The sequence below is a fragment of the Massilibacteroides sp. genome (assembly GCF_028705895.1).
GTDB lineage: Bacteria > Bacteroidota > Bacteroidia > Bacteroidales > Tannerellaceae > Massilibacteroides.
The window spans coordinates 1-46670 of sequence record NZ_JAQWCQ010000027.1; the positions used below are offsets into that span (position 1 = coordinate 1).

A 46670-nucleotide genomic window follows, 5' to 3' on the forward strand; every position below is an offset into this window, starting at 1 on the left:
TGACAAATAGATACTTTTTTCGTCCTTTTACTTACGCGTAAAAAAATGTCCATCCTTGTTTTTTGATTTATAGTACCGTTTTAGACCAATAAATATTGTATTTAGACTAAAACAGCCCGTTTTTTACCGAAAATATAAAGGTTATTTTCTGAAAAATATCCTTTATATTCAAAAAAAGAATAGAATCTTTTTCCAAAAAGAATAGGGAGATTTTATCCATTGCCTTTTTTTGTTCAATTTTGATAATTCAAAAAAACAGGCATGCCGTATCGCGCGTTTTAGGTGTGGTTTTTCGGCGTTTGTTTTTCGGGTACATGTATTGTCGTTTTATTTAATAAAGCGCGTTAAAACAACGCTGTTGAAGCCGACAACAATTTGTCTGAAAATGACAAAATTTGCTATTATTTTGTTTTTTTTTATTTCACTTTTTTATATTTGCTGTCCACGATTTGTTTTAACCTATCGAGGTAATCCCATTAAAAACGACATAATCCAAGTGTAATAACAACCGGGGTTTCGGACTGATCCGGAATAATTAAATTACTACAGACTAATCGCTGAGTAAAGAAGAATTCAGACCTTTTGTTTTATCTTTTAACTGCCGTCAAAAGATGAAACAGAGGATACCCGTTGGCTGAATTAAAATTCAGATAATTTATGGTCAAAGTTTGTTCAAAATCATTTTTCACAAAATGACTAACAGAGCTGTAAAGTAGATAAATATATACTAATTTATCCTCTTAAATCGGTCTTAAATTTATATATTGAAAATCAAGGTGAAAATCGGCGTAAAAATATAAAGGTTATTTTCCCAAAAATAAAGGACATAATTGGAAAAATAACCTTTGAGTCCACTGTGAAAAGTCTATTTTATCAGAAATTAACGCCCTATAGATACTTCAAAGAGGGGGTAAAATTGCAAAAAGGTACTTTTTGCAGTGGGCTCACCTTTATATTTTTTTAGAGCCTGTTTAAATTTTTATTCGTGGCTTATTTCGTTTTATTTTTTGTTTAGTTGTATATCCGTATGAATGAACATAGCGGGCTATGTGATTGAATGCGGAGATGCAGATAAGCAAAAAAGAAGACGAAAGAAGACCGAAACAAGCCCTCAAGAAATATCCTATAAAAATTTAAACAAGCTCTTATTCGTTCTATTAAATTGATTTGACCTTAATGCCGAAGAAAATACTTCGAGGTAATCCTGGTCCATATACATAATTACTATCTCTGTTTTTGCCACTGTCAAAATCAGACTGATAGGCGTTAAAGATGTTTTTTACACCTCCAAAAACTTCGAGTCCTGTATTCAGATTCGGCAATTCAAAGAGATAGGAAACCTTTAGGTTGTTGTCTAAGAAACTCTTTGTGTTAATATATTTATCTTGAGGGGTTTCAGGAGCTCCTCCTGCGTGCATGATAAGCATGGAGCCTGTATATACTCCGCTTAGTGAGGCATTAAATTTCTTATTCGGTGAAAACGTCAATGTGTAATATCCGTATTGGTCGGGGGCTCTAAGATATTTTTTTCTTGCCTCCAGATTTTCAGAATTGATAATCGGATTATCATATTGGCTGTTTTGTAATGTAAATCCTGTTTCCAATTGTATCTGACCATTGTAGTTTCCTCTAAGTTCTAAGGTGAGACCTTTTACTGCTGAACCGGTTGAGTTTATTTTTTCAAAAATATCTCCAAAGTCATCCGATCCGACTTGTTCTAATGCAAATGCTTTGTTTAGTTTCGTATAAAATCCTTCGAATGTAAAACCACAGATAAACATTTCTGTTGCTTTGTCATAGTTGACAGATGCACTGTAGCTATTAGATCGTTCCGGTTTGAGATCTTCCGACAATCGGATACGTGAAACCCCTCCGCCGGCAAATGCAATATGCATATCTGTGTCAAAAGCTTGTGGCGCGCGGAATCCGGATGCCCAAGAAAGTCGGAATTGTGTATTTTTGATTTTATATAAAGCTGAAACACGTGGATTAACAATTAGATTATCTACCATATTATGTTTGTCGGCTCTTGCACCCAACAATAAATTGAGCCCTTTAAACATTTCCCAGTCACTTTGTAAAAAGAAACCTGCATTCTTTGTTGTCTGATCAGTTAGATAAGAATAGGCCGATATTTCATCATAAATATCGTCATACAGATATTCTGCTCCAACAGTAAGTAGATTTGTTCCCGATAGAAAATCCGTTATTTTATGATTAAATTGAGTTCCGAGTTGATATGTTGTGTTGTCGGTATCTCCATATGGCGGGTTCTTGAAATGCTCTTCGTATGCTTCTGTATCTGTTTCGTCCGGCACAATTCCTGTATAATGTTTCCGTTTTGTGTTCTGCGTGGACATGTAAGCGATTAAGGAGTTATTGTCATCAAGAGTCCATTCGTAATCAATCCCTGCTGTAAGAACGTTATGAGTACGTTCTTCCGACTGAAGAGCAAGATGGGCTGCTTTATCAACTATTTCCCCTCCGTAACGATATTCATAAATACTGTTTAAGTTTACCTCTATCTTGTGATTTTCGGAAGGCTTGAAAAATGTTGTCATGCCGAATGTGTTTGCTTTCAATAACGGAAACTCAGAAAAATTGTCCCCGCTTGCATCATACGCCTCACGTTCGCGACGGTTTGCAAAGAATGAGATTCCTGCATTTCTTTTGTTTGATATTATGTTGGCGTTGACACTGATTTGATTGTCATTTGCTTTTCCGTCAATAACAGAATGATTAAGAGAAGCCTCGTATGAATTGCTGTAAGGTATTCTTGTTATAATATTAACCGTACCACCGATAGCAGACGATCCATATAATGCCGAGCCTCCACCGCGAACAATTTCAATCCGGTCAATCATATTGGCCGGAATCTGATCCATTCCATATAACCCCATGACAGAACTGAATACCGGACGACTGTTTATTAGTATTTGTGAATAGGAGCCTCCAAGACCATTCATTCTAAGTTGTGAATAATTACACGTCTGACAATCTGTTTCAACACGTAATCCTGTTGAAAAGCACAACCCTTCAGAAAGAGTATTTGCCTGAATCTTGCCTAATGTATTACCATCGATAACCCCAACAATAACGGGTGAATCCGTAATCCGTTTGGCTGTTTTTGTTCCCGTAACTACAACTTCATTCAGAGAAATGTCATTTTCTTCTAATTCGAAATTTACTTCAACCGTTTTGTTTTTCTGAATAACCACCTTTGTCTGCGCTGTTTTATATCCGATAAATTTAGCCTCTAAAGTGAATGTCCCTTCAGGTAAATCTTTCAAAAAATAATGTCCTGACTCGTCTGTGGTTGTACCTATTTTGGTGTCTTTAATATATATATTGATATATGGAATGTGCTCCCTTGTTTTCTTATCTAAAATATGTCCTATAATATTTGCGTCTGTCCCTCTTTGTTGAGGCTGTGTTGCTCCTGCCTGTGTGTAGAAAAAACACAAGCTGATAAGCATGAAAATATATTTGTTCATGATTGAATATACTATTTGTTGAATCTACCCGTATAGCCTTTCTTTGCCTTTATAAGGCTAAAGGAATACAGATAAATCAAATTGTTTTTTATAAAGAATAAATACGTTTGAGACCGAGTATAATCCCGGTCGTTTTGTGATGATACAATATGTCAGGCTAAAACGGGAGGGGCACGAAGCTGTACAGCTTTGTTGATTTTGCTGATATGAGTATGGAAAACCGGTTCGTTGTTTATTGTTACCGCATACGTAGTATAAGGATTTATCGTATAATCAAATAAACAAGATCCTACCTGTTGAATTGTTGAAAGTTGATGAAGTAATTGTAACTCAGTGCCGGTATGCTCGTGTTCGCTGCCGTCTGCGTTCTTACTGTAAGGGTGGGAGTGAACAATCGTTACACCATTGATGATGTGTACGTGTGTAAACGAAATAATACCACCCATATATAATATAAATAATACAGGTAACGCAAATTTCATATACTTTACGCACTTCTCTTTCATAATTCGATGCAATTTACGATGTTTTTTGAAACTATATGCTTCTAAGTGCTATAAATATGTTTTCCGGCAATGTTTTTAATTAGAAACGATCTTTTTCCGGACTGTATTCAAACCAATGAAAATCGGCTGATGCATTTGATGTTTTCTTTTTCGATGTAGTAAATAAACCAATATATACTCCTGTGAATCCTCCGTTTGTTTCAGAACTCAGATAACGTGTATCCATCTTTCCTATTGGTCTATAGGTCTTATCATCAGTAGAGTAATAAAATGTATAATAGTCGGCACTCCCTTTTATTTGCAGATAAACTTGATTCTCGGGAATGCTGATTTCTGTTTCGATATGTTCCAAACTTCCTAATCGATAACGCAAAACAATACTTTTCTTATTCTTTCCGGTTGCTTCTTTTATGAAGATGTCATAATGCGCCTGATTTGACATAAAAACCGTCAAGCCTGCTTCGTCACCTGCTTTTGAGTTGTTAAGGGACACCGTTGTTTTTGCAGTAAAATTAATATGTTGTTGTCTTCGCCCGATAAATGTAGGAGAACCTATGCTGTCTAATGAAACAATGGTAGGTTTCAGGCATAACGTACCTTTCTTTTGAACCAAAGAATAATTTTCAAAATGCGGATTCCGTAAATAATTCCACTCGGGTCCGATGTTGTTTTCTTCAAAATCGCTTATGCAAGAAGAGGTGTCAATAGGTTTTTGAGGTAAAGTTTCTACATTCATATCTAAAGAAACTGTTCCGTTTCCATTAATAACCGGCCAGGCATTCTTATCCCATCGTACCGGCGCCAGAAAGGTCTCTCTACCTAACAGATGATGTAATCCACTTTGCGGACGAAAGGCTAAAAAAACGACCCACCAGGAACCATTGTGTGCCTGAACAAAATCAACATGACCTGTTCCCTGAATTGGACTCATCTGCGTTTCTACTTTGGTGTGGGTTAGAATCGGATTCGCAGGATTGGATATATAAGGTCCCTCTATTTTTTTGCTTCGCGCAATAGTAACCTGGTGCCCATATTCTGTTCCTCCTTCGGATATAAGCAGATAATACCAGTCCTCCTTTTTATAAATATGAGGAGCCTCAGGGTAACGCCCCCCTGTACCTGTCCATATTGCTTTACTTTCGGATAATTGTTTACCTGTTTTAATGTCTATTTCGCATAAATATATTGTATTATCAGGATTGGATGTCAGATAGCACTTCCCATTTTCAAAATAAAGTGACGGATCAATACCTGGTTGCTCTATCCAGATGGGATCAGACCATTCACCGGTTGGGTCTTTAGTATAAACAAAGAAATTCCCTTTATCTGAAACATTAGTTGTAATCATATAAAATGTTCCGTTGTGGTAACGAATTGTAGGCGCGTAGATTCCCCCTGATACCCCACAATTCTCTAAATTAACTTGTGATGCACGTGTCAGACAATGCCCTATCTGTTTCCAATTGATTAAATCTTTACTATGAAACAACGGTACAGCAGGGAAATATTCGAAACTACTTGTTACTAAATAATAGTCTTCTCCAACTCTGCATATACTGGGGTCGGGATAAAATCCTGGTATAACAGGATTCTTGTAACCTTGCGCAAAAGTTGAAGAATAAAGCGAAAGACTAAATAATCCAATAAAAATTAATTTTAATTGTTTGTTCATTGTGTTTTACTCAGTTATTTTAGATGCAAATATAGCTTTTCAGTTCAAAAAGTCATTGAAATGGTATTGTTTTGCTATTTTGTATCTAAAATATGAATATTATGTGCCTATAATGCAATATCTTCGCAGTTATATTTAGATTTTATGGTTTGTTTTTTTGTAAGGTTGTCAAAAATTAATTTTTTTTAAGATGAAGAAAATTATTCTTTTTATCGGTTCTGTTTTTATGTTCGCTGCTTGTAGCGAAAAACCCGGATATGAAATAGCCGGAAAGGTGTCTGACGCGGCACTGAACGGACAGTATGTATATCTTTATGCATATGGAGATAGAGATGCTGCGCCTTTGGATAGCGCTCTCGTTGAAAATGGCGTATTCTCATTGAAAGGAGTTCAGGAATCTCCGGTATTACGTTCTTTGCGCTTCAGCAGTGAAGTTGTTGAACCAGCTCGTGTTCCTGCCGGCTTAAATGCTCCGTTTTCAGCAACGTTTACCCTGGAAAATGCAAAACTTGCTGTTTCGTTAGACTCTGTATCTGCCGTTACTGGTACTCCGGAAAATGATGCATTGACTGCGTTCCAAAAAGAACTGCAATTGATCAGAGTGGATATGATGTCTTTGTTTGCGGATATGAAGAGCGAAGATGCTGAAGTTGTTAAAGCTGCAGAGGCTAAATATGAAGAATTGTCCGAAAAACGTTCGGCTCTTGCAAAAACATATTTTTCGGGAAATACGACCAAACTGATTGCCGGTAAACTAATCTCTGATTTCCGCTATGATCTTAGCGAAGAAGATCAGAATGAGATTATAGCCAAAGCAGACTCTGTATTTAAAAGTGCTCCGGGCGTAGAACAACTGATCGCTCATTTGGATGTTCTTAAAAAAGTGGCCGTTGGACAAAAGTTTACGGATTTTGAAATGGCAGACGTAAAAGGAGAAGTAAAGAAACTTTCGGATTATGTAGGCAAAGGTAAATATGTCCTGATTGATTTCTGGGCATCCTGGTGTCCTCCTTGTCGTAAAGATATGCCTGAGGTAATTCAGCTATATAATAAGTATAAAGCAAAAGGATTTGATGTTGTTGGTATATCTTTAGATAGCGACAAAGCTGCTTGGGAAAAAGGTATTAAAGACTTAGGTATTCCTTGGACACAATTGTCCGATCTTCAAGGTTGGAAAAACAGTGGTGCTGCTTTGTATGGTGTTAATTCAATACCTCATGTTGTATTAGTTGATAAAGAAGGTGTAATTATCGCTAAGAATTTGCGTGGAGAAGCATTAAGTCAGAAATTGGAAGAATTGTTTAAATAATCATGAAGAAGAAGTTAATCACTCGTATTTTGCTTGTACTGATTGCCTGTACTGTTATTGCAACAATAATTGCTTATTTCGTATATCAGGGAGAGAAGCCTTTACTCGCTTTCTTTATAGCGTGTTGCGGTGCTATATTGGTGGTTAACTTCTCCGTTACATTGTTTTTAATCCGAAAGAACTTCAAAAAATAAAATCCGGAGGATTATAATACTAAATTTTTATTTATAATGAAGAAGAAACATTTTATAGTAGCAGCTGCATTGGCTATGTGTTCAGTTCTTGAGACAATGGCTTGTACCAGCTTTCTGATTGGGAGAAATGCCACGACAGATGGCTCTGTAATGATTAGCTATGCGGCTGATTCCCATGGATTGTATGGCGAATTGTATCGTTGGCCGGCTGCTGTCTGGCCAAAAGGAAGTATGCTTGAAGTGAGGGAGTGGGATACCAATAAGCCATTGGGCTTTATTCCTCAGGTAGAGCATACATATTCTGTGGTAGGTAATATGAATGAACATCAGGTTGCTATTACAGAAAGTACATTCGGCGGACGTCCTGAATTAGTGGATACAACTGGTATAATGGATTATGGAAGCCTTATTTATATTGCTCTGCAACGCTCAAAAACCGCGCGTGAAGCAATACAGGTGATCACAGGACTTGTTGCGGAACACGGCTACTATAGTAGTGGGGAATCTTTTTCAATAGCAGATAAAAATGAAGTCTGGATTATGGAGCTGATCGGTAAGGGCGTTGGAAATAAAGGGGCTGTTTGGGTTGCTATCCGCATTCCGGACGATTGTATTTCTGCTCATGCCAATCAATCACGTATTCAACAAATACCATTTGATGATAAAGAAAATTGTATTTATTCACCGGATGTAGTTTCTTTTGCGCGTGATAAAGGATATTTCAGTGGAAAAGATAAAGATTTTAGTTTTGCGAAGGCTTACTGTCCTTATGATTTCGGAGGCTTACGTGCTTGTGAGGCTCGTGTATGGTCATTCTTTCGTAAGTACGACAAGTCTATGGATAAATACACCGATTTTATCAAAGGTGATGCATCAAAGGAACCAATGCCTCTTTATATCAAACCTGACAGGAAACTTTCTGTGCAAGATGTGCAAAATGGAATGCGCGATCATTACGAGGGAACAGATCTGGACATGACGAAAGATGATGGTGCAGGCCCCTATAAAGTGCCTTATCGTTGGAGACCGATGAATTTTGAGGTAGATGGAAAGAAATATCTGAATGAACGGGCAATAGCAACCCAACAAACAGGTTTTGTTATCGTTCCGCAGATGCGTAACTGGTTGCCGGATCCTGTTGGCGGTGTGCTTTGGTTTGCCGTTGATGATGCGGATATGGCCGTGTTTACGCCAATTTATTGTTCCGTAACTGCTTCTCCGGAATGCTATCGGGTGGGTAATGGAGATATGATGAACTTCTCCTGGACATCTGCTTTCTGGATTCATAACTGGGTCGCTAATATGGCCTACGCGAAATACAGCTTCATGATTAAAGATATCCGTAAGGTACAAGAAGAATTAGAAAATAACTACCAAGCTGTATTGCCCGCAATAGATAAAGCGGCAACAGAATTATATGCTAAAGATCCGGCAGAAGCTGTGAAATTCCTTACCTGGTTTAGTTCTACGAATTCAGATGAGGCAACAGCCCGCTGGAAAAAATTAGGCGAATATCTGATTGTGAAATATATTGACGGGAACGTCAAAAAAGAAGAAAACAGACATTTTAAACAAAACGGATACGGCTTGTCTGCTTATCCGGATTTCCCGGGTTATGATGAAACGTATTACCGTAGCATTGTGAAAAGTGCAGGAGAACGTCTTCGGGTGACTGAATAAAGTGTAGAATAATATTATAGCTGGCTATCATCAGGCTATAATCGGCGTTCGTCTTGGATCTAATTTAAAACCAACGAAGCTGAATTCAAACAAGGCTGAATCATTGAATTGATTCAGCCTTGTTTTATTATAAATGGTATCCCTGACTATGCATTTCTGCTGCAATGAATAATTTATAACTGTCATCATCAAAAGGATAATCCCAGCACCCCATCTGATGATATAACTCTCCTCCGAATCCGCTTTTAAACTTATATAAACCATACATTGGATGTGAAGAATCAGGTCCCGGAGAAACTCCAAACATGTCGTATTGCAAACACCCCCGTGCTTTAGCACGCTGTATTGCCTCCCATTGAAGGGCATAAGTAGGCATGCAATTCCTGTGTTTAGAAGAGGATGCCCCATAAAGATAAGTTCCCCTGTTTCCTGATATAATTAAAAAGATAGCAGCTAAAGGTTCACCGTTTTTCTCTGCCATTAGTAATTCTACAGTAGCGGGGGAGAGGGAATCTTCTGCCTTCGCGTTCAATACAGTCTTGAAATATTCAATATCATTCAAAAACAGTCTGTTTCTTTGTGCCGTTTCTTTGTATAGCTCGTACCATATGTGAAGTTCATCCATGCCCGCCTGTCTGACTGTCACCCCTCGTCTATATGATAAGAGGATATTATAACGGGTTTTAGGCTTCATACGTGCCAGGATTGTTTTCTCTCCGGCTGTCAGATCAATATATATCGTGTTTGAAGGTAATATGTCGGAGTTTGCTCTTCTTAGATTCCAGTTACTTGTATTGTAGTTTAGTCTGAATTCTTGATATTTCTTTTCGGGAGGCCCTACCCAGAGATTGTTTTCATCATAATATTCTGCTGTATCCCAATGCGATTGCCAGGCAAGATCATAACGTACTCCAATACAATTCTTTGGCAAAAACGAACGAACAGTTTCTGAAAGCTCTTCCAGAAACTCACCCTGTAACTCTTCACTCGGTTCTAATTCCGGGCCGTAAGGTACATAAGCAATGCTATAGTCGTCGTTTAATGGCTGTTGCAGGATCAGAAAATCTGCATTTGTAGATGCCTTTTTCTTTTTATCCACAAATACTTCATCATTTCTTACTTTAAAATCAAAGGCACAGGGAATAATGCCTTGATTTGCTTTAACCTCAGCCCAAAAAGCGGTCTGTTGTACAATTGGAGTAAGAGTTACAGCTCTTATTTCTTTTTTTTCAACATCAATAGTCATAGCCGAATTTTGAAAATACGGCCGCGAAGGTAGCCAATAAAAAGAAATAAAGCAATTTAGAGAAAGAATGTATTATTCTTTCTCTCCGTAGGCCAAGTCTCCGGCATCGCCAAGACCGGGAACAATATAAGAATGATCATCTAATTCAGGATCAATAGCGGCGAGCCAGATTGTCGTATTATCAGGCATTCTTTTCGTTAGTAAATCTACAGCTTGCTTGCTGGCAATAATGGAAGCTACGTGAATGTGTGCCGGAGTTCCTTTTGTCAGTAAAGCTTCGTAAGCCAATTCCATGGAACTTCCTGTTGCCAACATCGGATCAGTAATGATTAAAGTCTTATCAGAAATACGTGGAGAGGCAATATATTCGATGTGAATATCAAAATTCAAACGATCTTTATACTTTCTGTAAGCAGAAACAAACGCATTTTGCGCATTGTCTAAATAACTTAGAAAACCTTGATGATAAGGCAAACCGGCACGCAGAATAGTACTGATCACCACCTGATCTTGCGGAATACTCATCGGGGCAATTCCTAAAGGCGAAGAAATGTCTTTTACTTCATAAGCAAATCTCTTACTTATTTCATAAGCCATAATTTCACCAATACGTTCAATATTTCTTCGAAAACGTAAACTGTCAGTTTGAATAGTAACATCCCTAAGTTCAGCAACAAATCTGTTGAGGATAGAGTTTGATTCGCCCAGATTGATAACTTCCATTTATTTTTAACGTGTTTTAGTATATACAACGAAGGCTGTCAATCTTCAATTGATCACAGCCTGGTATTGATAATTAAATTTTGCGTCGAAAATAGAAATTATGTCGCTATCTGACAAATCAATAACAAGAAAAATATATAAAAATAAAAAATGCCGGAATTTTTTTCTTTTCCGGCATAACGTAATTTTAACTGTTTTCTTATTTGTTCATTGCTTCAAGTAAATATTTACCCGGTTTGAATTTAACAGTAGTCCTTGGCTTGATCATAACCGGTTCGCCGGTTTTAGGATTTCTGGCTAAACGTTGAGATTGAGGCCGAGGTATAAAGCTACCAAAACCGATTAATGTAATCTCTTCCTTTTTAGTCATTTGCTCTGTTACAATTTCAATATAGGCATCTAATGCTTTCTTTGCATCTTGCTTTGCTAAGCCACTTTTACTGGCTAACGCTTCAATTAAATCCGCTTTATTCATAATGTTTTGTGAGTTAGTTATTAGCTATACAAATGTAACTTCACAATCTTGTTATACTATGTCTATTTTCGACAGGAATATGAAGTATATGTTCTTATTTTATAAGCCATTTCGTTTTTGTTATCTTATTTTGAAAATGATTCAATATGTTATATTTTTTTGTTTGAAAAATGTGTTTAAAAAAATATGTTTTTAGAGATGTGCTTTTTTCTAACATGAACATATTGCTTATTAATACTATCTTTGTCTTATCAATATAAATGATGATAAGCATGAAGCTTGAACAAAACTATTCCCTTAAGGAACATAATACATTTCATTTGCAGGTTAAAGCTCGTTGGTTTATGGAGTATGAGAATGAAGACGAGTTAATTAAAATACTTCAAGACGAATATTTTCAGGAATCTCAGTCTATTCATATAGGCGGTGGAAGCAATCTTCTTTTTCTCGGCGATTATAATGGCGTGATCTTACATTCCGCTATCAGAGGAATAAAGGTTAAGGAAGAAACGGATACATCTGTTACCTTGCGAATTGGTGCGGCTGAGTTATGGGATGATGTGGTTGCCTATGCTGTAAAAAACGGCTATTCCGGTATCGAAAATCTATCATTGATTCCCGGAGAAACAGGGGCTGCTGCAATTCAGAATATAGGAGCGTACGGTGTTGAAATAAAAGATGTAATAGAATCTGTTGAAGCTTATAATCAATTAGACATTGTTAAGCGGATTTTCTCAAAAGAAGAATGCAAATATGGTTATCGTTCCAGCTTCTTTAAGAATGAACATAATGATCCGTATATTATAACATACGTAGCTATCCGCCTCTCCAAACAACCCTCGTACACTTTAGAATATGGAAATCTGAAAGAAGAGTTATCTGCATACGATGAAATAAATCTAACAAATATACGTGATGCAGTGATCGCTATCCGTAAGAATAAGCTTCCCGATCCGAAAGAGCAAGGAAATGCAGGAAGTTTCTTTATGAATCCGGTAGTCTCCATGACGAAGTATAATCATTTGAAAAGTACGTTTGGTGAATTCCCGCATTATGTTATCTCTGATACGGAAGTTAAGATTCCTGCCGGATGGCTTATTGAACAATGTGGATTTAAAGGTAAAAAGCATGGCACCGTAGGTGTTTATGAAAAACAGGCCTTGGTTCTGGTTAATTTAGGAGAAGCAACAGGAGATGAAATAGCTCTTGCCGCAGAGAGTATTCGTATGGCGGTGGAACAAAAATATGGCATTTCGCTTGTCCCTGAAGTTAAATATGTAGGCTGATGAGAATAACGTTTTTAGGTACAGGAACGTCAACAGGAGTTCCCGAGATAGGTTGTCAGTGTGTGGTTTGCAGGAGTAAAGATAGGCGGGATAAACGATTGCGTTCGTCATTATTTGTAGAAATAGAAAAGAAGAATTTGCTAATAGACTGCGGTCCCGATTTTCGTTGCCAGATGATCCGTAATGATATCTCTCATCTTGACGGAGTACTGATAACACACGAACATTACGATCATGTTGGTGGGCTGGATGATCTGAGACCTTTCTCTCATGATAAAAATATAGATATCTATGCGGAGGACAATGTGCTGAAAGCGATAGAGGATAAAATGCCTTATGTGTTTAATCGACATTGGAACCCTGCTTTACCTCATTTCTCAATGCACTCTATTGCTTTGTTACCGTTTGAAGTGGCAGGAATAAAAGTACAACCGATTCGTGTGATGCATGGTCATTTGCCAATACTTGGATACAGGATAAACAACATGGCTTATTTGACAGATGTGAAGGAATTACCGGAAGAAGAATTTGAGAAATTAGGTGGTCTGGATGTTTTGATTGTAGAAGCACTACGGAAGATACCGCATCCATCTCATGAAACCATTGATGAGGCCTTGGAGATGATCGGCCGCATAGCCCCTAAACAGGCTTTTTTAACGCATATGAGTCACCATGCCGGTTTGCATGCAGATTCCGGTTTATTCTTACCGAAGCATGTTCATTTTGCTTACGATGGATTATCTGTTGAGTTAGTTACCTCCTGATAAAAACAAAAAGAGTGCCTTAAAGGACACTCTCTTGTTTCTTTTTCTGTAAAGGCTTATTATTTCTTTGAATCGTCAAGAGATACTTTACGGAATTCTTTAAGAGCTTTCTCTATTGTTAAAGAAGCTTTTCTTGCGCGTGCACCTGCTGCTTTATTTCCATTTTCTAATTGAGCAGAAGCGTCTTTTGAGAAACTTGCAAACAGTTCGTTCAAATTGTTTAATAATTCATTCATGATCATATGGTTTAAAAAATTTCGACAAAGATAAATTATTTTACATATAAACGTCTCTTATTTAAAACATTTTTTGTTTGAAATGCAGACGGGTTACGAGCTTCACGCAATACCTGAATTTCCTTAGCCACATATTTTTTCTAATATTTCTTTTTCTCCTACAACCCAAACCAGGTCGTTTTCTTCAAATACGATATGAGGATCCGGATTCATGTATGAACCGCTTTCTCTTTCGATTCCGATAATCATACAATTGAATTTTATTCCGATACGAGAATCAACGAGGCTCTGACCGATAAATGGAAAGTCCTTGTTTATCGTGAAAGACTGAAGGCTGATCTCATGATTTTCTTCGGGAATTATGTTTCTGTGACTTTCAATTATTTTGTCGAAATGTTCTATTTGTTCGTCTGTGCCGACTATTGAAAGTATATCGTGGGGATATACATATTGAGAGCTGTCTGGTATGTATATCTTTCTGCTTCCTCTTAGTATTTTTACAATGCTGACCCCGAAATCGTTTCTAATCTTTAATTCTTTCAATGTCTTACCAACATAAGGAGAGTTGGGAGACACTTCAACTTCTGCAATATGAATATTCTTGTTATTCATCTGACTGGTAAAACTGGTTTTAATAGCAGATGCTGTCTTTTTTTGAGCCTCTTCCCGTTCATTCAGATTGGTCATAAAATGTTTCTCCATCTTAGCGTATTGATTAAAACTTCTGCGGAAGAAAAAGATCAGGGCGAGCACAGCTACTGCAGTAATTATTCCCACGCCGTATTGAACATGAAAGAGATTGATCAATACCAATGATACAAAGGTTAAAGCAATGTAAACACGGAATAAAACCAAAAAGACTAAACGTCCATGATTGTATTTGCTATCTTTCCAAAGACTCATAAAGAGTTCCGGCTGATTGCTCTTGTTCGAAATAAGCGCGGTTAAAATAGGAGCCATACATAATATTGTCAATACCGCAGCTGATATCCTTCCCCATATTCCATTGATTTTATCTAAAATAAGAGGAGAAAGGAAATTAATTGAAAATAATAAGATGGCAGATAACAATACAATGTATATAATTATTTTCCCAATGAATTTCTTGACTAATTTTTTCCAATCGCTCTCATGGTTGATTGTTTTGGCACCGGATGCGTAACGCTCGAAAAAGGCTAAAGCGTTATCCGGTAAGATCGTGTATAGCCAGTTTGTGAAAGGTTCTGCTAAACGAATAAAGTAGGGTGTTGTAAAGGTTGTAATAACAGATACGGCTACGATTATCGGGTAAACATAATCTGCCAAAACGTTTAGACTGGCTCCTAACGATGCAATAATAAAGGCAAATTCACCTATCTGAGCCAAGCTGAATCCCGATTGGATAGATGTTTTTAGTGGCTGTCCGGAAATGAAAACACCTAATGTTGAAAAAATGGCTTTTCCGACTATTGTTATAATCGTAATAATAACCACAGGCCAGGCGTATTCCACTAATACAGACGGGTCGACCAGCATCCCTACGGAGACAAAAAATATGGCGCCGAATAAATCTTTGACCGGTTTGATCAGATGCTCAATATGTTCGGCTTCAATAGTTTCAGCTAAGATAGAACCCATAATAAATGCCCCTAATGCTGCTGAAAAACCTGTTTGCGTAGCTAAATAGACCATTCCAAGACACAAGCCTACCACTATGATCAGGAGAGTTTCATCATTCATCATTTTTTTAGCCTTGCGGAAGAATGCCGGAAGTATATAAATACCAATAAGAAACCAAAGAATAAGGAAGAAAACAACTTTTACTACGCTGCCTATTAATTCTTCACCTGCGAATTGTTGCGAAACAGCCATTGTCGATAGAAGTACCATCATTAATATGGCCACCAAATCTTCAACGACTAATGTACCGAAAACGATACCGGTAAATTTTTGATTCCGTAAACCTAAATCATCAAATGCCTTAATGATTATTGTAGTGGAAGACATCGAAAGCATACCGCCAAGAAAGATGCTGTTCATTGCGCTCCAACCTAATAATGTTCCCACAGCATAACCGATTACAAGCATTGAGACGACTTCGGTAGTGGCAGCAATGACGGCTGTTCCTCCAACATTCATCAGCTTTTTAAAACTGAACTCTAAACCCAAAGCAAACAGAAGGAAAATAACACCGATTTCAGCCCATGTGCTTATACTACTTGTATCAACAACTGTAGGGAAAATATCAACATAAGGCCCGGCAAGAAATCCTGCGACAATATATCCTAAGACAAGAGGCTGTTTTAGCCATTTAAAAATGAGAGTTATAATACCGGCTGAAATGAGAATTAATGCAAGGTCAATTACTAAAGCTGGTAAATGTGACATAGGCGATGCAAAATATATTGATTTCAGTGAAAATTCAAATCTAATTTCTCTTTTACAAAAATAAAAAAAAAGAGAAAAAAACCAGCTTGCGTGTTATAGATAAAATTTATGAGTTAGAAGATAAATTGTTCTTATCGACACCGAATTTTTCTTCGGGATGTTTTACGCCAAGAGGCTCTATATGGACAATTATATCATATACATTATCAATTTCATTTTTGATGCTCTCTTCCACTTCCTGCGCTATTTCGTGGGCTTCATATAAAGGAATGTTTCCATCCATTTCTATGTCTAAGCCTATGATGTACATGTTTCCTAATAATCTGGAACGAATTCTGTGTGGGTTAATAGCTCCGGGAACCAGTTCAACTGCTTTTATGATCTGATTGTAGATAGAGGTATCTTTAACGCCATCCATTAAGGCAACATTTGTATCTATAAAAAGCTCTACAGACGTTTTTATAATGTAGATACTGATCAGTAAACCGGTGACGGAATCCAGCCACGGCGCATTGAGTACAAACGTGAAAAACAAACCGAATAAAACACCAAATGAAATAAAAATATCCATCTTCATGTTTTTAGCATTGGCTATCAACATGGAACTGTTTGTCTTTTTACCTTGTCGGTATTGATAAACTGAAAGAATGATTTTGCCAAAGATAGAGAATACGGTCACATAAATGGCCATCATTGTCGGCAGTTCCCGTTCTTCAGCATAAATCAAGCCTTTGAAGGTGGAGATAAACATTTCAATACCGGCAAAAAAGATAATAAAGGAGAGTAGTTTGGTCGCTACAGTGTCTGCTTTTTCAAATCCAAAGGCATATTTTGTGGTCGGCGGCCGGGTTATTATCCGGGAAGTATATAAAATAACGATTGATGTAATAACATCTGTTGCTGAATCTATTCCATCTCCAAGAACAGCTAAACTTCCGGATAGTATTCCTATAATGATTTTGGATAATGATAATATTGTATTTCCGATGATGCTGATCCACGATGTGTGGATAAGTATCTGTTCTCTGCGATCCATCTTTGGTGAAATTGTATTTATAGTCTTATTGCAACGACTTTCAAATATACGTGATTTTTTTCAAGCGATATTATCCGTTGTTGAAAATGGCGTGATTTTGGAAAAAGAATAGATGTCTATTTCTTTCTTTGGGAATTCTCAGACCAACAGAAAAAACGGGTAGAAGCGGATAAAAACAAGCTTTTATTACCTGAAAAATCGCCTGTTTTTAGGTGTTGAAAATCATGATAAAATAGGGTCTAAAAATATAAAGGATATTTTTGCGAAAATATCCTTTATATTTCCGAAAATAACCTTTATATTTTTTCATCAAATACGATGCAAAAAAAAGCCTGTCATTCTCTGAATTGAGGTGACAGGCTTTCTGATGTGTTTGTGTCGGATTAACTATGTTCTTTCAGTATAACATCATGTGCTCCTCCTTCTACTATACTGGTTGAGGATACCAGGGTGACTTTTGCGTTCTTTTGTAATTGTTCGATGCTTGTTGTTCCACAACTACACATTGTTGCTTTAATCTTCCCAAGTGTCATAAGCAGATTGTCTTTCATCTTTCCTGCGTAAGGCACATAACTATCAACCCCTTCCTCGAATTTCAGGTTTTCTGCGCCTCCCATATCGTAGCGTTGCCAGTTCTGCGCACGGTTTGAGCCCTCGCCCCAATATTCTTTTACATAATTGTTTTTCACACGAAGTATCTTCGTAGGCGATTCATCGAACCGGGCAAAATAACGACCCATCATTAAGAAATCTGCCCCCATAGATAATGCAAGTACCATGTGATAGTCATGCACTAATCCTCCATCACTACAGATAGGAACATAAACGCCTGTTTTCTTCAGGTATTCATCTCTTGCTTCGGCTACATCAATCAGGGCAGTTGCCTGTCCGCGCCCAATTCCTTTTTGTTCGCGGGTAATACAGATAGAACCACCACCAATACCAACTTTTATGAAATCAGCTCCGGCTTCAACAAGGTAAAGAAATCCTTCCTTATCGACTACGTTACCGGCACCTACTAAAACTTTTCCGTCATATTCTTTTTTGATCCATTGAAGCGTTTCTTTCTGCCATTCCGAATAACCGTCTGATGAGTCTATACATAACACATCTACTCCGGCTTCTACTAAGGCGGGAACACGTTCTTTGTAATCTCTTGTGTTTATACCGGCACCAACAAGCAGACTCTTGTCATGCGCAGATAATTCGTGGGGATTTTCTCTGTGACTGTCATAGTCCTTACGGAAAACGAAATAAGCCAGATTATCATTTTCGTCGATGACAGGGAGCGTGTTTAGTTTATGCTCCCAGATAATCTGATTAGCTTCTGAAAGCGTTAAGCCTACTTTTCCGACAATCAGTTTGGAGAAAGGAGTCATAAAGTCTTTGACCTTTTTATCTTTCGGGTCTTTTTCTACGCGATAGTCACGGCTGGTAATCAATCCGAGTAATTTTCCGTTAGGCGTTCCGTCATGCGTAACACCAATCGTAGAGTGTTCCGTTGCTTCTACAAGCTTTATTACATCCGCCAATGTGTTCTCCGGAGTCAGGTTTGAATCGCTGATAACAAATCCTGCTTTGAATTTTTTTACCTTACGTACCATTTCTGCCTGACTGTCGATCGGCTGAGAGCCGAAAATAAAAGACAGCCCTCCGTTACGAGCAAGTTCTATCGCCAGTTCAGGACCGGATACAGACTGCATGATTGCTGAAACAAACGGAATGTTTAGCGTGATTGCAGACTTCTCGTCTTTGTGATGCTTTACTAAAGGAGTCTTGAGAGAAACGTTAGTCGGGATACACTCTTTGGTGGTAAGCCCCGGTATAAGAAGATATTCACCAAAAGTTCTTGATACATCGTCTAAGTAAATTGCCATATGATTAATATTTATGCGGATGAAAGATTAATCGCACAAAAGTAGTTATTTCTTTTCAAAATTCTATTCGTCCCGATCAATATTCCTTATCACAGAAATAGTTTATCATTCTGAGGATAGCCCGACTGCACGCAGGACAGAAAGGTGCATAATCGCGCATCATACAATGATCTGCAGGCCGATAAATACCTTTTGAGATGTATCCTCCCCCTTCAAAAACACCCGTTTTGTCTTTGTATTGATCGGTTAGCGGAGTAGGTACAGGTGTGTTTGCCGGTAGCAAATCTTTCCATTTCTTATCAAATTCTTTTAAGGTGGTAATATTCGGTTCCCATGGCTCGTATTCAAGATTGTAGAAATCATTATAGGCCACTTCAGATGAGAAATACTCGTCAGCTAAACCGGCAAAACTATGACCGAATTCATGTACAAATACGTGCAAAGTCCTTTCGTTATCCGCCGTTCCGATGGCATAGAAATTATACATCCCGCCACCGCCATAAGTTTGCGCATTTACCAAAACAAAAATAGCATCACAAGGAACATTCCAAATGGCATTTCGGATAGAGCGAATGTCTGGTGTTGTCAGGTAACGATCTAAACCAAATGTATAATAGCCGGAATTTAATGCGGTGTTTTTATATATCCCCTTGCCTGAAGAATCTGTTCCAGACTCTTCGGAAACTACCCCCACACCCCACACGTTGAACTGATCTTTACATTGATCGTAAGGGGGGATTGAAAATAATGATTTTGCAAAACGTTGTGCATCTGCCTTGAATTTATCCTGTTCAGCAGCTGTATATCCTTCGGCAACAAAAACGAGGTCAACCTTTTCTGTAGAATTTCCACTGTTCAGAATTGAAAAAACATGATTTTTCTTCAGCTCCCCCCTGTCAATAAATATAGATTGAGGGTCTATCGTCTGCTTTAATAATGTATGAAACTGCATGTCTTTTTTGTCTCTTGCCGTGAGTTCAAAGACGATTTTCTGCTTTGGGAAAGGAACGGTTACAGCATTCGTCCAGGCTTGTGTTTCTTCTTTTGCCTGATCCGTGCTGAGCCATTCTTCAAACAATGTGTTAAACCCACGAGAGTAAATTAATTCGTTGCTCTCTTTGTCATAAATATTTACATAATATCCCCCATAGCCAAACTTATCAATCAGGTTTTTGACCGGACCTCCCCAAGTAGGTTCTTCTCGCATTTGTTCGATTGCGGCCGTTTGGAAATCCGAATTACCACTCAATGCAAAATCAACGCGCAAAGTTTTAGTCTCAAAATACTTGTTGAATTTTTCCTGTGCAAAACAATTCGTTATACAAGTACATAAAATAAGAAGTGTTAAGAATCTTGTTTTCATTGTTATTTCTTTTATTGCTAACAAAGATAAGTAGCCTTTTTGTTTTTTTTACCCGAATAAGGTGTGAATTTGTAAAGAGAATGTTTAATCTCTTTGTAAAGTTAGGATTATAGTTAATTGCTAAAAATTGCTATCTCGGTATTGCAATGTGGATAAATTTAATATATTTGCAATCGGTATATAATTTACATTGTGGAAGCATTTTATAGGACACATAATTATTTATTAGAACACACTGCCTCTCCTGTTCGCCGTCAATTGATGGATGAGATAAACTGGAATGACCGTTTAATAGGTATTAAAGGGTCGAGGGGAGTAGGGAAGACCACATTTCTGTTGGAGTATGCCCGTGAATTTTATGGGTGTAATAATAAGGAGTGTTTATATATTAATTTAAATCATTTTTATTTTACCGAGCGATCACTTGTGGATTTTGTGGCGGAATTCAGAGCTAAAGGCGGAAAGGTGCTGTTGATTGATCAGGTTTTTAAATACCCTGACTGGTCTCGTGAACTACGTTATTGTTATGATAATTATCCGGATGTCAGGATTGTCTTCTCGGGTTCTTCCGTAATGCGATTGAAAGAGGAAAATCCGGATTTGTCCGGTTGTGTGAAGTCTTATAATCTGAGAGGTTTCTCTTTTCGGGAATATATAAACCTGATGGTAGGAACGTCTTTTCCATCGTTTACGTTGGATGAAATCTTAAAAGATCATGTAGAGATTGCGGAACGAATTTGTTCGGAAGTTAAACCAATGGCTTTTCTACATGACTATTTACATCACGGATATTATCCTTTTTTTCTGGAAAAACGTAATTTTTCGGAAAATTTGCTGAAAACAATGAATATGATGCTGGAAGTCGATGTTCTTTATATTAAACAGATTGAACAGAGCTATCTTCCAAAGCTGAGAAAATTGTTATATTTGTTAGCAATCAGCGCCCCGTGTGTTCCGAATGTAAGTCAATTAAGTAAAGAAATTGAAACCAGTCGGGCTACAGTGATGAACTATATTAAATATCTTACTGATGCCCGTTTAATGAATATGCTTTATCCCGAAGGGGATAGTTTCCCGAAGAAACCGGCTAAGGTTTATATGAACAATACGAATCTGATGTATCCGATACGCCCGATGGCAGTAAACCATCAGGCTTTGCGGGAAACTTTTTTTTATAACGTCGTGCACAAGGATAATAAGTTAAACGTAGGAATGAAAAACACACACTTCCTTGTAGAAAGACAACATCAGTTTAAAATAGAAGAGAGCCTGAAAGGAAAGACGAATCCGGACATCTTTTATGCGGTTGAAAAGGTAGAAATCGGATACGAGAACGTAATTCCTTTATGGTTGTTCGGTTTTCTTTATTAAGACAAATAAGTGTTACTTAAATATATTTCAAAATGACAAAACAGAAGAAATTCTTAACCTGTGATGGTAATCAGGCGGCTGCGCATATTTCATATATGTTTAGTGAAGTTGCCGCGATCTATCCAATCACCCCATCTTCTACTATGGCAGAATACGTAGATGAGTGGGCTGCCGCCGGAAGAAAAAATATTTTCGGAGAAACTGTTCTTGTACAGGAAATGCAATCAGAGGGTGGTGCTGCAGGTGCAGTACACGGCTCATTGCAGGCAGGTGCTTTGACAACAACTTACACTGCTTCGCAGGGTTTGTTGCTTATGATTCCTAATATGTATAAGATTGCCGGAGAACTGCTTCCGTGCGTATTCCATGTGTCTGCCCGTACTATAGCATCGCATGCATTGTCTATCTTTGGCGACCATCAGGACGTAATGGCTGCAAGACAAACCGGTTTTGCTATGCTTGCTGAGGGTTCTGTTCAGGAAGTGATGGACTTATCGGCAGTGGCTCACTTGGCTACAATCAAGTCTCGTGTGCCGTTTGTGAACTTCTTTGACGGTTTCCGTACCTCACACGAAATTCAGAAAATTGAAACAATTGAACAGGATGAATTGGCTCATCTGATTGATCAGAAGGCGTTGTCCGAATTCCGTAGTCGTGCATTGAGCCCTGAAAATCCGGTAGCTCGCGGTATGGCTGAAAATCCGGACGTATTCTTCCAGCACAGAGAATCTGCTAATAAATATTACGATGCTGTTCCTGCAATTGTGGAAGATTATATGAAAGAGATTTCTGCAATCACCGGTCGTAAATATGGGCTGTTTGACTATTACGGAGCAGAAGATGCTGACCGTGTAATCATTGCAATGGGTTCTGTAACGGAGGCTATTCGTGAAGCGATTGACCATCTGACTGCTCAGGGAGAAAAAGTTGGTTTGGTTGCGGTACACCTGTATCGTCCGTTCTCTGCTAAACATTTCCTTGCTGCGGTTCCTAAGACTGCTAAACGTATTGCTGTACTTGACCGTACGAAAGAACCCGGATCAACCGGCGAACCGTTGTACTTAGATGTTAAGGATTGCTTCTATGGCCAGGAAAATGCACCGGTTGTTGTTGGCGGACGCTACGGTTTATCTTCTAAAGATACTACTCCGGCTCAAATTCTTTCTGTTTATGAAAATCTCGGTTTGTCTTTACCAAAGACTAACTTTACAATAGGTATTGTTGATGATGTTACATTTACCTCTCTTCCTCCACGCGAAGAAATAGCTTTAGGAGGTGAAGGAATGTATGAAGCTAAGTTCTATGGTTTAGGTGCTGACGGTACGGTTGGTGCAAACAAGAACTCTGTGAAGATCATCGGTGACAATACGGATAAATATTGTCAGGCTTATTTCTCATACGACTCTAAGAAATCAGGAGGTTTTACCTGTTCTCACCTTCGTTTTGGGGATACGCCTATCCGTTCAACTTATTTGGTAAATACGCCTAATTTCGTGGCTTGTCACGTTCAGGCATATTTGAAGATGTATGATGTGACCCGTGGTCTTCGTGAAAACGGAACTTTCCTTTTGAATACCGTCTGGAATGCAGAGGAATTGGAAAAACATCTTCCGAATAAAGTGAAACGTTATTTCGCGAAGAAGAATATCACAGTATATTATATTAACGCTACACAAATCGCTTATGAAATCGGTTTGGGTAATCGTACAAATACAATCCTTCAATCTGCATTTTTCCGTATTACGAAAGTAATTCCTGTAGATCTGGCTGTTGAACAGATGAAGAAATTCATCGTTAAATCTTACGGTAAGAAAGGGGAAGATGTCGTTAATAAGAACTATGCTGCAGTAGATCGTGGTGGTGAATATTCTGTTCTGGACGTTAAACCGGAATGGGCTAATCTTCCGGATGACGCTGCTGAAGGTGCTAAATATCCTGAATTTATCAGCAATGTAGTGAATGTCATTAATGCACAGGATGGTGATTTACTGCCTGTTTCTACATTCGTTGGCATTGAAGACGGTACTTGGCAACAAGGTACGGCTCAGTACGAAAAGCGTGGAGTAGCTCCTTTTGTGCCGGAATGGACTTCCGAAAACTGTATTCAATGTAATAAATGTGCTTATGTATGTCCTCATGCTTGTATTCGTCCGTTTGTTTTGGATGAAACAGAGCAGGCAAAGGCCCCGTTTGAAGATGGTTTGTTGAAAGCTGTCGGAAAACAATTCGATGGAATGAAATTCCGTATTCAGGTTTCTGTTTTAGACTGTCTTGGTTGTGGTAACTGTGTGGATGTATGTCCGGGTAACAAACAAGGTAAGGCGTTGAAGATGGAAACTCTGGAAACTCAGTTGAATGAGGTGCCGAAATGGGAATACTGCGCTGAAGAAGTGAAGAGCAAACAGCATTTGGTAAATGTGAACGCCAATGTGAAAAATTCTCAGTTCGCTACGCCAATGTTTGAATTCTCAGGAGCATGTTCCGGTTGTGGTGAAACTCCATATGTTAAGTTGATCACTCAGTTGTTCGGTGACCGTGAAATGGTAGCTAACGCAACAGGTTGTTCTTCTATTTATTCCGGATCAGTTCCTTCTACTCCATATACAACAAACGAAAACGGACATGGTCCGGCTTGGGCTAACTCTTTGTTTGAAGATTTTGCTGAATTTGGTTTAGGTATGACGCTTGCAGTAGAAAAAATGCGCGAACGTATCGAAAAGATCATGAAGCAATCTATTGAAGCTGGTTGTCCGGAAGAAGCGAAAACTCTGTTCGAAGAATGGATCGCTAATCAGAATGACGCTGAGAAAACAAAAGAACTGGCTCCTCAGATTACGGCATTGGTTACCGCTGAGGCAGAGAAATGCGATTATTGCAAAGAACTTGCTTCTTTAAGCGGATATCTGATCAAGAAATCTCAATGGATCATCGGTGGTGACGGTGCTTCTTATGATATTGGTTTTGGTGGTCTTGACCATGTGATTGCTTCAGGAAAGAATGTGAACATCCTTGTTTTGGATACGGAAGTGTATTCTAACACCGGTGGTCAATCTTCAAAAGCAACTCCTGTTGGCGCTATTGCTAAGTTTGCTGCTTCAGGTAAACGTATTCGCAAAAAAGACCTTGGTCTGATGGCTACAACTTATGGCTATGTTTACGTTGCTCAGATTGCAATGGGTGCCGACCAGGCTCAAACATTGAAAGCAATTCGTGAAGCAGAAGCTTATGACGGACCATCATTGATTATTGCATACTCTCCATGTATCAGTCACGGACTAAGAGCAGGGATGGGTAAGAGTCAACAAGAACAAGCTGATGCCGTAGCATGTGGATACTGGCACTTGTGGCGTTACAATCCAGTCTTGGAAGCAGAAGGTAAGAATCCGTTTACGTTGGATAGCAAGGAGCCTAAATGGGATGGCTTTGAACCCTTCCTGAAAGGTGAAGTTCGTTACTCATCTGTGATGAAGCAGTATCCAGCAGAAGCTGCTGAACTCTTCGCTGCTGCAAAGAAAAATGCACAATGGAGATATAATAACTACAAACGTTTAGCTCAACAAGAGTGGGTGGTTGAAGTTCCTACAGAAGCTTAATCACGTATTACATATCTATTAAAAGCGATGATCTGATTGGTCATCGCTTTTTTTATCTCTGCTTAAAACAGTACCTTTGCAGTATTATTTCAATAAATATGATAAAAGCAATTTTTTTTGATATAGATGGAACTTTAGTAAGTTTCAATACGCATCGGATTCCCCAATCAACCATCGACGCTTTGGCTTTAGTAAGACAAAAAGGTATAAAGGTTTTTATAGCAACCGGACGACATCTACTGGCAATTAATAATCTCGGAAATGAAAAATTTGACGGTTTTGTAACTATGAACGGAAGTTACTGTATTGATGAAAAGGGAGAGGCTGTTTACAAACATAAGATCCCTGTTTCTGACATTGAATCGTTGTTGGATTATCTGGAAAACACAGAATCTTTCCCTTGCATTTTAGTTCAGGAAAACAGTATGTTGATGAATTATAAAAATGAAAAGGTACAACAAATATTAGATATGCTTAATTTCCCCGAACCTCCTTCCGGAAATCTGAAAGATCTGCCTAAGGATGACGTATATCAGTTGATCGCTTTTTTTGAAGAACATCAGGAAGAAAGAATAATGCAAGTGCTTCCCGGAAGTGAATCGACACGTTGGTCGCCGTTGTTTACCGATGTCGTTCCTAAAGGAAGTAATAAGAGCGTAGGCATCGATAAATTATTGGAAAACTACGGTATAACTCCTCAGGAAACGATGGCTTTTGGTGATGGAGGTAATGATATTGAAATGTTGAAGCATGTTGGTGTGGGCATTGCGATGGGAAATGCTGAAGAAGAAGTGAAAAGGGTTGCGGATTATGTGACAGATACAGTTGACAACGATGGAATCCTTAAAGCGTTGAAGGATATGGGTGTTGTTTAGTGTTTTTATGCGATAAATATATTCTGTTTTGTGTTAAAAATATATAACTAATCGCATTTTGTTGCTGCTTAATTATGTGTTTTAAAACATATATCTTATCTTTGCAGTGTAATAAGGAAAAAGAATTGTTTAGTTTATCTATTATTAACCAATACCCTTCAAGAGAGAGGGGATTAAAAATTAAAAAAATGATGACAAGAAAGAATGAAGACAGTCTGCGGACTTTAGCGATGTTGCGTTATCAGGCAAACAGATACCAGTTAGTTGGTAACGGTTCAATGAGTCAACGAATCAATGCAAAGATCCGTCGCTTAATGAGCGAATTAGAAGCAGACGTAGTTGAGAATTAATCAAAACTACATTTACAAGAATTAGAGTTATAAACATGATGTATCTCTTACCACCGTCCGTTATGGAATGGTAAGAGAATGAATAGGAGAGGCTTTCATCGCGAATAGGAGCGAAGAGAGGCCTTTTTTTTATGCCCTTATTTTTAGAAATCACTATCTTTACGGAAATAAATTAATGAATATATGTATAGGAAAGCAATTAGCTTAATCGCTTTATCTCTCTGCCTGAATTTTGTTTTACAGGCACAAGCTCCCAAAGAACAAGGATTACAATGTATTAATAAACAGACTGCTGAAGCACATATTTCTTTTCTTGCGGACGATGAACTTGAAGGACGCGAAGCCGGTTTTCAGGGAGGACGAATCGCGGGTAATTATATTGTTTCTACATTAAAACAACTGGGAATATCTCCTCTTAACGACAGTTATTTTCAACCATTCGAAGTTTATAATCGTGAGCGTCAGAAAAGGCAACGTTTTCAAGTTGATCCGGATTCCATTGCTGTAATAAAGAATGGGGTACATCAACGTTTAGCCATGCGGAATGTGCTTGGAAAAATTGAAGGGAAAAATAAAGATGAATATGTTATTGTCGGGGCGCACTATGATCATTTAGGTTTTGACCCGATGTTGGATGGGGATCAGATTTATAACGGAGCAGACGATAATGCATCGGGAGTATCTGCGGTATTGCAAATAGCGCGTGCTTTTGTTGCATCCGGAGTACAGCCGGAACGAACTATTGTTTTTGCGTTCTGGGATGGTGAAGAAAAAGGATTGCTCGGTTCTAAATATTTTACGCAAAACTTTCCCCAAATGAAGCTGGTGAAAGGTTATCTTAATTTTGACATGATCGGGCGAAATAATGACGAAGCCAACCCTACACATGTTGTTTATTTTTATACGGAAGCTCATCCTGTGTTTGGCGATTGGTTGAAGAATGATATTATAAAGTATAAACTAAACCTTACACCGAACTACCGTCCATGGGATAAACCTGTCGGAGGAAGTGATAATGCATCATTTGCCCGGCTGAATATTCCTGTTATCTGGTATCATACCGATGGCCATCCGGACTATCATATGCCAAGTGATCATGTAGAAAAGATAAATTGGAATAAATTAGTTGATATAACAAAAGCGGCTTATTTGAACTTATGGAACTTAGCTAATGAGTCCACGTATTAAGGAGTCGTAATAAAGACTTAAAGTCTTATATGAAAATCTCCTTTGTTTTTTCTTTTGAACACAATCCGAAGAAAAAATAAAGGAGATTTTTTATGTAAACAGTCGATCTCGTTTTTTTACAAGCTTAGCTGCGACCTTCTGTCTGTACTTCTTTGTTAACTTTCTTAACCAAGCCTTGCAAAACGGCGCCTGGTCCGAGTTCAATAAAATGATCTGCACCACCAGCAATCATATTTTCAACAGTTTGCGTCCAACGTACCGGAGCGGTAAGCTGAGCTACAAGGTTTGTTTTGATTACTTCCGGATTTGATTCCGGTTTCGCTGTTACGTTTTGATAAATGGGACAAACCGGCGCTTTTATTGTTGTGTTTTTAATCGCTTCAGCTAATTCTGCGCGAGCCGGTTCCATCAATGGGGAGTGAAACGCGCCACCTACTTTTAATTTTAGAGCACGTTTAGCTCCGGCTGCCAACATCTTTTCGCAAGCCGCATCAATGCCTTCGTTTGTGCCTGAGATAACGATCTGTCCCGGACAGTTGTAATTGGCAGGAACAACTACTTCGCCACTGATAGAAGCACAGATTTCTTCCACTTTTTCATCCGGTAAGCCTAATACCGCTGCCATAGTTGAAGGAGAAGCTTCACATGCTTTCTGCATTGCAAGCGCACGTTTATATACTAATGACAGTCCATCCTCAAAAGACAGAGATCCAGCGGCCGTAAGTGCTGAAAATTCGCCCAGAGAGTGTCCGGCAACCATATCGGGCTGGAACTCATCTCCTAATGTTTTAGCCAGAATAACTGAATGCAGGAAGATGGCAGGTTGTGTTACTTTTGTTTGTTTCAGATCTTCGTCCGTACCGTCAAACATCAAGTCTGTAATACGGAAACCTAATACCTCATTTGCCTTTTCAAAAAGTTCTTTAGCCAATGGGTTGTTGTCATAAAGGTCTTTGCCCATACCAACGAACTGGGCTCCCTGACCGGGAAATACATACGCTTTCATATTTCTAATCTTTTTCTAATTTCAGATTTTTAAGACGCCGCAAAGGTAATAATTTTGGAATAGATTGGGTGTAAATCATTACATATTGTATCTTTGCCTTTGTCAGGAAGCTCTTTTATCAGTGCTTATTGTCTGATTGGAAAGAAATATTAACAATTTAATAATTTATATCATGAACGACTTATTATTTATCGGTAATCTGGGAACAGGTGAAATTATCATCATTGCGATCATTGTTCTTTTACTTTTTGGAGGTAAGAAAATTCCTGAACTGATGAAGGGCATCGGTAAGGGAGTAAGAAACTTCAAAGATGGTGTTAAGGGATTGGAAGACGACATTAAAATAGACGATACAGACAAGAAATAAAACGAGGAAAGATGCAACAAGAAGAAATGTCATTCTGGGATCACCTGGAAGAACTTCGTTGGACTCTTTTTCGTGCCATCTTAGCGCTGTTCATTTTTGCGATTGCAGGATTTGCCTTTATGCCTTATCTGTTTGATAAGGTGGTGTTAGCACCAACCACTGCTGACTTTGTGACATTTAAAATGTTATGTAAAGTTAGTTCTCTGACTTCCGTTTTGCCGGATTTTTGCAACCAGTCTTATCATGTGGAGATAATGAATATAAAACTGGCTTCTCAGTTTTTTACCCATATGACCACATCTTTCTGGCTTGCTTTGTTGCTGACATTTCCATACCTGATGTATGAAGTTTGGAAATTTGTCAGTCCGGCATTATACGAAAACGAGAAAAAAAATATTCGTTGGGTATTTACATTCGGAACGATGATGTTCTTTCTCGGATGTGCAGTGGGATATTTTATGGTCTTTCCGATGACCCTGCGTTTTTTGGCAACTTACCAGTTAAGTGCGGCAATAGAAGAACGGGTTTCTTTAGAGTCATATATGGATAATTTCTATATGTTGATCTTTATTATGGGAGTTGTTTTTGAAATGCCATTGGTATCCTGGTTATTATCTAAACTTGGACTTATTAACCGTTCTTTCTTCCATAAATACAGGCGACATGCAGTTGTATTCTTGTTGGTTGGGGCTGCGTTTATTACTCCAAGTAGTGATCCGTTTACGTTGGGTATTGTATTCTTCCCATTGTATGGATTGTATGAATTGAGTGCCTTCTTTGTTAAGAAAGCACCGAAAGAAGATGAAGATGAGGAAGAAGATGATTCTACTCAGGAGCCGGTGAATGCATAAGAGGAAATACGGAATGAAGAAATAGGAGAGAGGTTTAGCCCATAGGCTTGCCTCTCTTTTTTTTCTACCTTTACATCAAATTTGATAAGATGGCAAAGGCAAAGACAATATATGTCTGCTCTAACTGTGGAGCGGATTCTCCGAAATGGATTGGGAAATGTCCTTCTTGTGGAGCATGGAATTCGTATGTTGAGGAGATTGCAGTTAGAGAATCTACGGGTAAGAAATTAGTTATACCGGGTTTGCAGGATAAAGAAAAAGTAAAACCCGTGCTTCTTCGTGATATAACGTCTCAGGAGGAAGTCCGTTTGGATTTGCAGGATGGAGAGCTTAACCGTGTCTTGGGAGGTGGTTTGGTGAAAGGTTCGCTTATTCTTATCGGAGGAGAGCCGGGTATTGGGAAATCAACTCTGGTGTTGCAAACTGTGCTTCGCCTGAAAGGGATAAAAACGCTTTATGTTTCCGGTGAGGAGAGTAGCAGACAGTTAAAACTCCGTGCTGACCGTATGGAGCATGATAATCCGGATTGCTTTATCCTTTGCGAAACGAATCTTGAACAGATATTTGTACAGGCGCAGAATGTACAGCCTGAATTGTTGATTATTGACTCTATCCAAACTGTATTTACGGAACTTATCGAGTCTTCTCCGGGAAGTGTTTCGCAAGTGCGTGAATGTAGTGCTGCGATATTGAAATACGCGAAAGAAAGTGGTGTTCCGGTGTTATTGATCGGGCATATTAATAAGGAAGGTAGTATTGCCGGTCCGAAAGTGTTGGAACATATTGTGGATACGGTATTACAGTTCGAGGGAGATCAACATTATATGTATCGTATCTTGCGTAGTATAAAAAACCGTTTCGGTAGTACGGCCGAACTGGGTATTTACGAGATGCGCCAGAATGGATTGCGTGAGGTGAGTAATCCTTCCGAGTTATTGTTGACACAGAATCATGAAGGATTGAGCGGGGTTTCGATAGCTGCTGCCATAGAGGGCATTCGTCCTTTTCTGATTGAAACGCAGGCGTTGGTTAGTTCTGCTGTTTACGGAAATCCGCAACGAAGTGCCACGGGCTTTGATCTGAGAAGAATGAATATGCTTCTTGCTGTTCTTGAGAAACGGGCAGGTTTTAAGTTGGCGCAAAAAGACGTTTTCCTGAATATTGCCGGAGGTTTGAAAGTGAATGATCCTGCAATTGATTTGGCAGTCATCAGCTCTATTCTCTCATCCAGTTTAGATATTGCGATAGAGCAAGGCGTTTGTATGGCAGGAGAAGTTGGGCTTTCTGGTGAAATCCGTCCGGTAAACCGTATTGAACAGCGTATCTCAGAAGCCGAGAAATTAGGATTTAACCGAATCCTCATACCGTACAATAATTTGAAAGGTTTTGATACGTCAAAATGCAAGATCCAGATCGTGCAGGTGAAAAAAGTAGAAGAAGCTTTCAGACAATTGTTCGGTTGATTTGTTATATACTCAGAATGAATCGAAAGAAATTATATGATAAAAGAATTACAACTCCGAATATTACCGCAAGAAGCGGCCAATGAAGATGCTTTAAAACTTGTAGCCGCTCGTGAATCAGGTGCGTCAATTCAATCCATTCAGGCAGTTCGGGTGATTAAAAGGTCGATCGATGCTCGTCAACGTACCATTTTTGTCAATGTTAAACTACGCGTATTTATTGATGAACTACCTACAGAGCCTGAATTTGAATCTGTCGAATATAAGGATGTGTCCGGAGCAAATTCTGTTGTCGTCGTTGGTGCGGGTCCCGGCGGACTTTTTGCAGCTTTGCGTTTGATTGAATTAGGGCTTCGTCCGATTGTCTTAGAGAGAGGTAAAAACGTGCGTGAGCGTAGAAAAGATGTTTCCCTAATCGCAAAAGAACATCGTATTCACGGGGAATCCAATTACTGTTTTGGTGAAGGCGGGGCAGGGGCTTATTCTGACGGTAAACTTTATACTCGTAGTAAGAAGCGGGGGTCAGTAGATAAAATACTGAATGTGTTCTGTCAACACGGCGCTAATCCCGCAATACTTGCTGATGCCCATCCACATATCGGTACGGATAAACTGCCAAGCGTAATCGAGAAAATCAGAAACCGCATTATTGACTGTGGAGGAGAAGTTCATTTTCAGACACGTATGGACGGGCTGATTCTCTCAGACGGAAAAGTAGTCGGTGTACAAACCAATACCGGACAGGAATTTATGGGGCCGGTAATTCTGGCAACCGGACATTCCGCTCGTGATGTTTATTATTACTTATACAATAATAAGATACCTGTTGAAGCGAAAGGACTTGCAATGGGCATACGATTAGAGCACCCGCAACTTTTGATTGATCAGATTCAATATCATAATAAGGAGGGTAGAGGAGAGTATCTTCCGGCAGCAGAATACAGCATGGTAACGCAGGTAAAAGACCGCGGTGTTTATTCCTTTTGTATGTGTCCGGGTGGATTCGTTGTTCCCGCGGGAAGTGCTCCTGAACAGTTAGTAGTAAACGGTATGTCGCCAGCTAACCGTGGTTCGAAATGGGCAAACTCCGGTATGGTTGTAGAAATACATCCCGAAGATTTTCCTCAATATGCCAAATACAAAGAGCTGGCATTGATGAAACTGCAAGAAGATCTGGAGAAAAAATGCTGGTTGGAAGCCAATCAGATGCAGACAGCACCGGCGCAACGTATGTCGGATTTCGTAGCGGGGCGCATTTCAAAAGATTTACCATCCACCTCCTATAGTCCGGGACTTATAACCTCCGACCTGAACAAATGGATGCCGGAATTTATCACTACCAGACTGAAAGACGGATTCCGGACATTCGGCAAAACATCAAACGGGTTCTTAACCAACGAAGCTGTAATGATAGGCGTAGAAACAAGGACTTCGTCGCCCGTCAGAATTGTCCGTGACAGAGACTCTTATCAACACCTTACCATAAAAGGATTATTCCCTTGTGGCGAAGGAGCAGGCTATGCCGGAGGTATCGTTTCTGCCGCGATAGATGGAGAACGCTGCGCAGAGGGAGTGGCAACTTATCTGAAATCGTGATTTTTTTGATATTTCTTTTTTAATAAAGTGGATTAAATACACTTATATTGTACTTTTACTTATCTTTATTTTAAATACAATAAGTAAGTGCTAATATATTTATTTTAATCCATGAAAAAGAAAGAGCTGTTTTTGTTTTTTGTGTCCCTGTTTGTTACTGCATGCAGTAGCGTTACAGAAGAAGAATCTCCAACTGTTCAACTTGGGGAGATAAAAGAAGTTTCCTTTACTGATGTACATTTAACAGATAACTTTTGGCTACCCAGGATGGAGATTAATAGAACCGTTTCCATCCCTTCTGCATTTCACCAATGTAAGATTAATGGGCGATTTGATAATTTTGCTTTGGCCGGAGGTCTGATTAAAGGAGAACATAAAGGTGATTTTTCGTTTGATGATACCGATCCGTATAAAATTATTGAAGGAGCATCTTATTCATTGGCTGTTAAGTATGATGAAAAATTAGATGCTTATCTGGATAGCGTGATTACGCTTATTGCTGCCGCACAAGAGCCTGATGGCTACCTTACGACCTGCGTTACGAATAATTGTACGCGTCTTTCCGGTTGGTGGGGAAAATCAAGATGGGAAAAGATTAATAGTCATGAATTATATAATAGCGGACATTTATATGAAGCTGCTGTAGCTCATTATAAGGCGACCGGTAAGCGGACTTTATTGGATGTGGCATTGAAAAACGCAGATCTGGTATGCGAGGTGTTCGGTCCGAATGAGGGGCAGAAACATGTTCCTTCGGGGCATCCGATTATTGAGATGGCATTGGTAAAACTATACAATATTACGAATGAACAAAAGTATCTCGATATGGCGCGTTACTTTGTAGATGAAACAGGGCGAGGTACGGACGGACATCGTTTGAGTAAATACAGTCAGGATCACATGCCAATATTGCAGCAAACTGAAATTGTTGGTCATGCGGTTCGAGCCGGCTATCTTTATTCAGGTGTCACAGATGTGGCTTCTATACAACATAATACAACATTGTTTGCTGCCGTTAAACGTGTTTGGGATAACATGGCGGGACGAAAACTTTATATTACAGGTGGAATAGGATCCAGAGCGCAGGGAGAGGGTTTTGGCCCGGATTATGAGTTGAATAATTTTAATAATTATTGCGAAACGTGTGCTTCTATTGCAAATGTGTATTGGAATCAACGTATGTTTCTTGCAACGGGAGATTCTAAATATGTAGATGTGATGGAAAGAACGCTTTATAACGGGTTGATCTCCGGTGTTTCATTGAGCGGTGACAAATTCTTTTACGATAATCCGTTGGCTTCGGATGGTCATGCCGAACGTGCCCCTTGGTTTGGTTGTGCTTGTTGTCCTGGCAATGTGACTCGTTTTATGGCTTCTGTTCCAGGATATGTTTATGCTACAAATAAGAAAGATATTTATGTAAATATGTATGTGGCAGGAAATAGTAAATTGACCATTGAGGGGAATGAGATCGAACTTGTGCAGAAGACAAACTATCCATGGGATGGAAATGTGGAACTTGCTGTTAATCCTTCGGAGGTAGCGGACTTTTGTTTGTTATTGCGTATCCCGGGATGGGCAAAGAATCAGCCCGTACCGACTGATCTGTATAAATATGTTGATAATAAAAAATCTCAGGTCAGTATCAAAGTAAATGGTAAAGATGTTAAACGCCGGTTCAGAGTAGGCTATGCGGTTGTTGAACGTACATGGAAACCCGGCGATATTATTTCTATTCAGATGGATATGCCGGTAAGACGTGTTCAGGCAAATGAGAAAGTCGAATATGATAAAGGTTTATTATCCATGGAACGTGGCCCTATTGTATATGCATTAGAAGGTGTTGATCAAGACAAAGACTATGTATTCGATATGGTGATTCCTCGTGATGCAAAGATTGAATCCACGTACGAAAAAGACTTGTTAAATGGGGTCACTGTACTTCGTGGAGATGCTTACAGGGTAACAGAAAATAAAGAAAACGGACAGTTGGAAGAAACTTCCGTTAAATTTAAGGCTATACCATATAGTACCTGGAATAACAGAGGACGTAGTCAGTTGGTCGTTTGGACGCCGGAAGCTCCTGAATATGCAATTCCGGAAGCCGAACCTACGATTGCTTCAAAAGGCGAACAAATAGATGGCTGGGGGATGAATGATTTATTTGAACCCAAATCTTCTGCAGATATAAATACCCCCTATCATTATTGGTGGTTAAAAGCGGGAACGGAAGAATCTGTAGGTTACCGGTTTGATAAACCTCAGACCGTTTCAAGTGTGGAAGTTTATTGGTTGGCCTTTGAACATTATGATGTAATCTACAAAGCTCCAGAATCCTGGAAATTATTATATAAAGTTGGAGATAAATGGAAAGAAGTAGAAAATACCGCACCCTATGGAACAGAATTGGATAAATATAATAAGGTGGCATTTAAGCCTGTGACGACAACAGAATTGAAAATTGTAGCGCAGTTACAACGTCCGGATACCGATGTGTCAACGGATGAAAAAGGGCCTCAGGTAGTTGAAGTCGGACGAAAAGGATATTCCGCCGGAATAATAGAATGGAGAGTCAATTAAATAATTGAAATAATAATCAAAGCTAAGATGATTTATACCATGAAAAAAGGATTAATAATTCTACTTGCCGGAGCCGGTTTGTCTTTGAATGCGCAAGTGGCGGATGAGGGTTATCCTATTTCTCCGGTGCCGTTTACAGCCGTGAAAGTGACGGATCATTTTTGGGGGCAACGCCTGAAGGCTAGCCGGGAAGTTACGATTCCCTTGGCTTTTAGTAAGTGCGAAGAGACCGGACGTTATACTAATTTTGTCAAAGCAGCCAATCCAAGCGCTGAATATAAGGTGGAGGGGTACTCTTTTGATGATACGGATGTGTATAAAACAATTGAAGGAGCCAGTTATCTGCTCCAGACATATCCGGATAAAAAAATGGTAAACTATATTGACAGTATTCTTACGCTTGTCGAAGCCGCTCAGGAAGCAGACGGTTATCTTTATACTGCCCGGACGATGAATCCGGATCATCCGCACGAGTGGGCAGGCAGCAAACGTTGGGAAAAGGTGGAAGATTTAAGTCATGAATTTTATAATCTGGGACATCTGATAGAAGGAGCTATTGCTCATTATCAGGCAACTAAAGATAAAAAGTTTCTGAATATCGCCATCCGTTATGCCGATTGTGTCTGTCGTGAAATCGGCGATGAACCGGGCAAACAAGTTCGCGTGCCGGGACACCAGATTGCCGAAATGGCTTTGGCAAAGCTCTATCTTGTTACAAAGGATAAGAAATATCTGAATCTCGCCAAGTTCTTTCTGGATAAACGAGGATATACCGAACGGAGAGATGAGTATAGTCAGGCTCATAAACCGTTGTTGGAGCAAGACGAAGCTGTCGGGCATGCCGTACGTGCAGCATATATGTATTCCGGAATGGCTGATGTAGCGGCTCTAACGGGAGATACAGGTTATGTGCGGGCTATTGATGCAATTTGGGATAATGTGGTGACAAAGAAATTATATATAACCGGAGGAATCGGTGCTACTAACCAGGGAGAAGCATTCGGAAAGAATTACGAACTGCCGAATATGTCCGCCTATTGTGAGACTTGTGCTGCTATTGGGAACGTTTATTGGAATTATCGTTTGTTTTTACTTCATGGAGAATCCAAATATTATGACGTGTTGGAGCGTACTTTATATAACGGCCTGATTTCCGGAGTCTCACTTGACGGGGGAGGTTTCTTTTACCCGAATCCGTTGGAATCTATCGGGCAACACCAGCGTCAGCCTTGGTTCGGTTGTGCTTGTTGTCCGTCTAATATATGTCGTTTTATTCCGTCTGTTCCCGGTTATATATATGCTGTACACGATAAGGATGTGTATGTAAACTTGTATATGAGTAATACCTCAGAGATAGATGTCAAAGGAAAAGCCTTGAAATTGATACAGACCACCGAATATCCCTGGAATGGTAATGTAAAGATCGATATTGCCTCGCGTGGAAGTCAGGAGTTTACACTTAAACTTCGTGTACCAGGATGGGTGAAAGGCGATGTTGTTCCGAGCGATTTGTATCGTTATGCCGATCAGAAGAAGCTATCTTATTCTGTGAAAGTGAACGGAACACCGGTAGATGGAGCAATAGATAAGGGATACTTCATCATTGACCGTAAATGGAAAAAAGGTGATCGGGTTGAAATCCATTTTGACATGGAACCCCGTGTTGTTAAAGCGCATCCAAATGTAGAGGCCGATCGTGGAAAAGTATCCGTAGAACGTGGTCCTATTGTGTATTGTGCAGAATGGCCGGATAATGACTTTAGTGTGCTTAGTGCTTTTATGAATAGAAAACCGGAGTTTTCCGTCATCGACAAACCGGATGTGTTGTCTGGTATCAAAGAACTGGAAACAGATGCACAAACATTAGGTTATGATGAAAAAGGACGTTTGTTTACTAAAGATGTCAAGTTGACTCTGATTCCTTATTATGCCTGGGCGCATCGGGGAGCGGGAGAAATGGCGGTCTGGTTGCCGATGGATTTGTCTGCCGGACGTCCCACTATGCCTCCAACGGTAACAACGAATGCAAAAATCACAGGTTCTCATCTGGGATCTGCCGTTTCTTCGATTAATGACGGCTTACTTCCGAAAGACGAGAACGATCGCAGTGTGCCGTATTATCATGTCTGGCCGAAAGAAGGAACAACGGAGTGGTTGGCCTATGAATTTGAAAAAACAGAAGAAGTATCCTTTACATCGGTCTTTTGGTATGATGACGGTCCTTGGGGCGGTTGTCGTGTTCCAGAGTCCTGGACTATTTATTACAAAGATTCAACCGGAGCATGGAAGCCTGTCGAAAATCAGGGTTCGTATAAAACAGTAAAAGGACAACCGAATGAAGTATCCTTTACGCCAGTCACAACAAAAGCTCTGAAATTGGAGTTTAAATCGGCTCCGAAATATGCGTCCGGCTTGTTTGAATGGCTTGTTGAATAAATGAACAGAGTGTAATAAAATTTTGAGGCGCCTCAACTTTCATTACTAAGCGCCTTGAATATTTTTTTGATTATAGAGCTCCCGGTTAGGTTTAAGAATAAAAAATATTTCTGAAACGATGGAGTGATGTATATTTCCTTGTACTAACTAATCCGGATATAAAATATAGTTGTATGAAACGAAGTAAATTAAGTTTGTTTTTAGTCATGCTTTTTGGTGGAATCATGGCTTTTGCACAAGGCACGGTCGATGATTATAATCGTGCCTATTCCTTGAGGACGAAGTATGGTGCAGATAAAGTGTTCTATTCTAATGTCGCTCCGCAATGGATTGACGGAACACATCAGTTCTGGTATGTGCGTAATACTCCCGAAGGCCGCGTGTATGTATCGGTAAATGCGGATAAACAGGAGAGAAAAGAATTATTTGACCATAAACGCTTGGCTGGTCTGTTGAGCGAACAAAGCGGAAAGGACGTAAAGACTAATGCCATTTCTCTGGAACGATTACTCGTGAATAAAAGTCAGGATACGCTTCGTTTTGTGTTTGACAATCAGCGTTGGATGTACGTAGTTCGTAAAAATCAGTTGATTAATGAAGGAAAACTACCTGTTCCGCCTAAACAAAAACACTGGATGGAGCGGGATGATGAGAAAGTGGCCGATCCGGTAACTTCGCCAGATGGAAAATACATAGCCTTTATCAAGAATGATAATATTTATGTGAAAGAACTGGCTACCGGCAAAGAAAAGCAATTAAGTCTTGACGGTACGCTTGGTAACTATTATTCAGCCTATATTTCTTGGTCGCCTGATAGCAAAAAAGTCGCTTCCTGCAAAATCCGTCCGGTGGAGAAACGTTATGTCTATTATGTGGAATCTTCTCCGGCAGATCAACTTCAACCGAAACTTCACAAACAGGAATATGCGAAACCTGGGAACGAACTGCCCTTTAAGATTCCGGCAATTTTTGAAGTGGAAACCGGGCGTGCTATTATTCCTTCAACTGAATTATTTGATCAACAATATGAGCTTAGTAGTCTTGACTGGAACAAAGATAGCCGCGCCCTGACGTTTGAGTATAATCAACGTGGACATCAGGTTTATCGCGTGTTGGAACTTTCTGCCGAAACCGGCGATGTACGCCCGCTGATTGAAGAAACGAGTGATAAGTATGTAAATTATACCCGCCATTTCCGGCATGATCTGAAAGACAACAAACATATAATCTGGATGAGTGAACGTGATAACTGGAATCATCTGTATTTATATGACCGGGAAACAGCAAAACCTGTCCGCCAGCTAACTAAAGGAGAGTGGTACGTGCGTGAGGTACTTCGTATAGATGAAGAAAACCGTCGGATTTATTTCTCGGCTAACGGAATGCAAAAAGACGAAGATCCATACCTCATTCGTTATTACTATATCGACTTTGATGGTAAGGGACTTACATGTCTTACGCCAGAAGAAGGAATGCATCAAGCCTGGTTTTCCTCTGATATGAATTATCTGGTAGATGTTTATTCCATGGTGGATAAAGCACCGGTTGCCGTGTTGCGTAATGCAAAAGACGGAAAGATCGCTATGCCTCTGGAAACGGCTGATATTACCCGTCTCAAAGCAGAAGGCTGGAAAGCTCCGGAAGTTTTTGTAGCCAAAGGCCGTGATGGGAAAACGGATATGTGGGGACTCATTGTGCGGCCAACGAACTTTGATCCCAACAAGAAGTATCCGGTTATCGAATATATTTATCAAGGTCCTGGTTCGCATTACGTGCCTAAAACATTTATGCCGTACAACTGGTACATGACCTCTATTGCTGAGTTAGGCTTTATTGTGGTTATGGTCGATGGAATGGGAACCTCATTTCGCTCCCGTGAGTTTGAGAATATCTGCTATAAAAACCTGAAAGACGCCGGCTTGCCGGATCATATCGCCTGGATTAAAGCTGCTGCACAAAAATATCCTTCGCTGGATATTGATCGGGTAGGTATTTATGGTTGTTCTGCAGGTGGACAAGAATCTACAGCTGCAGTGTTGCAGTATCCCGATTTTTATAAAGCAGCCTATTCTGCCTGCGGATGCCACGACAACCGGATGGATAAAATCTGGTGGAACGAACAGTGGTTGGGTTATCCTGTCGGAGATCAGTATAAAGAAGCGTCGAATGTAGAAAACGCCCATTTATTATGTCGCCCTTTGATGTTGCTTGTCGGAGAGATGGACGATAACGTAGATCCAGCCTCAACCATGCAGGTGGTCAATGCCTTAATAAAAGCGAATAAAGATTTTGATTTGGTCGTTATACCGGGCGCACACCACACAATGGGTGAAGATTTCGGCGAACATAAACGTTACGATTTCTTTGTACGCCATTTGTTGAATACGAATCCACCGAAATGGGATGAGATTACAACGAATAAAGAATAGGCTCTTAAGGTTTGTCTATAAACTCAGAAATGATTTCTTTAACACCTTCTACCCACTGGTCGTCAGCATTCAGGCTTTCGACCAGGGTTAGGGTTTGCCCACCGTTGGCGATGAATAAATCTTTGTATTCGACACCAATTTCTATAATTGTTTCCAGACAGTCAGCAACAAAGGCCGGTGCTACGACCAAAACGCGTTTGTGCCCTCTTCGCGCCAGGTCTATCAGAGTCTTGTCGGAGAATGGTTTCAACCAATCTTTTGACAGGCGGGATTGAAAAGAGATGGTATATTGTTCTTTATTGAGATGAAGGCGAGTTGCTAATAACTGAGTTGTATGATAACAAGCAGCACGATAACAAAAACGACCATGTTCGGGAAGGTTCTCTTCATAAGTACAATCGCACTCTTCACCATTTGAATGTGCTTTGGCAATATGACTGTTGGGTAATCCATGATAAGAGAACAATATAAAATCATACAGATCAGGATTATAAGATTTTATGCGTTTCGTAAACGCTTCGATATATCCCGAATGATTATAAAACTGCTTGATATAATGGACCGTAGGTTTTATTTTCCATTCTTTAATCACTCTCTCCACTTTCTCAATAGTCGAAGTTGTCGTTGAAAAAGTAAACTGGGGATAAAGTGGTAAAACAATCAACGAATCAAATCCTGTTTTGTTTATCTTATTTAATGCCGACTCAATAGACGGGTTTTGATAACGCATAGCAGTGAATACCTCAATCCTATCGTCGTAACTCTCTTGTAGTTTCTTTCTTAATTGTTCTGAATAAACCGTTAACGGAGAGCCTTCCGGCGTCCATAGCATTTTGTATAATTTAGTAGAATTTCTTACCCTTGAAGGAATTATAACTAAATTGACAAGTAATTTACGTAAAAACCAAGGGATGTCAATAACATATTTGTCGTTCAGAAATTCAATTAAATATCGACTTACAGCCCCAATGGTCGGAGCATCAGGAGTACCGAGATTAATCAGAAGCAAAGCTGTCCGTTTTTTCTTTATATCCATATTCTTTACGAGTTCGGAAGCAACTCTTTTATCTGATCTATTAGATTCACCCGTTCGATGGAGAATGTCTGATCATGTTGCGGGATATAAAGAAGTATTTCCTGTGCTTTACGTAAAGAAGCACTGTCTTTACTATTAATGTAATAATCCTCCAATAACGTTTTTGCGGCAATCTCCATTCTTTGAAGTCCCGCATTGTCTTCTCCGTCTAACGCTTTATGAATTTCTTCGACGGAATGCGTAAGTAGGAAATCTTTATCTACTTTGAGAGTGGAGTAGATGGATTCCATCAGTACGTCCGTTTTTCTCGAAGCCCCATGATTCCGCTGATCTAATAACTGAGCAAGCACTTTGCCTAACTCTTCTATCTGTACTAATATGAAATCTCTTTTTAGCATTCTGGATTACTTTTATTTAATTGTAACCGAAATGATCCGGATATCTTTTTTCGGACGGTCGTATGCATCTTTCGGTTGCGATACAATTTTGTCAATAATGTCAAATCCTTCGGTTACTTCTCCAAAGATAGTATATTGTCCGTCTAAATGATGACAACCTCCGATCGTTGTATAGGCTTCCCGTTGTTCCGGCGTGAAAATAAGATGTCCCGGCGTTGCCAAAATTACAGAATCCACTTTACTGTTAATCTCAACCACACGTCTGTTATACTCCTTCACATCAGTTGTTTTAAGACTATCCATTTCCTTCTTAAAAGGTTTATAAAACTGAGCCATCGCCTTTCTTTTTATAGGAAGATTGGCAACTAATTCCAATGTATCCAATTCTCCTTCGCTATATACTTTTCCATGTACAATAAAGAACTGAGACATGTCCGACTTCTTTTGAGGATTTACATCATCGTTCTGACGAGGAGCAGCTAAAGTTCCTTTTTTATGAAAATAATGTGAGGAAAACTCCGGAAGTATCTCTGTATTTCTGTCCCCAAATCCACAACGAGCGCCCGGAGGAGCTGTTTTTGAATCAGGCGCTCCTCCCTGTATCATAAACTCCTTAATCACACGTGTGAAAAGAGTTCCGTTGTATTCTCCCTTGTTCGCTCTTTCAATAAATGTTTTTACATGATTCGGAACATCGTCATAGAACATCATTTTCATGGAACCTACATTGGTCTTAATCTCTGCCGTTTTCTTTTGAGCATTCATCGGATAACCCCATAGAAATATCAGGATTATGCAGACTATATATTTCATACTTCTTTATTTTGTTGTAAAGGTAAAAATTGTGTTGTAAAGCACAAAGTTAATATCTATATTTGCGGCCTTAATATTGCGTTGCGGTCATTTAAGGTTTAAAAAGTATTATATGGAATGGATTAATGAATTGTTGTGGGGGCAGGGAATAGCGCATTCCATCCTCCTCTTGTCGGTAGTTATCGCTTTAGGTATCTTGCTGGGAAAAGTTAAAATTTTCGGGGTGTCATTAGGTATTACAATGGTTTTATTTGTTGGCATCATTCTCTCGCATTTTGGGTTTACGATTAATCATGAGATCAACCATTTCTTTAAAGAATTCGGCTTGATCTTATTTGTTTATTCGGTGGGACTTCAGGTTGGACCGGGATTCTTCTCTTCCTTTAAAAAAGGGGGAGTCACATTGAATCTGCTGGCTGTTGGTATTGTTTTTTTAGGAGTGGTTGTAACATTAGTGATTCACTATGCAACGGGAATACCTATGCCGACAATGGTTGGTATTCTATCTGGAGCCGTTACCAATACACCCGGTCTTGGTGCTGCACAGCAGGCATATTCTGATGTACATGGTGCTGTTGACGATACAATTGCCCTTGGATATGCCGTAGCCTATCCTTTAGGTGTTGTTGGTATTATTCTTTCCATTCTGTCTATCCGTTCTATTTTCCGTATCTCAATGGACAAAGAACAGGAACAACTTCGTCTTGAAGATGAAAAATCAAATGATGGAGCTAAAGCAATCTCATTAGTCGTAAAAAATCCGACAATCTTTGATAAACCGATCAATGAAATTTCCGGCAAAATGGAACATGGTTCATTTGTTATTTCCCGTGTGTGGAGACATAGTAATAAAAGGATTGAAGTTCCTGAAGCGAATACCGTATTACATGAAAATGATAAAGTCTTTGTTATCACTACGGATCACGATATAAATTCTATCGTATCTCTGATAGGTGAAACTCTCGATATGGAACGTAAGCAATGGATACGCTTAGAAAGTCAGTTGATCAATAGACGTATCCTGATTACTAATCCCGCTCTGAATGGTAAAAAGCTGGGAGAACTTCAACTTCGTAAATTATACGGTATTAACATAACCCGTCTCAGTCGTGCCGGTGTTGAATTATTGGCAACACCTTCGCTTGCTCTACAAGTGGGTGATACGGTTTCCGTCGTTGGTACAGACTCTGCAATTGCAAATGTAGAAAAGGTATTAGGTAACTCAATGAAGCGTTTGAATGAACCTAATCTTATGTCTATCTTTATCGGTATCGGATTAGGTATGCTTCTTGGTAGTATTCCTTTCGCGTTTCCGGGCATACCTCAACCCGTTAAACTTGGATTGGCAGGTGGTCCGTTAATTGTTGCTATTCTACTTAGTCGCTTCGGTTATAAGCTTAAATTAGTCACTTATACTACCCAAAGTGCCAATCTGATGTTACGTGAAGTGGGTATTACCTTATTTCTTGCTTGTGTAGGTTTAGGAGCCGGTGAGAAATTTGTTGAAACAGTTGTAAACGGCGGTTATGCCTGGATCGGATACGGTTTTCTTATTACTGTAATACCATTGCTTGTAATCGGTTGTATCGGACGTTATTTCTTTAAATTGAATTATCTGACATTGATGGGATTACTGGCAGGAAGTACCACTGATCCGCCTTCATTAGCTTATTCAAATGCAACAGCCGGTAACGATGCACCGTCAGTATCTTATGCCACGGTATATCCTTTGACGATGTTCTTGCGTGTGCTTTCGGCGCAACTCTTGATTTTGCTATTTATATAAAGGTTTAAAAATAACGAATATACCCGAGGGTATAACTCTCATACAAACGGTCTTTCATTCCATGATAATAACGGAAAGAAAGGCCGTTTTTTTTGTATTCATAGGTCAGGTTGTTCCGGATAATCATCGGACGGTCACCATTATTCTCATAACCGTGAAATCCAGAAAAGTCGGATTGAAGTTTAAAATTCTGTAGTTTTGCCGTAAACCCTATACCATAATTAATAGCATCGTTCTGACGATGTACCCGGTCATTCGTCATCCAACAATAAAAACCGACTAACCCCTGAACAGAAAAAGACATTTTCTGCTCCTTATTTTCAAATAACGTCCGGCCTACTGTAACATCGAACCAATAAGATGCAGCATCCGTAAAGCGAGCATCCGCCAAACGTCCGCCACTCGCTGTTTTCAGATTAAGGCTTAACATAACATTGCCCAATTTCGGGTCTCTTAACAACTGAAACAACGAACTGATGATAACATCCCCATTATAACTTATGGGACTTTCCGTTTCCGCTGCAAATCGTTCATCCCGCGTTTCCGGAGTTAATTTGTAATCTTCCCAGACAATAGCACTCACTTCAATGGCTGCTTTTCCTTTTACAATAGGAATATAAGCACGCGTATAAAAATCTTTAGTTTTATCTCCACTATAATAATGATATTCTCCACGCACCTCAGCCTCAAAGCGACTGCCTACACAACTCTCTCTGAGTTCCGGAATCGGAAATCCGTTTGGCCCAAAATAACGTGGTGAATAAATGATATTTTCCATTTTATCCCGCCAGTCTTCACTTCGTAAAGAAGGAGACACGAGAAGAAGAAATAGAGTAAAGAATACAAGTTTAAAACGAAAAGTCATACTTTTTTTGCCGTAAAAGTACATATTATTCAGTCTTTTTCCACCTCAAAATGTCTATATTGTCAGAATAATATAGATACCCGATGCTTAATTTTTTATTTTTGTTTGACCTTTTAACATAATAGCTGTAATTCTACATCTTATAAAATTCAATACTTGACGATTCATGTCTTTTTTCCTCAATATATATGCTACAGAATCGTTCAATAACTTCTTTGTCTGCTAAATAAAATTATATATGTTTGTGTTATGATTTCTTTTGTATTATTAGTATCCTATTATTTCTTTGTCACTGGATAAATTATGATGAAAATATAGTGTAAGATGCTATTTATCAAAAAACTAACTCAAAATTATGGAGATGAATTGCTTAATGAATGTAGATAAGAAAATAAAACAGGTTTGTGTTGAAAACAGAGAAGAGGGAGAAGTAATTCCACAAAATCACATATTAGTATATATTTTAAAAGGAAAAGCTTGCTTTAGCTATGGATATTATGATAGTGGAACCCTGGATGCCGGTTATTTAGTCTTTCTTCCTTTAGGAAGTCATGTTAATTATACATTAAGTAGAGATTCTCAATTACTGTTTTTTTTATTTGGAAGACGATATTCAACTTTGTGAATGTTATGGAACTGTAGATTTAGCAGTGGAAGGATTTCAACTCAAAGAGAAAAAATATGCAGGCGATTTATCTCAGGCCTTGAAAGCGAACAGTATGATAGAAATCTATATAAATGGATTGTATTGTACTATAATGGAAGGACTGGATGGAGAAGATTACTTAGATATAAAAACCAAAGAATTGTTGTATTTACTGAGTGCTTTTTATGAAAAAGAAGAATTAATCTCTTTTTTTAGTACTGCCCTTTATACGAATACAGCTTTCCCTGCTTATATTCTTCGCTATCATCACCTTTATAATTCGGTAGCTGAACTGGCAGAAGCGATGAATTATACGGTTTCCGGATTTGAGAAACGATTTAAAAAGATATTCGGAATACCACCGTCTAAATGGCTTCGTGAGCAGAAGGCGAGAAGAATATATCGTGAGGTATGTTTAGGGAGAAAAAACTTCAAAGAAATAGCTGATAAATACAATTTTTCTTCTACAAGTACATTTAATGATTTTTTCAAACTTGCTTTTGGAGAAACACCCGGTGTTGTCCGCAAAAAGAACTTTATATAATCACATAGAATGAATAAAAAAATATAAAGGATATTTTTGCAAAAATATCCTTTATATTTTTACTCCTATTTTTGCATTGATTTTCAATATTAAAAAAAGGATCAGGCAAAATATCGGGTTGTTATGGTAATCATCCATCGTGATACGTCTATACTGCAAACTGGCATTTTAGAGACCAATGTCATCAGCTCAAACTTCTTGCTCCACTTTAGTCTTACTATTCATCGAATAATTCCGGCTGAAAGCCGA

36 protein-coding genes are annotated in these 46670 nt (G+C 39.0%); 20 read left to right on the forward strand and 16 right to left on the reverse strand.

Annotated elements, in window-relative coordinates:
- Positions 1-1157: 1157 nt before the first annotated feature.
- The 3 genes from PHT93_RS08300 to PHT93_RS08310 all read right to left on the reverse strand — a co-directional run bounded on the left by PHT93_RS08300 (position 1158) and on the right by PHT93_RS08310 (position 5672).
- A complete protein-coding gene (locus PHT93_RS08300) occupies positions 1158-3494 on the reverse strand; it encodes a TonB-dependent receptor (protein WP_300241688.1) in 2337 nt (778 codons plus the stop codon).
- Positions 3495-3646: 152 nt separating this feature from the next.
- Positions 3647-4000 (reverse strand): hypothetical protein, encoded by a 354-nt coding sequence (locus PHT93_RS08305; RefSeq protein WP_300241691.1) that lies wholly within the window; start codon positions 3998-4000, stop codon positions 3647-3649.
- A 79-nt stretch (positions 4001-4079) separates the two neighbouring features.
- Positions 4080-5672: a glycoside hydrolase family 43 protein gene (locus tag PHT93_RS08310; protein WP_300241693.1), complete on the reverse strand. Its 1593-nt coding sequence runs from the start codon at positions 5670-5672 to the stop codon at positions 4080-4082.
- Between the two features lie 190 nt (positions 5673-5862).
- Here PHT93_RS08310 and PHT93_RS08315 point away from each other — a divergent pair, with 190 nt between their 5' ends.
- From PHT93_RS08315 to PHT93_RS08325, 3 genes are read left to right on the forward strand one after another with little or no spacing between them, the layout of a single operon-like run.
- Positions 5863-6981: a TlpA disulfide reductase family protein gene (locus tag PHT93_RS08315; RefSeq protein ID WP_300241695.1), complete on the forward strand. Its 1119-nt coding sequence runs from the start codon at positions 5863-5865 to the stop codon at positions 6979-6981.
- A 2-nt stretch (positions 6982-6983) separates the two neighbouring features.
- Positions 6984-7175, forward strand: a complete 192-nt coding sequence (locus tag PHT93_RS08320; RefSeq protein ID WP_300241697.1) for a hypothetical protein — start codon at positions 6984-6986, stop codon at positions 7173-7175.
- A 36-nt stretch (positions 7176-7211) separates the two neighbouring features.
- Positions 7212-8855 (forward strand): C69 family dipeptidase, encoded by a 1644-nt coding sequence (locus PHT93_RS08325; protein WP_300241699.1) that lies wholly within the window; start codon positions 7212-7214, stop codon positions 8853-8855.
- A gap of 127 nt (positions 8856-8982) precedes the next feature.
- Here the strand turns inward: PHT93_RS08325 and PHT93_RS08330 are convergent, their stop codons facing one another.
- The 3 genes from PHT93_RS08330 to PHT93_RS08340 all read right to left on the reverse strand — a co-directional run bounded on the left by PHT93_RS08330 (position 8983) and on the right by PHT93_RS08340 (position 11299).
- Positions 8983-10101 (reverse strand): peptidoglycan bridge formation glycyltransferase FemA/FemB family protein, encoded by a 1119-nt coding sequence (locus PHT93_RS08330; protein WP_300241702.1) that lies wholly within the window; start codon positions 10099-10101, stop codon positions 8983-8985.
- Between the two features lie 72 nt (positions 10102-10173).
- Positions 10174-10824, reverse strand: coding sequence for a uracil phosphoribosyltransferase (gene upp, locus PHT93_RS08335; RefSeq protein WP_300241704.1), 651 nt, complete (start codon positions 10822-10824; stop codon positions 10174-10176).
- Between the two features lie 199 nt (positions 10825-11023).
- Positions 11024-11299: an HU family DNA-binding protein gene (locus PHT93_RS08340; RefSeq protein ID WP_300241707.1), complete on the reverse strand. Its 276-nt coding sequence runs from the start codon at positions 11297-11299 to the stop codon at positions 11024-11026.
- Between the two features lie 272 nt (positions 11300-11571).
- Here PHT93_RS08340 and murB point away from each other — a divergent pair, with 272 nt between their 5' ends.
- Positions 11572-12585: a UDP-N-acetylmuramate dehydrogenase gene (gene murB, locus PHT93_RS08345; protein ID WP_300241710.1), complete on the forward strand. Its 1014-nt coding sequence runs from the start codon at positions 11572-11574 to the stop codon at positions 12583-12585.
- On the forward strand, positions 12585-13349 hold the full coding sequence (locus tag PHT93_RS08350) for an MBL fold metallo-hydrolase (protein ID WP_300241713.1): 765 nt from the start codon (positions 12585-12587) through the stop codon (positions 13347-13349). Before murB ends, PHT93_RS08350 begins: the two co-directional genes overlap by 1 nt.
- A 59-nt stretch (positions 13350-13408) precedes the next feature.
- Here the strand turns inward: PHT93_RS08350 and PHT93_RS08355 are convergent, their stop codons facing one another.
- The 5 genes from PHT93_RS08355 to PHT93_RS08375 all read right to left on the reverse strand — a co-directional run bounded on the left by PHT93_RS08355 (position 13409) and on the right by PHT93_RS08375 (position 20228).
- Positions 13409-13585 carry a histone H1 gene (locus PHT93_RS08355; protein WP_300241716.1) on the reverse strand — a complete coding sequence of 59 codons (177 nt, stop codon included), beginning with the start codon at positions 13583-13585 and terminating at the stop codon, positions 13409-13411.
- A 123-nt stretch (positions 13586-13708) separates the two neighbouring features.
- Entirely contained in the window at positions 13709-15952 is a 2244-nt protein-coding gene (locus PHT93_RS08360; protein WP_300241718.1) for a cation:proton antiporter, read from the reverse strand.
- 106 nt (positions 15953-16058) lie between these two features.
- Positions 16059-16988, reverse strand: coding sequence for a cation diffusion facilitator family transporter (locus tag PHT93_RS08365; protein WP_300241720.1), 930 nt, complete (start codon positions 16986-16988; stop codon positions 16059-16061).
- Positions 16989-17371: 383 nt separating this feature from the next.
- Entirely contained in the window at positions 17372-18865 is a 1494-nt protein-coding gene (locus PHT93_RS08370; RefSeq protein ID WP_300241722.1) for an IMP dehydrogenase, read from the reverse strand.
- Positions 18866-18941: 76 nt separating this feature from the next.
- Entirely contained in the window at positions 18942-20228 is a 1287-nt protein-coding gene (locus tag PHT93_RS08375; RefSeq protein WP_300241724.1) for a M64 family metallopeptidase, read from the reverse strand.
- Between the two features lie 192 nt (positions 20229-20420).
- Here PHT93_RS08375 and PHT93_RS08380 point away from each other — a divergent pair, with 192 nt between their 5' ends.
- The 5 genes from PHT93_RS08380 (at position 20421) to PHT93_RS08400 (ending at position 27605) form a co-directional block, all read left to right on the forward strand.
- Positions 20421-21599: an AAA family ATPase gene (locus PHT93_RS08380; RefSeq protein WP_300241727.1), complete on the forward strand. Its 1179-nt coding sequence runs from the start codon at positions 20421-20423 to the stop codon at positions 21597-21599.
- 32 nt (positions 21600-21631) lie between these two features.
- Positions 21632-25192, forward strand: coding sequence for a pyruvate:ferredoxin (flavodoxin) oxidoreductase (nifJ, locus tag PHT93_RS08385; RefSeq protein ID WP_300241729.1), 3561 nt, complete (start codon positions 21632-21634; stop codon positions 25190-25192).
- Between the two features lie 98 nt (positions 25193-25290).
- Positions 25291-26067: a Cof-type HAD-IIB family hydrolase gene (locus PHT93_RS08390; RefSeq protein WP_300241731.1), complete on the forward strand. Its 777-nt coding sequence runs from the start codon at positions 25291-25293 to the stop codon at positions 26065-26067.
- 188 nt (positions 26068-26255) lie between these two features.
- Positions 26256-26417 carry a hypothetical protein gene (locus tag PHT93_RS08395; protein ID WP_300241733.1) on the forward strand — a complete coding sequence of 54 codons (162 nt, stop codon included), beginning with the start codon at positions 26256-26258 and terminating at the stop codon, positions 26415-26417.
- A gap of 183 nt (positions 26418-26600) precedes the next feature.
- Complete coding sequence (locus PHT93_RS08400; protein WP_300241735.1) at positions 26601-27605, forward strand: M20/M25/M40 family metallo-hydrolase; 1005 nt, start codon at positions 26601-26603, stop codon at positions 27603-27605.
- A 124-nt stretch (positions 27606-27729) separates the two neighbouring features.
- Here PHT93_RS08400 and fabD read toward each other — a convergent pair whose 3' ends face one another.
- Positions 27730-28611: an ACP S-malonyltransferase gene (gene fabD / locus PHT93_RS08405; RefSeq protein ID WP_300241738.1), complete on the reverse strand. Its 882-nt coding sequence runs from the start codon at positions 28609-28611 to the stop codon at positions 27730-27732.
- Positions 28612-28783: 172 nt separating this feature from the next.
- Between fabD and PHT93_RS08410 the strand changes: the two genes are divergently transcribed.
- The 7 genes from PHT93_RS08410 to PHT93_RS08440 all read left to right on the forward strand — a co-directional run bounded on the left by PHT93_RS08410 (position 28784) and on the right by PHT93_RS08440 (position 40333).
- Positions 28784-28978, forward strand: a complete 195-nt coding sequence (locus PHT93_RS08410) for a twin-arginine translocase TatA/TatE family subunit (protein WP_300241741.1) — start codon at positions 28784-28786, stop codon at positions 28976-28978.
- Between the two features lie 11 nt (positions 28979-28989).
- A complete protein-coding gene (gene tatC, locus PHT93_RS08415; protein ID WP_300241743.1) occupies positions 28990-29829 on the forward strand; it encodes a twin-arginine translocase subunit TatC in 840 nt (279 codons plus the stop codon).
- Positions 29830-29918: 89 nt separating this feature from the next.
- Complete coding sequence (gene radA / locus PHT93_RS08420; RefSeq protein WP_300241745.1) at positions 29919-31292, forward strand: DNA repair protein RadA; 1374 nt, start codon at positions 29919-29921, stop codon at positions 31290-31292.
- A gap of 36 nt (positions 31293-31328) precedes the next feature.
- Positions 31329-32888, forward strand: a complete 1560-nt coding sequence (locus PHT93_RS08425; RefSeq protein ID WP_300241748.1) for an FAD-dependent protein — start codon at positions 31329-31331, stop codon at positions 32886-32888.
- A gap of 111 nt (positions 32889-32999) precedes the next feature.
- Positions 33000-35468 (forward strand): glycoside hydrolase family 127 protein, encoded by a 2469-nt coding sequence (locus PHT93_RS08430; RefSeq protein ID WP_300241751.1) that lies wholly within the window; start codon positions 33000-33002, stop codon positions 35466-35468.
- Positions 35469-35507: 39 nt separating this feature from the next.
- Positions 35508-37904: a beta-L-arabinofuranosidase domain-containing protein gene (locus tag PHT93_RS08435; RefSeq protein ID WP_300241753.1), complete on the forward strand. Its 2397-nt coding sequence runs from the start codon at positions 35508-35510 to the stop codon at positions 37902-37904.
- A gap of 173 nt (positions 37905-38077) precedes the next feature.
- The gene (locus tag PHT93_RS08440) at positions 38078-40333 is read left to right on the forward strand and encodes a S9 family peptidase (protein ID WP_300241756.1); all 2256 of its coding nucleotides are present in this window, start codon (positions 38078-38080) and stop codon (positions 40331-40333) included.
- Between the two features lie 4 nt (positions 40334-40337).
- Here PHT93_RS08440 and hemH read toward each other — a convergent pair whose 3' ends face one another.
- From hemH to PHT93_RS08455, 3 genes are read right to left on the reverse strand one after another with little or no spacing between them, the layout of a single operon-like run.
- Positions 40338-41369 (reverse strand): ferrochelatase, encoded by a 1032-nt coding sequence (gene hemH / locus PHT93_RS08445; protein WP_300241758.1) that lies wholly within the window; start codon positions 41367-41369, stop codon positions 40338-40340.
- A 5-nt stretch (positions 41370-41374) separates the two neighbouring features.
- A complete protein-coding gene (locus tag PHT93_RS08450) occupies positions 41375-41767 on the reverse strand; it encodes a hypothetical protein (RefSeq protein WP_300241761.1) in 393 nt (130 codons plus the stop codon).
- Between the two features lie 12 nt (positions 41768-41779).
- Entirely contained in the window at positions 41780-42580 is an 801-nt protein-coding gene (locus PHT93_RS08455) for a peptidylprolyl isomerase (RefSeq protein ID WP_300241764.1), read from the reverse strand.
- Between the two features lie 112 nt (positions 42581-42692).
- On the opposite strand from PHT93_RS08455, the gene PHT93_RS08460 reads away from it, so the two are divergent.
- Positions 42693-44366: a putative transporter gene (locus PHT93_RS08460; protein WP_300241766.1), complete on the forward strand. Its 1674-nt coding sequence runs from the start codon at positions 42693-42695 to the stop codon at positions 44364-44366.
- 4 nt (positions 44367-44370) lie between these two features.
- On the opposite strand, the gene PHT93_RS08465 is transcribed toward PHT93_RS08460, so the two are convergent.
- Positions 44371-45231, reverse strand: coding sequence for a hypothetical protein (locus PHT93_RS08465; RefSeq protein WP_300241769.1), 861 nt, complete (start codon positions 45229-45231; stop codon positions 44371-44373).
- Positions 45232-45586: 355 nt separating this feature from the next.
- Here PHT93_RS08465 and PHT93_RS08470 point away from each other — a divergent pair, with 355 nt between their 5' ends.
- On the forward strand, positions 45587-45856 hold the full coding sequence (locus tag PHT93_RS08470) for a hypothetical protein (RefSeq protein WP_300241770.1): 270 nt from the start codon (positions 45587-45589) through the stop codon (positions 45854-45856).
- Complete coding sequence (locus tag PHT93_RS08475; protein WP_300241773.1) at positions 45831-46421, forward strand: helix-turn-helix transcriptional regulator; 591 nt, start codon at positions 45831-45833, stop codon at positions 46419-46421. The genes PHT93_RS08470 and PHT93_RS08475 overlap by 26 nt, the downstream gene beginning before the upstream one ends.
- Positions 46422-46670: the final 249 nt, after the last annotated feature.

Excerpts from the sequence above, each read along its gene's own strand:
- PHT93_RS08300 (WP_300241688.1), bottom strand. The coding sequence starts at position 3,494 with ATGAACAAATATATTTTCATGCTTATCAGCTTGTGTTTTTTCTACACA.
- PHT93_RS08305 (WP_300241691.1), bottom strand. The coding sequence starts at position 4,000 with ATGAAAGAGAAGTGCGTAAAGTATATGAAATTTGCGTTACCTGTATTA.
- PHT93_RS08310 (WP_300241693.1), bottom strand. The coding sequence starts at position 5,672 with ATGAACAAACAATTAAAATTAATTTTTATTGGATTATTTAGTCTTTCG.
- PHT93_RS08315 (WP_300241695.1), top strand. The coding sequence starts at position 5,863 with ATGAAGAAAATTATTCTTTTTATCGGTTCTGTTTTTATGTTCGCTGCT.
- PHT93_RS08320 (WP_300241697.1), top strand. The coding sequence starts at position 6,984 with ATGAAGAAGAAGTTAATCACTCGTATTTTGCTTGTACTGATTGCCTGT.
- PHT93_RS08325 (WP_300241699.1), top strand. The coding sequence starts at position 7,212 with ATGAAGAAGAAACATTTTATAGTAGCAGCTGCATTGGCTATGTGTTCA.
- PHT93_RS08330 (WP_300241702.1), bottom strand. The coding sequence starts at position 10,101 with ATGACTATTGATGTTGAAAAAAAAGAAATAAGAGCTGTAACTCTTACT.
- upp (WP_300241704.1), bottom strand. The coding sequence starts at position 10,824 with ATGGAAGTTATCAATCTGGGCGAATCAAACTCTATCCTCAACAGATTT.
- PHT93_RS08340 (WP_300241707.1), bottom strand. The coding sequence starts at position 11,299 with ATGAATAAAGCGGATTTAATTGAAGCGTTAGCCAGTAAAAGTGGCTTA.
- murB (WP_300241710.1), top strand. The coding sequence starts at position 11,572 with ATGAAGCTTGAACAAAACTATTCCCTTAAGGAACATAATACATTTCAT.
- PHT93_RS08350 (WP_300241713.1), top strand. The coding sequence starts at position 12,585 with ATGAGAATAACGTTTTTAGGTACAGGAACGTCAACAGGAGTTCCCGAG.
- PHT93_RS08355 (WP_300241716.1), bottom strand. The coding sequence starts at position 13,585 with ATGAATGAATTATTAAACAATTTGAACGAACTGTTTGCAAGTTTCTCA.
- PHT93_RS08360 (WP_300241718.1), bottom strand. The coding sequence starts at position 15,952 with ATGTCACATTTACCAGCTTTAGTAATTGACCTTGCATTAATTCTCATT.
- PHT93_RS08365 (WP_300241720.1), bottom strand. The coding sequence starts at position 16,988 with ATGGATCGCAGAGAACAGATACTTATCCACACATCGTGGATCAGCATC.
- PHT93_RS08370 (WP_300241722.1), bottom strand. The coding sequence starts at position 18,865 with ATGGCAATTTACTTAGACGATGTATCAAGAACTTTTGGTGAATATCTT.
- PHT93_RS08375 (WP_300241724.1), bottom strand. The coding sequence starts at position 20,228 with ATGAAAACAAGATTCTTAACACTTCTTATTTTATGTACTTGTATAACG.
- nifJ (WP_300241729.1), top strand. The coding sequence starts at position 21,632 with ATGACAAAACAGAAGAAATTCTTAACCTGTGATGGTAATCAGGCGGCT.
- PHT93_RS08390 (WP_300241731.1), top strand. The coding sequence starts at position 25,291 with ATGATAAAAGCAATTTTTTTTGATATAGATGGAACTTTAGTAAGTTTC.
- PHT93_RS08395 (WP_300241733.1), top strand. The coding sequence starts at position 26,256 with ATGATGACAAGAAAGAATGAAGACAGTCTGCGGACTTTAGCGATGTTG.
- PHT93_RS08400 (WP_300241735.1), top strand. The coding sequence starts at position 26,601 with ATGTATAGGAAAGCAATTAGCTTAATCGCTTTATCTCTCTGCCTGAAT.
- fabD (WP_300241738.1), bottom strand. The coding sequence starts at position 28,611 with ATGAAAGCGTATGTATTTCCCGGTCAGGGAGCCCAGTTCGTTGGTATG.
- PHT93_RS08410 (WP_300241741.1), top strand. The coding sequence starts at position 28,784 with ATGAACGACTTATTATTTATCGGTAATCTGGGAACAGGTGAAATTATC.
- tatC (WP_300241743.1), top strand. The coding sequence starts at position 28,990 with ATGCAACAAGAAGAAATGTCATTCTGGGATCACCTGGAAGAACTTCGT.
- radA (WP_300241745.1), top strand. The coding sequence starts at position 29,919 with ATGGCAAAGGCAAAGACAATATATGTCTGCTCTAACTGTGGAGCGGAT.
- PHT93_RS08425 (WP_300241748.1), top strand. The coding sequence starts at position 31,329 with ATGATAAAAGAATTACAACTCCGAATATTACCGCAAGAAGCGGCCAAT.
- PHT93_RS08430 (WP_300241751.1), top strand. The coding sequence starts at position 33,000 with ATGAAAAAGAAAGAGCTGTTTTTGTTTTTTGTGTCCCTGTTTGTTACT.
- PHT93_RS08435 (WP_300241753.1), top strand. The coding sequence starts at position 35,508 with ATGAAAAAAGGATTAATAATTCTACTTGCCGGAGCCGGTTTGTCTTTG.
- PHT93_RS08440 (WP_300241756.1), top strand. The coding sequence starts at position 38,078 with ATGAAACGAAGTAAATTAAGTTTGTTTTTAGTCATGCTTTTTGGTGGA.
- hemH (WP_300241758.1), bottom strand. The coding sequence starts at position 41,369 with ATGGATATAAAGAAAAAACGGACAGCTTTGCTTCTGATTAATCTCGGT.
- PHT93_RS08450 (WP_300241761.1), bottom strand. The coding sequence starts at position 41,767 with ATGCTAAAAAGAGATTTCATATTAGTACAGATAGAAGAGTTAGGCAAA.
- PHT93_RS08455 (WP_300241764.1), bottom strand. The coding sequence starts at position 42,580 with ATGAAATATATAGTCTGCATAATCCTGATATTTCTATGGGGTTATCCG.
- PHT93_RS08460 (WP_300241766.1), top strand. The coding sequence starts at position 42,693 with ATGGAATGGATTAATGAATTGTTGTGGGGGCAGGGAATAGCGCATTCC.
- PHT93_RS08465 (WP_300241769.1), bottom strand. The coding sequence starts at position 45,231 with ATGACTTTTCGTTTTAAACTTGTATTCTTTACTCTATTTCTTCTTCTC.
- PHT93_RS08470 (WP_300241770.1), top strand. The coding sequence starts at position 45,587 with ATGGAGATGAATTGCTTAATGAATGTAGATAAGAAAATAAAACAGGTT.